The organism is Klebsiella sp. 2-CIP_Kleb., from assembly GCF_050378715.1.
GTDB lineage: Bacteria > Pseudomonadota > Gammaproteobacteria > Enterobacterales > Enterobacteriaceae > Klebsiella > Klebsiella quasipneumoniae.
Genome location: NZ_JBNRLG010000001.1, coordinates 1,292,817 through 1,350,072, shown reverse-complemented (window position 1 = coordinate 1,350,072; position 57,256 = coordinate 1,292,817). Strand labels below are relative to the sequence as shown.

Sequence of the window (57,256 nt, the reverse complement as noted above, 5' to 3'; positions counted from 1 at the left end):
TCCTGAGGTGGCGGGCTGAACCGCCTCCTCCGCCAGCTGCTGCTCAATAAGCTGCAGGATAGCCTCCTGCATCGCCGTGCTAATATTAAAGTTGACCCGCAGTTGGCCCGGGCCGATTTTGCGTATCCCAACCTCATCATCGCTTAAAAGCAAGCCCGAAGCAGTAAGATTAGACGGATTATCCGTTAAATACAGATCGAACGCTTGACTTGTCGCTCGATCGTCCGGCGTGATGCAGGACGCCCCCCAGCTCTCCAGCTGGCGGGTGACAATCCGCCGTACTTCGCTGGAGGTCACATCCAGCAGGACGATAACGTCATCCAGCAGATGTTCTCCCGCCTCTGGCGCCTCTTCGCTGGCCGGCATTTTCAGATGCAGGCTATAGCGAGTCCCCAGCGACTCCCGCGCTTTGATGGTCAACTGCCCGCCCAGCTTGCGCGTCATACGGTCACATAACCAGAAGGTAAGGGCGTTCGCTTTGCCGTACAGATCGCTCTGAGTCTCATTGAGATACGGGAAGTGCATATTGTCGATCTCGTTTGCCGAGACCCCGTTGCCAGTATCCAGTATGCGGAAGGTCAGGCGATCGCTGGCCGACTCTTCCTGGCAGACGTCGAGGGTGATCTTGCCGATAGGCGTGGTGGTGATGGAATACTGGATCAGCAGTACCAGCGTGCGCCGCAGGGCTTCACGGTCGCCATAGCGTTGCTCGCCGGCAGGCAGCGCGTTATTGATAAGCAACTGCAGACCCTTGCGCTTCATCGCCGGCAGCACCTCCGGTACGACGTCGTCGATCAGCTCCTGCACCGAGAACAGCGACTGGCTGGTTTTCCAGGCATCGCTTTCCAGCAGGTTGGCGAGCTGAATATCATCGATCAGTTTGACCAGCTCATCGGCATGCTGCGCCAGCGTCCGGCTCTCCGCGCCGTCGAGCGCCGCTGCCTCAGCCGCCAGGTTAAGGGCTGGCTGCTTCAGGGCGCTGCCGATATGCCGCATAAAGGTCGTCCGGCCCTGCTGGTTTTTCTCATACAAGCGCTGGGCCTGTTTGAGCTTTTTATTGACCAGCACTTCGCGGTCCTGGTCTCGGATAATCAGGATCTGCGTGCGAGGCGCGACCTGGCTGCGATACTGGCGGATCTCATACTGTTCGTTGTTGACGGTGGCCTGGATCACCCCCTGATGCTGGTCCGCCATGTTAGTGATGTTCTGCAGATTCAGGTGCGGAAGCAGATGGTCGGCAATCGGGTTGCTGATCACCGTTCGGTTGGCTTCCTGATCGTGGACCAGCAGCCCCAGCGGCAGCAAAGAAACAATTTCTTCATTAAGGGCGCGCAGTAAACGCAGTTCGCTATTGGCGGCGGAGGGGAGCCCGGCGCCCGAGGTGCTGCTGCGACCTTTATAATTCCGGAAGGTCGTGAAACCGAACAGCGCCAGCGCCAGCAGGCCAATGTTAAGCAGCAGCGGCAGAAGAATGTTTTGCAGGGATTCCAGCAGCATGGTGCTCATCGGTACCGTCCACACTAACTGCATACCGGTGGTGCTGATGTCGGTGGCGATGTCAATCTGCATGCCGTTGAAGGTGATCCCGATATGATCGCTAGCCTCTTTCTCGGGGCTGGCGGCCACATTTTGCGTGGGATCAGGCTCGATACGAAAGCTATCCAGCGCCATGCCCGGCGGGATCAGATCGTTAATCGGCAGGTCGAAGGCGACCACCGTTGCCAGGTGTCCTGGCTGATTGAAGGTAGTACGTAACGTGAAGTAGTGCGCGTTCTGCCAGGCAAGATGGCGCAGCGGCGAGAAGGTCTCGCGCTCATCAAGGGTATTGGCCTGCAGCAGCATTTCCGCGCGCCGGGATTCCACCACGCTGCTGATCGTTGACTCTTTAAAGCTTGAGGAGAGGTCCTTCAACGGCAGGGTGGAGATAAGGATCAGGCTATTGTCCAGCCCATTGAGATAGTACATCGACCACGGAATGGTCTCCGCGCCCCACAAAATATCGAGATAATCGGACATTTTCTGCGTCATCTCGAGGGTCGAACTGTCGTGGGAGCCAAAGATCAGGGCTTCGGTTTTACGCCGGGGCTTCTCCAGATAGTACACGTCCTGCTTTAAACGCGTCTCCTGCAGACCGCCGCTGGCGGTGTTGGCGGAGGTGGCGGCGATATTGTCGTAGATCTGCCAGGTGGCATAGCGCCAGGTATCAATGCGTTGGTGCAGGGCATGGGAGACATCAACTACCTGATAGCTCTTCTCTTTCAGCCAGGCATTGACGGCGCTTTGAATCATCACCCCCATCGTCGCCAGCAGGACAATAACCATCAAAATGAAGAAGCGGCTGATGTTGCCGGGGATCAGAGAGAATTTTTTCGGGGTCATCTTGTGGCTGAACGACTCATCATTGTTTGTAAACAGGATGTAGCGCCAGAGTAACTGGCAACAAAGCAGATGCTGCAGGCAGTATAAAGGCTAATGGCGTAAATCCATACTACAGATTGGTGCCAGCGGCGCGATACCGCCCAGGAATTATCTTAGAAACGAAGCGTAAATGAAACCGCGTCCGCAAGACTGACCAGTGACGATATTGACAGAAACAAAAGCCAGGAATCGCACGAAATAACAAGACATTGGCAGAATAAGCGCAAAAGACGGCCTAATTGATTGATTAATATTCGTTAGGGAATCATTGGCTGTAGCACAGATAAATTAAAGTTGTGTAAAGAAGGGTAAAAAAAACCGGATGCGAGGCATCCGGTTGAAATAGGGGTAAACAGACATTCAGAACTGAATGACGGTAATAAATAAAGTTAATGATGATAGCGACTATTATTTTAGTCACCGATGATCATTTTGTTTTACCATTCAGTGCTATAGGCTTAGTTTTGTATATCGTGTTGATTTTAAATGGCTAAATAATTTTTTTGATTATTAGTGCGTATTTCCCTGGCCATTTTGGGGTAAAAAAAAGTTCCGCCATATTTACAAATTGAAACATCTTGTGGGAACTTTGAAACATCTTAGAAGTTTTAGTATCATATTCTTGTTGGATTATTCTGCATTTTGCAGCACAATGAAATAGCCGACTGATTAGAAGGGTAATCAGTAAGCAGTGGCATAATAAAAGGCATATAACAAACAGAGGGTTAATAACATGAAAGTTAAAGTACTGTCCCTCCTGGTACCGGCTCTGCTGGTAGCAGGCGCAGCAAATGCGGCTGAAATTTATAACAAAGACGGCAACAAATTAGACCTGTACGGTAAAATTGACGGTCTGCACTACTTCTCTGACGACAAGAGCGTCGACGGCGACCAGACCTACATGCGTGTAGGCGTGAAAGGCGAAACTCAGATCAACGACCAGCTGACCGGTTACGGCCAGTGGGAATACAACGTTCAGGCGAACAACACTGAAAGCTCCAGCGATCAGGCATGGACTCGTCTGGCATTCGCCGGTCTGAAATTTGGCGACGCGGGCTCTTTCGACTACGGTCGTAACTACGGCGTAGTATACGACGTAACGTCCTGGACCGACGTTCTGCCGGAATTCGGCGGCGACACCTACGGTTCTGACAACTTCCTGCAGTCCCGTGCTAACGGCGTTGCAACCTATCGTAACTCTGACTTCTTCGGTCTGGTTGACGGCCTGAACTTTGCTCTGCAGTACCAGGGTAAAAACGGCAGCGTCAGCGGCGAAGGCGCGACCAACAACGGTCGTGGCGCTCAGAAACAGAACGGCGACGGCTTCGGTACCTCTGTAACTTATGACATCTTTGATGGCATCAGCGCTGGTTTCGCGTACTCTCACTCTAAACGTACCGACGATCAGAACAACCTGGTTCTGGGTAACGGCGACAACGCTGAAACCTACACCGGCGGTCTGAAATACGACGCGAACAACATCTACCTGGCCACTCAGTACACCCAGACCTACAACGCGACCCGCGCTGGTTCTCTGGGCTTTGCTAACAAAGCGCAGAACTTCGAAGTGGTTGCTCAGTACCAGTTCGACTTCGGTCTGCGTCCGTCCGTGGCTTACCTGCAGTCTAAAGGTAAGGATCTGGAAGGCTACGGCGACCAGGACATCCTGAAATATGTTGACGTGGGCGCGACCTACTACTTCAACAAAAACATGTCCACCTATGTTGATTACAAAATCAACCTGCTGGACGACAACAGCTTCACCCGCAACGCCGGTGTTTCTACCGACGACGTGGTTGCACTGGGCCTGGTTTACCAGTTCTAAGTCGCAAGATGCATAACAAAAAGGCGCCTCCGGCGCCTTTTTTTATGTCTGGTTTAACCTCGCTGGTATACTCTTGTCGCCCTGGTAAGAGGAGCCTCGATTAATGGATATGACTTTCTTTCGCGCCGCGCTGTTGGGCGCCTGCGTACTGTTCTCTGGCTGCGATTCAGCCACCACTCCCGCGACACCCGCATCAACGGCCACCGTGCTGGATGGCAAAACAATGGGCACCTTCTGGCGGGTCAGCGTTATCGGCGTGGATGAGGCAAAGGCGCAGGCGCTGCGCGCCAAGGTTCAGGCCCAGCTGGACGCCGACGATCGCCTGCTGTCGACCTGGAAAAACGACTCGGCGCTGATGCGTTTCAACCACGCGACGGATACCCGGCCCTGGCCGGTGAGCGAAGCGATGGCGGATATCGTCACCCTGTCGCTGCGGATTGGCGCCAAAACGCACGGCGCGATGGATATTACCGTCGGGCCGCTGGTCAACCTGTGGGGCTTTGGCCCGGATAAACAGCCGGTCGCCACCCCGGATGCGCAGGCGATCGCCGCGGCGAAAGCGCGCACCGGCCTGCAGCATCTGCAGGTTATCAATCAGAGCGGCAGGCAGTTCCTGCAAAAAGATATTCCCGATCTGTTTGTCGACCTCTCCACCGTGGGGGAAGGCTATGCCGCCGACCACCTCGCGCGCTTGATGGAGCAGGAAGGGATCTCCCGCTATCTGGTGTCGGTGGGCGGGGCGCTGGTGAGCCGCGGGATGAACGGCGAAGGTAAGCCCTGGCGGGTGGCGATCCAGAAACCGACCGACCAGGAAAACGCCGTTCAGGCGATTGTCGACATCAATGGTCACGGCATCAGCACCTCCGGCAGCTATCGCAACTACTATGAACTCGATGGCAAACGTATCTCGCACGTCATCGATCCGCAGACCGGGCAGCCGATAACCCATAAGCTGGTCTCCGTGACCGTCATTGCGCCAACGGCGCTGGAGGCGGACGGCTGGGATACCGGGCTGATGGTGCTGGGGCCGGAAAAAGCGCAGCAGGTGGTGCGCGAGCAGGGCCTGGCGGTCTACATGATCGTCAAAGAGGGGGAGGGCTTTAAAACCTGGATGTCGCCGCAGTTCCGTACCTTCCTCGTCGGCGAAAAAAATTAAAAAGCAAGATTGCGGGTTTTTTGCTGCGGGCTTTACCGCAGACTGAGGATACACTTACAGCAGGAGACCCGTGATGAAACCGATAGTTGCCGATACCGATGACCGCCGCTGGCAGGCGGTCTGCGAGCGTGATACCCGGGCCGATGGTCAGTTCGTCTTTGCGGTACTGACCACCGGCGTCTGCTGTCGTCCCTCCTGCCGCTCGCGGCGCGCGCGGCGGGAAAACGTGCGCTTTTTTGCCGACGTCGCTGCTGCCGTGGCGGCGGGATTCCGCCCCTGCAAACGCTGCCAGCCGGATAAAGACTCTCCGCAGCAGCAAAGGATCGACAAGGTGGCGCAGGCCTGTCGGCTGCTGGAGCAGGAGGCGCCCCTGACCCTCGAGGCGCTGGCGCGCGAGCTGGCGGTCAGCCCGTTTCATTTCCACCGTTTATTCAAATCCGTCACCGGCATGACCCCGAAAGCCTGGCAGCAGGCGTGGCGCGCGCGACGCCTGCGGGAGGCGCTGGAGCAGGGGAAACCGGTGACCCGCGCCGCGCTGGCGGCCGGCTTTCCCGACAGCAGCAGCTATTATCGCCAGGCCGATGCCGCATTAGGGATGACCGCCAGCCAGTTTCGTCGCGGCGGCGCCGCCACCGTGGTGACCTGGACGACGGGCGACTGCGCGCTGGGCCGCTGCCTGGTGGCGCAAAGTGAACGCGGCGTCTGCGCTGTGCTGCCGGGTGATAACGATGCTGCATTGCTCGACGACCTGCGCCAGCGCTTTCCCCACGCCGAGCTGCGTCAGGGCGACCCTGAGTTTCGTCGTCAGATGGCGGAGATTTTCGCCCACCTCGACGACAGCCGGCGGCCGGTGTCGCTGCCGCTGGATCTGCGGGGCACCGCGTTCCAGCTGCAGGTCTGGCAGGCGCTGCGGCAGATCCCGGCGGGGGAGACCCGCAGCTACCGCCAGGTGGCCGAGCATATTGGCCAGCCGCGGGCGGTAAGAGCCGTGGCCGGCGCCTGCGCGGCGAATTCACTGGCGGTGATCGTTCCCTGCCATCGGGTGGTGCGTGAAGATGGCGCACTATCCGGTTATCGCTGGGGAACGGCGCGAAAAGCGCAGCTGCTGGCGCGCGAGGCGCAACGAGAGGAGGAGTAATGCTCGATCTGTTTAGCGATACCCCACCGTGGCAGGAGCCGCTGGCCCCCGGCGCGGTGGTGCTTCGCCGCTTTGCACGCGAGCGTGCCCCAGGGCTGCTGCAGGCGATTGCCGACGTCGCCCGCCAGTCGCCGTTTCGCCAGATGGTCACGCCGGGCGGGTACACCATGTCGGTGGCGATGACCAACTGCGGCCGGCTGGGCTGGACCACCGATCGCCACGGCTACCTCTACGCCCCGGTCGATCCGGTCACCCGTCACACCTGGCCGCTGATGCCGGCCGTATTCCGTGAACTGGCGCTGGCGGCAGCCGCGGCCGGCGGCTATCCGGGCTTTTCCCCCGACGCCTGTCTGATTAACCGCTACCAGCCCGGCGCAAAGCTGTCGTTGCATCAGGATAAAGATGAACAGGATCTGCGGGCGCCGATCGTCTCGGTCTCCCTGGGCCTGCCGGCCATCTTTCAGTTTGGCGGGTTGCAGCGCAGCGACCCGCTGCGGCGGCTGTTGCTGGAGCATGGCGATGTGGTGGTCTGGGGCGGGGAGTCGCGCCTGTTTTATCATGGCGTTCAGCCGCTGAAAGCGGGCCATCATCCCGAGACCGGCGACTGTCGATATAACCTCACCTTTCGGCAGGCGGGCCGTCCCGGCGATTAAAATAAGAATTATTCTTGATGTCACCGGCGAGCCGTTTAAACTGCTGGCTGTTTTGCTTTTCCGGATAGCCTGTTATGGAACTTCTTTCTCTCGTCTGGCGCCAGTATCGCTGGCCGTTTCTGGGCGTTATTGCCCTTAGCCTGCTCAGCGCCGCGCTGGGTATCGGCTTAATCGCTTTTATTAACATGCGCCTGATCGCCACTGTCGATACCTCGCTGCGGGTGCTGCCGGAATTTCTTGGCCTGCTGGGGCTGTTAATGGCGGTGACCCTGGGTTCGCAGCTGGCGCTGACCACCCTCGGCCACCATTTTGTTTATCGCCTGCGCGGCGAGTTTGTGAAACGCATCCTCGATACCCAGATTGAACAGGTGGAGAAGATCGGCAGCGCGTCGCTGCTTGCCGGGCTGACCAGCGATATCCGCAATATTACCATCGCCTTTGTACGCCTCCCTGAGCTGGTGCAGGGGATCATTCTCACCTTCGGCTCCGCCGCTTATCTGGCCTGGCTGTCAGGAAAAATGATGCTGGTGACGGCCCTGTGGATGGCGCTCACCATCTGGGGCGGCTTTGTGCTGGTGTCGCGGGTGTACAAACATATGGCCAGCCTGCGCGAAACGGAAGATAAGCTCTATCACGACTACCAGACGGTGCTGGAAGGGCGCAAAGAGCTGACCCTCAACCGGGAGCGCGCGGAGTACGTGTTTAATCAGCTCTATCTCCCGGACGCCCGCGACTACCGGCACCACATCGTTCGCGCCGATACCTTCCATCTCAGCGCGGTCAACTGGTCGAATATTATGATGCTTGGCGCCATCGGGCTGGTGTTCTGGATGGCCAACAGCCTCGGCTGGGCCGATACCGCCGTGGCGGCGACCTACTCCCTGACGCTGCTGTTTTTGCGCACGCCGCTGCTCTCCGCCGTCGGCGCGCTGCCCACGCTGCTTAGCGCCCAGGTGGCGTTTAATAAGCTGCGCCAGTTCTCGCTCGCCCCTTACCGGGCGGATTTCCCCCGGCCGCAGCCGCAGGCTGACTGGCAGACGCTGGAGCTGCGCGATGTCACTTTCCATTATCCGGACCATCGCTTTGCGGTAGGGCCGCTTAACCTGACGCTAAAACGCGGCGAACTGGTGTTTCTGATCGGCGGCAACGGCAGCGGCAAGTCAACCCTGGCGATGCTCCTGACCGGCCTGTATCAGCCGGTTTCCGGTCAGATTCTGGTGGACGGCCAGCCGCTGGCGGCGGATAAACCGGAGGCGTACCGCAAACTGTTCTCCGCGGTGTTTACTGACGTCTGGTTGTTCGACCGTCTGCTCGGGCCGCAGGGCGAAGAGGCCGATCCGGCGCTGGTGGCAACGTGGCTGGAGCGTCTGCAAATGGCCCACAAGCTGCAGCTGGAAAACGGTAAGATCGGCGACCTGCGGCTGTCGAAAGGGCAGAAGAAGCGCGTGGCGCTCCTGCTGGCGCTGGCCGAGTCCCGGGATATCATTCTGCTGGATGAATGGGCGGCGGATCAGGATCCGCATTTCCGCCGCGAGTTCTACCAGGTCCTGCTGCCGCTGATGAAGCAGATGGGGAAAACCGTGTTTGCCATCAGCCATGACGATCACTACTTCCAGCACGCCGATCGCCTGCTGGAGATGCGTGCCGGGCAGCTGTCCGAGCTCACTGGCGAAGAGCGGGCGCAGGCCTCCCGCGATGCGGTGGCCCGCACGGCCTGATTCACGCTGCGCGCCCGGGGAAAGCCGGGCGCCGCTGAAATTTTCAGCGTCTACAGTGCTGACGGTTATTATTTCCCCCTCCTCGCGCTATGCTTAAGGCTTCCGGCCCGCAGGCCGGCTCACTATTCTCAAAAGGATTGCCTGACCGATGTCCGTTTTGCATAAAAAAAGCGCCCGCTTGCGTGACGAAGAGCGCGCCCGTCTGATTTGGCTCTTGAGCACCGATAAAGCGGTGACCTCCGCGCTGCTGGGCAAACTGACGCTGGCCGAACGTTACGATGAAGGGACGCTGGCCGATGACCTGGCTGAAGTGGAAATGCTGGTCTCGCATCTGCCGCCGCCGGATCTCGCCGATGCGCTGGAAGCGCTCCCCTATGACGCCCGCACCGCGCTGTGGTGCCTGGTGCCCGACGATAAACGCGGCGAAGTGCTGCTGGAAGCTTCAGAAAACGTCTGGGGCGACCTCATCGATAAGATGAGCGACCACGAGCTGCTGCAGGCGATGCAGCCGCTGGATATCGATGAACAGGTTTACCTGCTGCAGCATCTGCCGCGCAATCTGACCGGACGGTTGCTGGCGACCCTGCCGGCTGAGAAGCGCGCCCGTATTCGCCAGATTATGCGCTATGCCGACAACAGCGTCGGGTCGATCATGGAGTTTGAGGTCATTACGGTGCGGCCGGAGGCCACCCTGGCGGCGGTCCAGCGCTATCTGCGGCGTCTCGGGAAAATGCCGGAGAACACCGATAAACTGTTCGTCACCACCCGCAATAAGCTGCTGCTCGGCGAGCTGGAGCTGCAGACCATTCTGCTCAACGATGCGCAGAAGCGGGTGGGGGAGGTGATGGAGGGCGATCCGGTCACCTTTCAGCCGCATGAAGAAGCGGAGAAGGTGGCGCGCACCTTCGAGCGTGATGACTTGCTCAGCGCCGCCGTTATCGATGCCGATGGCAAACTGATCGGCCGTCTGACCATCGATGAGATCGTCGATGTGGTCTATGAAGAGACCGACAACGATCTGCGGCGGATGGGCGGCCTGAGCGATGAAGAAGATGTCTTCGCCCCGGTCAGCAAAGCGGTGAAAACGCGCTGGGCGTGGCTGGCGGTGAACCTGTGTACGGCGTTTATCGCTTCCAGGGTCATCGACGGCTTCGAACATACCATTTCACAGCTGGTGGCGCTGGCCTCGCTGATGCCGATCGTCGCCGGGATCGGCGGCAATACCGGCAACCAGACGATCACCATGATCGTTCGGGCGATGGCGCTGCAGCAGATCCAGCCCGGCAGCTTTACCTTTCTGATCCTGCGTGAAATGGGCGTTGCACTGATTAATGGCCTGGTGTGGGGCGGGATCATGGGGGCCATCACCTGGTGGCTGTATGACGATCCGCAGCTTGGCGGGGTGATGACGCTGGCCATGATGCTCAACCTGCTGATGGCGGCGATGATGGGCGTGATAATCCCGATGGTCATGGTGAAGCTGGGGCGTGACCCGGCGGTCGGCTCCAGCGTAATGATTACCGCTATCACCGACACCGGCGGCTTCTTTATTTTTCTGGGTCTGGCGACGCTGTTTCTGATGTAGCCTGCGCTTTTGCCCGCAGGCGGCGGGGGATGATCGCCATCGCGACAATCCCCGCCAGCACGCCAATCGCCAGATTGCTGGTTCCCACCGTCGCGGCGACGGTCACCAGCATCACCAGCGTTTCCGGCCACGGATTGCGCGCCAGCTCGCCCGGGAGAATGCTGTGCCAGCTAAAGGTCTTCACCGCCACGATCACCATCACCCCGGCCAGGACCGCCATCGGGATTTTCGCCATCACCTGGCTGAGCGCTGTCACCAGCAGGAGCAGCACCAGGCCGGCGATAACCGTTGAGAGACGGCTACGGGCTTTGCCCATTTCCACGTTAACGATAGTCTGGCCGATCATCGCGCAGCCCGCGATACCGCCATAACAGCCGGCGAGGATGTTGGCGATCCCCAGCCCGGCGCTCTCGCGCGATTTATTCGACGGCGTATGGGTCAGGTCATCCACCAGCTTAGCCGTCAGCAGAGACTCCATGAGGCCGACAAAGGCGATGCTGAGGGCGCACGGCCAGATTATCTGCAGGGTGGTCAGGTTCAGGGGAACGGTCAGGGCGGTGAACCCCGGCAGGCCGCCGCTCATTGACCCTTCATCACCCACGGTCGGCAGCAGCTGGCCGGTGGTCGCGGTATAGAGAGTGAGCGCGACGATGGCGATCAGCGGCGCCGGGATAGTCTTAATAAAGCGCGGCGCCCACAGAACGATAAGCAGCGTCAGGACGAACAGGCCGACGATCAGCGGCTGGCGGCTCCAGAAGTGCGGCACCTGGGCGAAGAAAATCAGGATCCCGAGGGCGTTGACGAACCCGGTCATCACCGCCGGGGGAATAAAGCGCATCAGGCGCGCCATGCCGCACAGACCAAACAAAATTTGAATCATACCCGCCAGAATGACGGCTGGCAGAATGTAACCCACGCCGTGCTGATGCACCATCGGGCCAATGACCAGCGCCACTGATCCCGCGGCGGCGGTGACCATCGCCGGGCGTCCGCCGAGTAGCGACATCGCCAGACAGAGCACGACGGAAGCAATCAGGCTCACCTGCGGGTCAACGCCGGCAATAACCGAAAACGAAATCACTTCAGGAATTAACGCCAGGGCGGTGAGCACGCCGGCCAGGACTTCGCGCGTCAGCAGCGACGGAGAACGAAGGATTGGACGCAGGTTGCCGGAAGCGGCGGGGTCTGAAACTGGGGGCATAAAAAAAGTTCGCAGATTATAAAAAAAGGAGGAGCGGTGTCAGGCCCTGCTTCCGTGCGGTCTGTCACAAAACCAGGGATGATAGCGCGGAATCTGCCAGGGCACCAGTACAAAAAGTGATTTGGTGTATACATTTATTAAACATTTTTATAACGGATCTCAAAACAGAACTTAAAATTTAAACAATATTTAAATTTTTGAGCTTCGGTGGTAACGTGAGGGGTGACAATCGTATCACCTGCGCTAAATAAAACAGCGAGTAAAGTAAGGCTCAAATCCGATGAATAAAAAGATGGCCGTACCACGCTCACAGGCGGTTGGTCCCAACAGCACTCGGACCAACACCCGCCATGAGCAAGAGACGGATGTATTGTTGATTGGCGGCGGCATTATGAGCGCCACACTGGGAACCTGGCTGCAGGAGCTTGAGCCAGACTGGTCTATTACCATGGTTGAGCAGATGTCCAGCGTGGCGGAAGAGAGCTCAAACGGGTGGAACAATGCGGGTACCGGCCACGCGGCGCTGATGGAGCTGAACTATACGCCGCAGACCGCCAACGGCATCAATATCGACAAAGCGGTCGACATCAACGAAGCCTTCCACATCTCGCGTCAGTTCTGGGCGCATCAGGTGACGCGCGGCGTCCTGAACAAACCAAAATCATTCATTAACAGCGTGCCGCACATGAGCTTTGTGTGGGGCGAAGATAACGTCAACTTCCTGCGCGCGCGCTATGCGGCGCTGCAGCAGAGCGAACTGTTCCGCGGCATTCGTTATTCTGAAGACCATCAGCAGATCAAAGCCTGGGCGCCGCTGGTGATGGAAGGCCGCGACCCGCTGCAAAAGGTGGCCGCCACCCGTACGGAAATGGGAACCGACGTCAACTATGGCGAAATCACCCGCCAGCTGATCGCCAGCCTGCAAAAGCATGATAATTTCTCCCTGCAGCTGGGCACCGTGGTGCGTCGCTTCAAGCGCAACGCCGATAAGAGCTGGACGGTGACCCTCGCGGATGCCGACAACCGTCGTCAGAAGCGGGTTATTAAAGCCAAATTTATCTTTATCGGCGCCGGCGGCGCGGCGCTGACCCTGCTGCAGGAAACCGGCATTCCGCAGGCCAAAGAGTATGCCGGCTTCCCGGTCGGCGGCCAGTTCCTGGTCTGCGAAAATCCGGAGGTAGTAAACCACCATCTGGCGAAGGTTTACGGCCAGGCCGAAGTGGGCGCGCCGCCGATGTCAGTGCCGCACATCGATACCCGTATTATCGACGGTAAACGCGTGGTGCTGTTCGGGCCGTTCGCGACCTTCTCGACCCGCTTCCTGAAGAACGGTTCGCTGTGGGATCTGCTGGCCTCGACCAATACCTCGAATATCCTGCCGATGCTCAACGTCGGCCTGGACAACTTCGATCTGGTGAAATACCTGATTAGCCAGGTGATGCAGAAAGATAAAGATCGTCTGGCCGCGCTGTGCGAATACTATCCGGAAGCGCGGAAAGAGGACTGGCGGTTGTGGCAGGCCGGTCAGCGCGTGCAGATCATCAAGCGCGATGCGAAGAAGGGCGGGGTACTGCGCCTGGGCACCGAAGTGGTCAGCGATGACGAAGGCACCGTCGCGGCGCTGCTCGGCGCATCGCCAGGCGCCTCCACCGCGGCGCCTATCATGCTGCAGCTGATGGAAAAAGTATTTAAAGACAAAGTGAATTCGCCCGAATGGCAGGCCAGGCTGAAGGCGATCATCCCGACCTACGGTATTCGCCTTGATGGCAACCCGGCGGAGATTGAGAAAGCGCTGGCGTGGACCAGTGAAGTGCTGGAGCTGAAATATGAGCCGGCCGCGGCGGCGGATGAAGCTCCGCAGGCGGAGCTGAAGCCGCTGAGCGGCGGCAAGCCGATGGCGGACATCGCGCTCTGACAAAAACGGCAGCCTGCGGGCTGCCGTTGTTTTATTACTGATTTAATTGCGCGCCTTAGCGGATCTCGGCGTTGCCGATAGTCTCGTCGGCGCGCCAGATGCGATATTTTACATCGACATTAGTCGGCGTGTAGATGACGATCGGCAGCTTGCTGTTGTAGCGCAGCATAGCGTCATCGCCGAGGCCGGCAGTAACAAATTTCTTCGTTTTCTTGCCGTCCGGGCAGGCCATCATGGTGGATACCGGGCCGCTCAGCTTATCAAAGACATAGTAGTCATAACCCCAGCCTTCCAGGGTTTTGCTTTCCAGCTGCCCGCCAAAACGATGGTGGTTGCAGTCGACTTCCAGCGTCTGGCCGATCATCAGCTCAACCTTCAACGCCGACTCATCCTGCTGCTGCGGCAGCTGAATAACCTGACGCTTCATGCCTTTTTCCGCTTTCGGGAACGGCGCGACTTTTTCCAGCGGCTGGTCTGCGGCCAGGGCGCCGGCAGACATGCAGGCGGCGGTGAGCAGAGAAACGGCTAGCGTAGTGATTTTTTTCACGGTTGATCATCCTTTATTTTCGTTCCTGACAGGGATAGCCTATCATCACTTAGCTGAATGTTAAGATTTATTTACCATTTTTTGCAAAGTGAACAGTGTTATCTACTGGCAAAAAGGCAGCGTTCAGAGCGCAACAGAGGCGCTGGCGGGCCGCCAGACGCCTGCCGGAGAAGCTATTCAGTACGGCTATTTTTCGCCTCCTCAATAAACTCTTCATCGATTTCATCGGTGTTGCCAGCATGTTCCCGTCCCGACAGCAAATTCCAGCAGGCGATAAACAAGGCGGCGATCAGTGGCCCGATCACGAATCCATTGATACCGTAGATCTCCATGCCGCCTAAAGTGGCGATCAGGATCAGGTAGTCCGGCATCTTGGTATCCTTGCCCACCAGCAGCGGACGCAGAATATTGTCCACCAGACCAATCACAACGACAAAGAAGCCCACGATAAAGGCGCCCTGCCACAACTGGCCGGTAGCAAAAAGGTAAATAGCCGCCGGCACCCAGATAATAGCCGAGCCCACCGCCGGGATAAGCGACAGGAACGCCATCAGCGCCCCCCAGAGAATGCTGCCGTCCAGACCGGCGATCCAGAAGGCTAAGCCGCCCAGCGCCCCCTGCGCCAGCGCCACGGCGACGGTGCCTTTTACCGTGGCGCGGGCCACTGCGGCGAACTTAGCGAACAGGTGCTGCTTCACATAGCTGGATAACGGCAGAGATTCGAGGATCAACAGCACCAGGTAAGGTCCATCCTTCAGCAGGAAAAACAGTAGGTACAGCATGATGCCGAAGCTGACGGTAAAGCCAAAGGTTCCTTTGCCAATCAGAAACGCGCTGCCGGCCAGATACTGGCCACCTTTCAGGGCGACATCGGAGAGCTGCTGCTGGATCTGCTGCGCGCTATCAAGGTTATGTTCTGCCAGGAAGCTTCTGGCCCAGCCGGGGAGGTGGGCAATCAGGCTGGCGACCACCGTCGGGAACTGGGTATCGTTATGCTGCAGTTTGCTGTACACCACGTTCAGCTCGTAGGCCAGTGACGACAGGATAATCGCCAGCGGCGTAAACACGATAAGGCAGATAATGACGATGGTCATCAGCGCCGCGAGGCCATTACGCTCGCCGAGGCGGGTGCGAATTTTGTTTTTGACCGGATTAAAAATCACCGCGAGGATCGCGGCCCAGAGAATGGCGGAATAGTAGGGTGAGAGAACATCAAAAAAGGCCAGGGTTACAATGAAAACGATAAGGATGAAAAATCCTTTGGTAAGTCCATTAACTCTCATGTCATCCGCTCCTGCTTATGAGTCATACGGTCGAATAATAGATGCTACGACGTAATTTACCATCAGGATAGTCGTACTCTATAAGCTGTGGCGCGGAAAGGGCACAAATTCAACGAGGTGGGGGACGGGCGTAAAAGAGAGACATAAAAAAACCAGCCTTAAAAGGCTGGTTTCTCTGGGATTTTTGGTCGGCACGAGAGGATTTGAACCTCCGACCCCCGACACCCCATGACGGTGCGCTACCAGGCTGCGCTACGTGCCGACGCGTGGGGAACAATATTACCCGTTCCCCAGGCGAATGCAAGCGGGTCGCGCGCGATTGATTCATAATTAATCAATCAGTTAGCGATAAAGCGTTTTTCGTCGGTCAGGACCTGCAGCAACAGGCTGAGCTGCGGTTTCTGATCTTTGATTTTCTCGCCGTCGCGGCTCCAGGTGGTGTAGGTGCCGTTATGGTTGAGGACCACGGTGATGGTCGGGGTGGTAATGGCCAGCGTATCGCCGTTGGCCGCGGTGACCCAGTTCCGACGCCGCGCGGCGCTGAACAGATCTTCACCCTGCGAATACTCATTGGCCGGCGTCGAAACGTGAAGCAGGCGCTGCATCAGCGTGGTCATCACATCTTTGTTATCGGTCAGGGTGGCAATTTCCTGGGCCGGCGTGCCCGGCCAGTGAATAACCAGCGGCACCTGCAGCTGCTCGCGTGACCAGTCGAATGAGTCGTGTTTGACGTTAAGCGGCTTGCCGTGGCCGCCGGTGATAATCACCACCGTATTATCGAGCTTGCCGGCTTCGCGCAGCGCGGTCAGCACCCGATCGATCTGGGCATCAACGTCGCCTGCCGCCTTGCTATAACGGCGGACAAAGTTCTGCTGCTGCGTGTCGTCGAGGGTGGTGCCATTGAGCGAGATCCACGAGAACCAGCGATTCTCATCCTGCGCGTAACGGTCCAGCCAACTGATCCACTGATTGGCGGTCTGCTCGTCGCTCTGGGTCTTCGCGCTCGGCAGCGAGAAGTCGGAGAGCAGCGCCTGGCGATACAGCGGGCTGCTAAACCCATCGGAAGAGAACAGCCCCAGCTGGTAGCCCTGCTGGTTGAGGGCGGTGATCAGCGCTGCGGGAATACGCGCCGAGAGGACACCGTCCATATAGGCTGGCGAAATGCCGTAGAACAGGCCAAACAGGCCGCTGTCGGCGGTATTGCCCGAGCTCATATGCTGGGTAAAGTTGACGTTTTCTTTGGCAAACGCCGCCAGCGCCGGCATCGTCTTTTCAAACCGCGAGTAGTTCAGGTTGTCGACGGTGAACAGCAACACGTTATAGCCCGCGCCGAGGTCGCGGTAGCGCAGGTTACTGAGCGGATACTGGACCGATACCGCCTCCGGCGCCCCTTGTTCCACCAGGCGACGCTGATAATCCTGGGCGTCGAGCAGGCCATGTTTCTCAAGGAAACGACGGGCGGTCATCGGATAGGAAAGCGGTAGATTCGCTCGCTGCATGGTGATCGGGCGATAGAAGTTGGCATCCGCCCAGATATAGACCAGGTGGCTGCTGACGAACGACAAAAAGAAGAACCAGGCCACCGGGCGGGCGTAATGGCGGCGGCGCGTCAGGCTGCGCAGCTTTTGCCAGCTCCAGGTGGCGAAGAGCATTTCAATCAAAAAGATGACCGGGACGCTGATAAACATCAGCTGCCAGTCGCGCGCCATCTCATTCTGGTCAGGGTTGATGACCAGCTCCCAGACCACCGGATTTAAATGAAGATGGAAGCGGGTAAAGACCTCGCTGTCTATCAGCAACAGCGTCATCCCGGCGGTGGCAAGGATCACCGACAGGAAGCGCATCAGGCGCTGCGAGACCACGATAAAGGTCAACGGAAAGAGGATCAGCACATAGCTGGTAAACACCAGGAAGCTGAAGTGCCCGACGAGACTGACGTACGAAAAGAGTCGTCCGGCAAGCGTCGTCGGCCAGTCGGCGACAAAAAGGTAGCGGCTGCCGAGCACCATGGCCAACAACATGTTGAACAGGGCGAACCAGTGCCCCCAGCTAACCATCTGGGAGACTTTTTCTCGGTAGGGCTGACGTAGAGTCACCATATACTGTTGCTGTTATCCTTAATGCGCTGGATCGTCGTTAATCGAAGATTGCAAAGCCTGCGCGAAAGAACGGGCGATGGCCTGACGCTGCGCCGGCGCGACGCTACTGTTGATCAGGTTGGTCACCATATTGCCTAACACCATCAGTGAAAGGTCAACCGGGGCTTTGTGTGATTCCAGGACGTTCGTCAGCTCGCTGAGCAACTGTTCGACCTGTTGATCGCTATAGCGGGAAATTTGCGGCATAAACTCAAAATCTGTTTGTTCGTGAAAGGGCAACATATTACCGTAGCAGCAGCTTTTTTTCCGCATTTTTTCGCCGCGGCGCAAAAGCGCACCGATCGTCAGTCATGACGTCGAAATGTGTGGCGCCAGTTGCGTCGGCTACCCGGCGGTGGTTGAATACCGCCCGGTCTAAAAGGAGAGTTTAACATGAGTCTGGATATCGACCAGATTGCCCTGCATCAGTTAATCAAACGTGATGAACAAAATCTGGAGCTGGTGCTGCGCGAGTCACTGCTGGAGCCGAACGCGACGGTCGTCGAGATGATGGCTGAACTGCACCGGGTTTATAGCGCCAAAAGCAAAGCCTATGGGCTGTTCAATGAAGAGAGCGAACTGGCGCAGGCGCTGCGCCTGCAGCGTCAGGGCGAAGAGGAGTTTCTGGCGTTCAGCCGCGCGGCGACCGGCCGCCTACGCGATGAGCTGGCGAAATACCCGTTCGCCGAAGGGGGCATTGTCCTCTTCTGCCAGTATCGTTACCTGGCGGTCGAGTATCTGCTGGTGGCGGTGCTCAATAACCTGAGCAGTATGCGCGTCAACGAAGAGCTGGATATCCGCTCGACCCATTATCTGGATATTAACCATGCCGATATCGTCGCGCGCATCGATCTGACCGAGTGGGAAACCAACCCGGAGTCGACTCGCTACTTAACCTTCCTGAAAGGGCGGGTGGGGCGCAAAGTGGCCGATTTCTTTATGGATTTCCTCGGCGCCAGCGAAGGCCTCAACGCCAAAGCGCAGAACCGCGGCCTGCTGCAGGCGGTGGATGACTTCGCCGCCGACGCGCAGCTTGATAAATCCGAGCGACAGAATGTGCGTCAGCAGGTCTATGCGTACTGCAACGAACAGCTGCAGGCCGGGGAAGAGATTGAGCTGGAATCGCTGTCCAAAGAGCTGGCCGGCGTCAGCGAAAAGAGCTTCCAGGAATTCACCGCCGAACAGGGTTACGAACTGGAAGAGAGCTTCCCGGCGGATCGCAGCACCTTACGTCAGCTGACCAAGTTTGCCGGCAGCGGCGGCGGTTTAACCATTAACTTCGACGCGATGCTGCTGGGCGAACGCGTATTCTGGGATCCCGCCACCGATACTCTGACCATTAAGGGCACCCCGCCGAACCTGCGCGACCAGCTGCAGCGCCGGACCTCCGGCGGCAACTAAGCGCCGCGCCCCGTTCAGCGCGACCGCTGAACGGGGACGATCTCCACGCCGCGCTGCACCAGCTGCTGGCGCAGCGCGGCGTCGGGATCCCCATCGACGATAAGCGTACTGGCGAGGTTCAGCTCGCCGATGGCAAAGGCCGACGCGGCGTTGAGCTTTTCCCGGGAGGCCATCACCACGGTTTCCGCGGCCCTGGCCGCCAGCGCGCGCTTGATGCCTGCCTCTTCATAATCACCGGTGGTAAAACCCGCTTGCGGGTGGACGCCGGTCACCCCCATAAAGAACACATCGGCGTTGATCCGCGACATTCCTTCCAGCGTTTCGGGGCCGACGGCGACAACTGAATGCTTAAACACTTTGCCGCCAAGCAGGATCACCTCGATTCGCGGGTGATCGACCAGCGCCACGGCGATGCCGGGGCTATGGGTGACCACCGTGCAGCTGAGGTCGGCGGGTAAGAAGTCGATCATCGCCGCGGTGGTGGTGCCGCCATCGACAATCACCACCTGTCCCGGCTGGATCAGGGCGGCGGCGGCGCGCGCCACCGCCTGCTTGGAGGCGATTTGCACGCTTTTGCGTGTTTCAATAGGGGCGATGGCAGCGGAGACCGGCAGCGCCCCGCCGTGGACCCGCTGCAGTTTTCCTTCCGCCGCCAGCTCGCGCAGGTCGCGGCGAATGGAGTCCTCTGAGACGTTAAACCGCTGGCTCAGCTCCCCGGACATCACCTGTTTTTCCTCCGCAAGAATCTGCAGGATTTGCTGTTTTCGTTGACTGGCGAGCATGATTTTTCCTTCACGAGTGATCTTGTTTGTGCACGATTATGCATGTTATGGTGCCTGCTGTCATCTTAAAGGGGATATAACATGCAAACTCATGCACCGCACGTCCGCCACATTCGCGAGACGCTGCTCTCTGATAACTGGTACACGCTGAAAAAATATACCTTTGAACTGCAGCGCCGGGATGGACGCTGGCAGGAGCAGAGCCGCGAGGCCTACGATCGCGGCAACGGCGCGGTCATTTTACTCTACAACCGGGAAAAGCGAACGGTGGTCCTGACTCGTCAGTTCCGTTTTCCGGTGTTTACTCACGGTCACGACGGATATCTCATTGAAGCGGCGGCCGGGCTGTTGGATAACGCCTCGCCGGAGGCGAGGATCGTTGCCGAAGCGGAAGAGGAGACCGGCTTTCGGGTGACGCGCATCGAGCCCGTCTTCACCGTCTTTATGAGCCCCGGATCTGTCACCGAAAAACTCTACTTTTTTATCGCCGAATATCAGGCCGATGACCGGCAGGGAGATGGCGGCGGGCTGGCGGCGGAAGGTGAGGACATTGAAGTGCTGGAGTGGCCGCTGGCGCGGGCGCTGCAGGCCATTCGCGATGGCGAGATCATGGATGCCAAAACCATTATCCTGCTGCAGCACCTGGCGCTGAATGCCGACACGATCCTCGCCGGCTGAGCGGCAAGGAGCTGGGGGGGTTAACGCAGCTCGCGGGCAATGGCGCTGTACATCAGCGCCGCTTCCAGCGGCTGGGCGTTAAAGGAGGGTTCCGCCTGCGGCCAGGTCGACCACTGGACGATCACCAGGTGTTCCGCGCGGTTCACCATGATCACCTGGCCGTAGATACCCAGCGCCCACAGCGAGTCCTTCAGCCCTTCCTGCGGCGTCGGCTGGACGTTTTGCGCATTCGCCGGAATGGCGTTATTCCACCACTGATAACCGTAGATACCTTGCGGATGCGCCGCCGAGACCGAGTTCAGCGCTGTGGTCCAGCTTGCGGCCTGATCGAACCAGCCCGCAGGCACCAGCTGTTTGCCGTTGCTTAACCGACCATCGCGGGCGACGAATTCGCCGAAGCGGCCCCAGTCTTCAAGGGTGGCGTTAAAGCCATGGGCGCCAACATCATGCTTCCCTTGCTGATAAGCATGCCATACGCCGTCGTGGGCCATCCCGGCGGGCTGCCACAGCGACTGCTCAAGCCAGGCGGCCAGCGGCATACCGGTGGCGCGCTCCAGGATATCGCCCAGTAGCCAGGCGCCGCCGGAAGAGTAGGACCACTGCTCGCCCGCAGGATGCTGGCGCGCCAGGCCGGTGACGATCTTGCGCACGCAGGCATAGGCGCCGGGCTGCGCCTCGCACTGGGTCAGGCGGGCGAAGTGCGACTGCGGGTCGGTGTAGTCTTCATTCCATTCCACACCGCTGGTGTGCTGCATCAACTGCTTCAGCGTCACGCCGTCCCAGGCGGTGCCTTTCAGTTCGGGTTCATAAACGGTAATCAGATCATCGAGGGAGTGGATCTTACCCTGCTGAATGGCGATGCCCACCAGCGTCGAGACCACCGATTTTCCCACCGAGCGTGAGGTCCACAGGGTGGTATCGGTGTTGCCGTCGCCAAGATATTTCCAGGCGACTTTGCCGTCTTTCAGCACCAGCATACCGCTGACGTTCTCGCGCTTCAGGTAATCCTGCAGGGTCCAGGTGTGGCCGTTAAGGGTATAGCGGGCATCGGTCAATTGTTTTTCAGCGCGTTCCAGCGGCACTGAGGCGCCGTGGTGGAAGACATCCCCGGCATAGTTGCGATAGTCATTGCGAAAGCCAATCACGCGTGAAGTCTGATCCCAGCTGAGCATGTCTTTGGCCGCGGGTAGCGTTTGATCGTAAGGCGTTGGGCAGACATCCAGCGTCAGGCCGCCGCAGTTTTGCGCCATTGCCGCCGCCGGCAGCGCCGCCAGGATTAACGCCAGGGCCAGTGGTTTTCTTATCATCTTCCTTTCCTCGTTTGCCATAGATTCGCTGCGCAGTATATAAATCGGCGCGCGCCGGCTAAAATCAGCCCAGGGGGGATTTTCCCCCGTAAGGGAGAGAAGGATGAAAACCCTGCAATATTCTTTCGCGCAGATTGAAGCATTCGCCACCATCGCCGAGACCGGAAGCCTGTCGCGGGCGGCCATTCGTTTAGGTAAAGACCGAACCACGCTGCGCGATCTGCTGGACTATCTGGAAGACGCGCTGGGGTACCATCTGTTCAACCGGGAAGGGCGTACCCTGACCTTAACCGCCGAAGGCGAGCAGCTTTTTCGTCAGGCGCATCTGCTGTTGCGCCAGGCGCAGGCTTTCGAGTCTTTTGCGCAAACGCTGCCGCAAACCACCGGACAGGCGCTGCGTCTGGTGTACGATCCCTTTATCCCACGTGATTTTCTCTGCGCGCTGGCCGATACGCTGGCCCGGCGGCAGATCCGCCTGAGCTGCTGGAGCGCCTCGCGGCGCGAAGCCGAGCAGGCGCTGAGCGATGGCGTGGCGGATATGGCGCTGTGCCAGGCTAACAACCGCACGCTGGGGAGCGAAATGGAGTGGCGGGCGCTCGGCACCGTGGATCTGCGTTTCTACGCGGCGGACAGCCTGTTCCACGACGCTCCGCGGCCGCTGACGCTATTGAATCTTTCGTTGACGCCGCAGTTAGTGATGCACCGGCGCAGTGACGATCAGATTGCCCGCCGGCTGCAGATCTCCGGCCATACGCTGTATATGAACGAAATTACTCTGCTGCGCCATGCGCTGGAGCAGGGGAGGGGCTGGGGGTTTTTACCGGACCATTTGCGGCCAGGCGAGTGGCAGGGAGTCAGTGAAATCGCGACGGAGGTCGGCAGTCAGGGGCTGAACGTCACCATGGTGATGCTCTGGCTGCCCGGAATGAATAAGCACCGGATGCTTAGCGACATCGTGGACAAGGCGCCGGAGCTTTGGCGGCGCGGATAACAAAACGCCCCGGAGCCGAAGACCCCGGGGCGCTTGCCATACAACTTGCTATCGGCGATTACGCGCGAACGAAGTCGATGTGAGTCAGTTTCGGCTTGAACGCGTGGCGCTGAACAGCCTGAACTTTGACTTTTTCTTCTTTGCCATCAACCACGACGGTCAGAACTTCGCCGTAAAACTCAGCTTTGTCCTGCATGTTCCAAACTTTGTCGTGGTCCAGTTCGATAGCAACCGGAGCAGCTTCGCCACCGTAGATGATTGCCGGGAACTTGTTAGCTGCGCGCAGGCGGCGGCTCGCACCCTTACCCTGCTCTTTACGTACTTCTGCGTTGATAGTAAACATTGATGTCTCTCTATATATAAAGCCTGCTACAGGCGACCCAGCAACAGGCGGATTATCTGCTTTGCGAATGCAAAAGCGGGCGGCATTATAGCCGCCAAACGACACCCGGGCAATCAAAACCTCAGCTTTCGGGTGATTAACGCAGCTCGTTGGCGCGGCGAAAACGCCCCTGATAATCGAACACTTTTTCCCGCACCTGCCAGTACTGGCCTTTCATGCGGGCGACGACAAAGTCCGGATGGCGCAGCAGCGCCTGCTGGGCCACGATATCCGCCGGCGTTATCCAGCGCAGCGGCACCCCCGGCGTGCGGGTATGCGGACGGATAAACAACTGCTCAAAGGCGGTACGCTGGGCGGGCGTTTGCAGACGGAAGCGCTCACTGACGTCGGCGCCGTCCTCATCGTAGTAGGTGATTTTCAGCCACGGGCCTTTCTCGTCGCCGCCGTGCTGCAGGGCCATGCCGCTGCAGCGTAGCACCAGCGCGTCCTTCAGCTTCAGCGCCGCCTTCAGCATATCGTCCGGGTCAACCAGAATGGTGTCGCACTCCCGGCAGCGGCGGGCGGCGATATCGTTTTCCGCGTTGCACTGCGGACAGTTTTTGAAGCGAAAGCGGAAGTCGCACTGTTCGCGGTGGCCGTCGTCATCTTCGAACCACCCCTGGCAGCGGCGGCCAAAATGCTCAATCAAGGTGCCGTCGGCGGTGGTTTTGCCCCAGAAGGTATTGGCGAAGCCGCAGGCCGGGCAGAAGACCTGCACCGGCACGTTGTCGCTTTTACCCTTCGGCGTTCCCACTTCCGGGGCGTACAGGTCGTGCGGGTTGCCGGCGTAGTCGAGGATCAGGCAGTCGGTTTTTCCCGGCGCCAGGCGCAGGCCGCGGCCAACGATCTGTTGGTAAAGACTCACCGACTCGGTGGGGCGGAGGATGGCGATCAGGTCGACGTGCGGGGCGTCGAAGCCGGTTGTCAGCACCGCGACGTTCACCAGATAGCGATACTCCTGCGCTTTAAACGCCTCGATGATGCGATCCCGTTCCGGACCCGGGGTTTCCCCGGTGATCAGCGCCGCCTGGCCTGCCGGTAGCAGGCCGGTCACTTCCCGGGCGTGCTCCACGGTGGCGGCGAAGATCATCACCCCTTTGCGGCTTTCGGCGAACTCCACGATCTGGCTGACGATATGTGGGGTGATACGCTGCTGTTTTTTCAGCTCATGGTTAAGATCGGCTTCGCTGAACAGGCCGTTGCTTTGCGCCTGCAGGCGACTGAAATCGTACTGCACCACCGGCATATCGAGGCGCTCCGGCGGCGTCAGGTAGCCGTGCTTAATCATATAGCGCAGCGGTAGCTCATAGATGCAGTCGCGGAACAGGGCCTTTTCATCGCCGCGCACCATCCCGTGGTAGTGGAACTGATAGATCCAGCCCTTGCCAAGGCGGAACGGAGTGGCCGTCAGGCCGAGCAGCCGGATCTGCGGATTAACCTGCCGCAGGTGGCCGATGATCTGCTGATACTGGCTGTCGTCATCATCGCTAATGCGGTGGCATTCATCGACGATGAGTAGCGAAAATTCGCTGCGAAACTGGTCGAGATTGCGCGCCACCGACTGCACGCTGCCGAACACCACTTTGCCGTGGCTCTCTTTTCGCTGCAGACCGGCGGCAAAGATATCCGCCTCGAGGCCAAGGGCGCAGTATTTGGCATGATTCTGCGCCACCAGCTCTTTGACGTGGGCCAGCACCAGCACGCGGCCGCGGGCCAGGCGGGCAAGTTCGGCGATCACCAGGCTTTTGCCCGCGCCGGTGGGCAGGACAATCGCCGCCGGCTCGGTATGGCGACGGAACCAGGCGAGGGTGGCATCGACGGCTTCTTGTTGGTAAGGACGTAATGTAAAAGTCATGAATTCACGGGGCTAATTAACTCGCGAATAGTATGCCATGAATCTTTTCCCTTGAGTGGTGTTAAGAGCCCGTTATACTAGCCAGTGAAATTCTTCTTTTTCGGGCGATTTGCCCGCTCCAGCACTTTGACAGGCTAAAAAAATCTCATGCGACTTGATAAGTTTATCGCTCAGCAGCTTGGCGTCAGCCGGGCTATTGCCGGGCGTGAAATCCGCGGCAGCCGCGTTACCGTGGACGGCGACATTGTAAAAGATGCTTCCTTTAAGCTTCAGCCGGAGCACGAGGTGGAGTATGACGGAAACACGCTGACCCAGCAGAACGGCCCGCGCTATTTTATGCTCAACAAGCCGCAAGGGTACGTCTGTTCCACCGACGATCCCGATCATCCGACTATCCTTTATTTCCTCGACGAGCCGGTGGCGTATAAGCTGCACGCCGCCGGACGGCTGGATATCGACACCACCGGACTGGTGCTGATGACCGATGACGGCCAGTGGTCGCACCGCATTACCTCGCCACGCCACCATTGTGAAAAAACCTATCTGGTGGCGCTGGAAAGCCCGCTGGCGGAAGGGACCGCGGAGCTGTTCGCCAAAGGGGTCCAGCTGCATAACGAAAAAGATCTCACCAAACCGGCGGTGCTGGAAATTATCACTCCGACCGAAGTGCGCCTCACCATCAGCGAAGGCCGCTACCATCAGGTGAAACGCATGTTCGCCGCCGTAGGTAACCACGTGGTTGGCCTGCATCGGGAACGCATCGGCGACATCCAGCTGGATGAATCGCTGGCGCCGGGTGAATATCGTCCGCTGACGGAAGCGGAAATCGCCAGCGTGGGCGCCCCGCAGCCACGGAGTAAAACGTGACGCTGAAGCAGAATTCTTCACTGGGGATTGTGTTTATCCTTGGCCTGCTGGCCATGCTGATGCCGCTGTCGATCGATATGTACCTCCCGGCCCTGCCGGTGATCGCTGCCCAGTACCACGTGCCGTACGGTAGCGCGCAGATGACCCTCAGCACCTATATCCTCGGCTTTGCGTTGGGTCAGCTGCTGTACGGTCCGATGGCTGACAGCCTCGGCCGCAAGCCGGTGATCCTCGGCGGAACGCTGGTCTTCGCAGCGGCGGCGGTGGCCTGCGCCCTGTCGCAGACCATCGAGATGCTGATCGCCATGCGCTTCTTCCACGGTCTGGCGGCCGCGGCGGCCAGCGTGGTGATTAACGCCCTGATGCGCGACATCTATCCGAAAGATGAGTTTTCGCGGATGATGTCGTTTGTCATGCTGGTGACGACCATTGCGCCGCTGGTGGCGCCGATGGTCGGCGGGGCGGTGCTGGTCTGGTTCAGCTGGCATGCCATTTTCTGGATCCTTGCCCTGGTGGCCCTGCTGGCCTCGCTGATGATCGGCCTGTTTATCCGCGAAACGCTACCGGCTGAAAGGCGTCAGCCGTTCCACCTGCGCACCACGCTGGGTAACTTTGCCACCCTGTTCCGCCATAAGCGGGTCCTGAGCTATATGCTGGCGAGCGGCTTTAGCTTCGCGGGCATGTTCTCTTTCCTAAGCGCCGGGCCTTTCGTCTATATCAATATTAACCACGTTGCGCCTCAGCACTTTGGCTACTATTTTGCGCTGAACATTGTCTTTTTATTCCTGATGACCATGTTCAACAGCCGGTTTGTGCGGCGGGTAGGGGCGTTGCGCATGTTCCGCGCCGGGCTGTGGATCCAGTTTGCCATGGCGGTGTGGATGGTGGTTTGCGCGCTGCTCGACGTCGGTTTCTGGTCGCTGGTGATCGGCGTGGCGGCCTTCGTTGGCTGCGTATCGATGGTGTCGTCTAACGCTATGGCGGTGATCCTCGATGAGTTTCCGCATATGGCGGGCACCGCTTCGTCGCTGGCGGGGACTTTCCGCTTTGGTATCGGGGCGATTATCGGCGCGCTGCTGTCGATGGCGACCTTTACCACCGCCTGGCCGATGCTGATCTCTATCGCCTTCTGTGCCACCAGCTCTATTTTCTTCTCGCTTTACGCTTCCCGCCGGCGAAAAATCGCACGCTAGGTCACATTTTCAGGGGCGAAATCGCCCCTTTCTTGATGCATGTCAACCGCAATGGGCTTCAGGGTTCTGTGATTTGTTTCCTTTATGTAAAATCAATTAGTGTAAAAAGTCGCATTGTTGCGATAAAAAAGTTGTTTTGGATCACAGAAACGGGTACATATAGCGCCAATCGGCTTACCGGGTTAAAAAATAACACGCTGGAATATAAGCGCTTAACCCTGGTCCGACGCGGCTGTAAACGTTTTCTGCGTCTGAGCAGGACTATTTGTCAACAGTGTGTTAATATTGATGTAAATTTATTGTGAAGCCTTTTGCTTCCGGGGAAACCACGTGAATACACAACAACTCTCTATCGTACACCGTCTGCCGCAGAGCTATCGCTGGCTGGCCGGTTTTGCGGGTTCCAGAGTTGAACCGATTCCGCAAAACGGCGCGCAGAACGAAAACAGTCTCGTCGCCCTGAAACTGCTGAGTCCGGACGGTGAAAAAGCCTGGCCGGTGATGCATAAGCTCAGCCAGGCGTTAAGCGACATCGAAGTCGACTGTTCCGTTCTTGAGTGCGAAGGCGAACCCTGCCTGTTCGTTAATCTGCAGGATGAGTTTGCCGCCACCTGTCGTCTGAAAAATTTTGGCGTGGCGATCGCCGAGCCCTTCTCCGGCAATAACCCTTTCTGACCGTCAGCTTAGCGCCAGCAGCTGGCGGGTATACTCATGCCGGGGCGCGCTGAAGACGGACTGGCACTCGCCTTGTTCAACCACCACTCCCTGCCGCAGCACCATCACCTGGTGACACAGCGCGCGCACCACGCCTAAATCATGGCTGATAAAAATATAGGCCAGCTGATGCTTCAGCTGTAATGCTTTCAACAGATTCAGGATCTGCGCCTGAACGGTTTTATCCAGCGAAGAAGTCGGCTCGTCGAGGACGATCAGTTGCGGCTTGACGATTAACGCTCTGGCGATGGCGATACGCTGGCGCTGGCCGCCGGAGAATGCCGCCGGGTAGCGCTGGCGGCTGGCCGGATCGAGCCCGACCTCCTGCATGGCAAGGATTACCGCCTGTTCGCGTTCGACTGCCGTCAGCGTCGGCTGGTGGACGCGCAATCCTTCTTCAATAATCTGCTGCGCCGTCAGGCGCGGATTGAGGGACGAGTTCGGATCCTGAAAAACCACCTGCATTTGTCGGCGCAGCGGCAGCAGCTGTCGACGGTTACGCCCCTGAATCGGCTGACCGGTAAAGGTTATCCTGCCCTCGGATGAGATCAGGCGCAGCAGCGCCAGACCGGTGGTGCTTTTCCCCGATCCCGATTCGCCCACCAGCCCCAGCGTCTCGCCGGCGCGTAGCTGAAAACTGAGGCTGTTGACCACCCGATGGTGATCGACAACCCGGCGCAGGATCCCTTTGCGAACAGGAAATGCCACGTTTAAATCGTCCACCTGCAGCAGCACCGGGGCATCGATGGCCAACGGCACCGGCTCACCGTCCGGTTCGCTATCCAGCAGGCGTTGGGTGTAGGGATGAGCCGGCGCGCTGAACAGCGCCCGACAGTGATTGTGCTCCACGCAGCGGCCGTTCTGCATTACCGCCACCCGGTCAGCCAGCTGGCGGACGATGCTCAGGTTATGGGTAATAAACAGCATCCCCATGTTCAGCTCCCGCTTCAGCTCGCGCAGCAGCTGCAAAATTTGCGCCTGCACTGACACATCGAGGGCGGTGGTCGGCTCGTCGGCGATCAGCAGCTCAGGGCGCGTCAGCAGCGCCATGGCGATCATCACCCGCTGGCGCTCGCCGCCGGAGAGCTGGTGCGGATAGTCCGCCAGCCGCCGCGGCGCCTGACGGATCCCGACGCGCTCCAGGCAGTCGAGGATCTCCCCGCGCGCCGCCTCTTTGCGCATTCCCCGGTGTAACGACAGCACCTCGTAGAGCTGTTTTTCCAGGGTGTGCAGGGGATTGAGCGACACCATCGGCTCCTGAAAGATCATCGCGATCCGGTTGCCGCGCACGCCGCGCAGGGTCGTCTCATCCGCATGCAGCAGCGACTGGCCATGAAAACGGATATCGCCGCTGGGGTAGCTGGCCGGCGGGGTAGGGAGCAGCCGCAGCACCGACAGGGCGGAGATGCTCTTACCGGAGCCGGATTCACCCACCAGGGCCAGCGTTTCGCCGACCGCCACCTCGAGCGACAGATTATGCACGACGGTCTGCGTCTCGCCCTGCTGGCGAAAGGCGATAGAGAGATTGTCGATAGCTAACAGCGGGTGGGTCATATTACACCGCCTTACTGGGGTCAAAGGCGTCGCGAACCGCTTCACCGATGAAAATCAGCAGCGTCAGCAGCACGGCGACGGAAAGAAACGCGGCAATACCCAGCCAGGGCGCCTGCAGGTTGTTTTTGCCCTGCAGGAGCAGCTCGCCGAGTGAGGGCGAGCCAAGCGGCAGGCCGAAGCCGAGAAAATCCAGCGACGTCAGGGTGGTAATAGAGCTGCAGAGAATAAAAGGCAGGAAGGTGAGGGTCGCCACCATCGCGTTGGGCAGCATATGCCGCAGGATGATCTGCCGGTCGCTGACCCCTAACGCCTGCGCCGCCCGGATGTAGTCGTAGTTGCGGGTGCGGAGAAATTCAGCGCGCACCACGCCCACCAGTGTCATCCAGCCAAACAGGACGGTGATCGCCAACAGCCACCAGAAGCCCGGCTGCACCACGCTGGAGAGCAGAATGATCAGAAACAGCGTCGGCATGCCGGACCAGACTTCGATAAAACGCTGCCCCCAGAGGTCGATTTTACCGCCGTAATAACCCTGGATCGCCCCGGCCAGCACCCCCAGCACGCTGGAGAACAGCGTCAGCAGCAGGCCAAAGAGTACCGATATGCGCGTCCCATAGAGGATCCGCGCCAGCACATCGCCGCCGTTGGCGTCGGTGCCGAGCCAGTTGCTGGCTGAGGGCGGCGAGGGAAAAGGAACCGTGCTGGCAAAATTGATCGTCGTCGCGCCGAAGCGCACCGGCGGCCAAAGCGCCCAGCCGTGGCTGGCCAGCTGGTGCTGCAGCCACGGATCCTGATAGTCAGCGGCGGTGGCGAATGCGCCGCCGAAGGTCTGCTCGGTGTAGTTTTTTAATACCGGGACGTACAGCTGGCCTCGGTACTGCACCAGCAGCGGCCGATCGTTAGCCAGCAGCTCAGCCCCCAGGCTGCAGAGGAAGAGAATTAAAAACAGCCACAGCGACCAGTAACCGCGACGGTTGTGGCGAAAGCGCGCCCAGCGGGCCTGATTAACGGGACTGAAGAACGACATTAGCGGCCCTCAAAATCAATACGCGGGTCGACCAGCGTATAGCTGATATCGCTGACGATATTAAGCAGCAGGCCGATCAGGGTGAAAATATAGAGCGTCCCGAACATCACCGGATAGTCGCGGGAGACCGTCGCTTCATAGCCCAGCAGCCCCAGACCATTCAACGAGAACATCACTTCGATCAGCAGCGAGCCGGTAAAGAACATACTGATAAAGGTGGCTGGGAAACCAGCGATCACCAGCAGCATGGCGTTGCGGAACACGTGTCCCCAGAGGATCTGTTTCTCCCCGACCCCTTTGGCGCGGGCGGTAACCACATACTGTTTGCGGATCTCGTCGAGGAAGCTGTTTTTGGTCAGCATGGTCAGGGCGGCGAAGCCGCCGATCACCGTCGCCAGCACCGGCAGGGTGATGTGCCACAGATAGTCGAGGATCTTTTCATACCACGGCAGGGTGTCGAAGTTTGGCGAGACCAGACCGCGCAGCGGGAAGAGGTCGAAATAGCTGCCGCCGGCAAAAATCACGATCAGCAGGATGGCGAACAGAAAGGCGGGGATCGCATAGCCAATGATAATCAGCGTACTGCTCCAGATGTCAAAGCGGCTGCCGTTGCTGACGGCTTTGCGGATGCCCAGCGGAATGGAGACCAGATAGATGATCAGCGTGCTCCACAGCCCGAGGCTCACCGAGACCGGCAGGCTGTCTTTAATCAGCTGCAGCACGGAGGCGCTGCGAAACAGGCTGTCGCCAAAATCAAAGCGCAGATAATCGCCCAGCATCTTCAGGTAGCGCTCGTGCAGCGGTTTGTCGAAGCCGTAGCGGTGGGTGATCTCGGCGATGACTTCCGGATCGAGGCCGCGCCCGCCGCGATAGTGCCCCTCGCTGATATTGCCGGCGCCGGTGCGGGCATGGCTGGCGCCCATCCCGCCGTCGCCGGCGCCTGGCATTCCGCCGTGCTGACCAAATTCGATGGCGGCGATGGCCTGGTCGACCGGGCCGCCGGGGGCGATCTGCACAATAAAAAAGTTAATGGTGATGATGGCCCACAGGGTGGGGATCACTAACAGCAAACGGCGGATCAGGTAACTGCCCATGGTATGTCCTTAGCGTCTGTCCGCGGGGAGGGTGGCCGCTTTGTTCACGTCATACCACCAGGTATCAAGGCCGGACGAATAAATGGGGCGGGTTTTCGGGAACGAGAATTTATTCCACCACGCGGTGCGGTCCTGCGCCATATACCACATCGGCAACATATAGTGGTTCCAGGTGAGGACGCGGTCCAGCGCCCGGCCGAGCGGGATCAGCTTCTGCTTATTACCCTGCCACTGCAGGATCTGCGCAATCAGTTTATCTACCACCGGACTCTGCACCCCCGGCGCGTTGTAGCTGGAGTGAATATAGTCTGACGCCCAGGAGATTTGCAGGTCGGTCCCCGGCCAGGGCATGGCACGCCACAGGCTTGGCATCATGTCGTAATCGCGGCTGCGGCGGCGGTTGCTGTACTGCGAGTTATCCACCTGACGAATATCCATGACGATCCCCAGGCGCTGCAGGTTGTGCTGGAACGGCAGCACCCAGCGGTCATTGCTTCCGGCCGGCATCAGCAGCTCAAAGCGCAGCGGCTTACCGGTGGCGGCGTTAACCCGGCGCTGGTTCTTCACCGTCCAGCCTGCCGCGTTGAGCAGGGCGTCGGCTTTGAGTAAGTTGGCGCGGTCAAAGCCATCGCCGCGGGAGACCGGCGGCTGGTAAACCTGGCTGAAGAGCTCGGGGGGCAGTTCGTTTTTCATCGGCGTCAGCAGGGCCAGTTCGGCCGCGTCGGGCAGGCTGCGGGCGGCATATTCGGTGTTCTGGAAATAGCTATTGGCGCGCTGATAGGCGCTGTAGAACAGCGCTTTGTTCATCCATTCAAAATCAAACGCCAGGGTAATGGCCTCCCGCACCCGGCGATCGGCGAATACCGGGCGCTGGATATTGAACGCCAGCCACTGGGTATCCTGCGCCGAGGTGTTGGCATACTCCTCTTTGATGATGTAGCCGCGGCTGAAGTTGCGGCCAACGTAGCGGGTAGCCCAGTTTTTGGCGACCGTCTCTTCCCGGCGGTCAACGGCCCCGGCTTTAAAGGCTTCAAAAGCGACGTTGTCGTCAAGATAATAGTCATAGCGCAGCGTATCGAAGTTCCAGCGACCGCGGTTGACCGGCAGGTCGGCCGCCCAGTAGTCGGCGACCCGGGAATAGGTAATATACTGTCCCATCCGCCAGGCGCTGATGCGATAGGGTCCGCTGGCCAGCGGTGGCTTTGACAGCGGGTCGCTAAGTTTGTGATGGCGCCAGAACGCCTCGGGCATCACTGGTAGGCTCAGCAGGCTCAGCATATTCTCTTTACCGGGCTGGCCGAGGTCGATACGCACAGTCAACGGCGCGATGGCCTTCACGGTGGTGCCTTTATAAAAGAGGCGGAACTGCGGCACCCCTTCGGTCATAAACTTCTTGAAGGTAAAAGCGACATCCTGGGCGGTGATTGGCGTGCCGTCGTGAAAACGGGCGCGGGGGTTGAGAGCGATCTCCATCCATGAATAGTCCCCGGCGTAGCGCGCCCGCTCGGCAATCAGCGGATAATAGCTCCCGGGCTCATCATCCGAAGTGGTGAACAGGGGATCGTAGAGCGCCTCAGTTCGTACCGCGGGATTGCCGCGCAGCGCGTAGCGGTTGAAGTTGTCGAAGGTGCCGATTGCCGCCAGGGTGAGGGTACCGCCTTTCGGCGCCTGTGGATTGACATAATCAAAATGGCTGAAACCGGCGGCGTACTTGGGCTCGCCGATAATCGCGAAGGCGACGCTTTCCTGAATGGATTGCGCGTTAGCGCTCAGGCTAAACAGAGCAAGCAGAAGCAGAAAAAGTCGCGCATACATAGGCGGCAGAATACCCCGTCATAGCCGGCCCCCATGGCCGACTTCTGTTCCCGCATCATAAGTGAGACTTAACGCGTTGTGAAATAGTTCGCGGGTTCATCGTGCGCGGCCACCAGCGCCGCCAGCGACAGCGGCCGGCTGATCCAGTACCCCTGCAGGAAATGAACCCCCTGAGCGCGGAGCCACTCCGCCTGCTCCTGGGTCTCCACCCCTTCGGCGATGGTCATTAATTTCAGCCGGCGGCTGAGGGTCAGCACCGCATCCAGCACCGGCGAGGTAACAATTTCTGTGCCAATCGCCTGCACAAAGCCGCGATCGATCTTCAGATAGTCGAAGTTATAGCGCTCAAGATAGATCAGCGCGCTATGCCCGGTGCCAAAATCATCAATCGCGATTTCGAATCCCTGGCGGTGGAGCCAGGCGAAGTTAGCCATCGATTTTTCTTTATCAATCATCGCCCGCTCGGTCACCTCCAGCACCACGTGAAAATGGCCGGCGGGCAGGGCGGCGGTGAAGCGCAGCATATCGTCGCGGAAGCTGTCGGCCTGCAGATGCGCAGGGGAAATATTCAGCCCCAGCTTGACGCCGCGCGGCAGAATACGCTGCAGCGCCGGCGCGTCGCGGGCGATCAGCGCCAGCAGGTGATCGGTCAGCGGCACGATCATCTGCTGGGTTTCCGCGAGGTTAATAAAGATGTCAGGCGGGATTTCGCCCACCACCGGATGGCGCCAGCGCATCAGAACCTCCACGCCCATGATCCGCAAGGTCTGAGCATTCACCACCGGCTGATAGACGATGTAGAACTGGTTGTTTTTGATCCCCAGGAGAATGGATTTTCGCGGATCGGATTTGATCGTCAGCACGTAATAGCAGAGCAGCCCCGCCAGCAGGCCGCACACCACCCCGAGCAGCAGAGCAAACTGCGTATTTTCCGCCAGCCAGCTGTTGGCATACAGGTAGACCTTCAGCGGTAAACCCTCGATCTGTGTCTGGCGGATCGGCGCGTCATGCAGCGTTTGCGGATCCACCAGCCGGTTACTGAAGGTGGAGATGGCGGTGTGATCGATGGCCAGCGCAATGCCGCTGAAATCATTCTGCCGTGCAGAATAGAGGATATACGGTGTGAGATTGGCGTTAATCGACACGAAAATGCCGCTGTTTTTATCACCAGGTTTTCCTACCCACAACGCCAGCGCCGCGCTCTTCGGCATCATCGGCGTGCCCGGCAAAATGGCCATATCAAGGGGTTTGCGGATATCAATGGCCGGGATCAGCTGGGTGAGGGGGGTATCCATGGCGCCGGTTGCCGAGGAGCAAAAGGCCACGCCGTTTTTGACCAGCAGAAAGGCGCGGACGTTAGGGCTGAAAGCGGCATGGGAGGTGAGCCCGGAGTCAATATTCTCGCAGGGCTGGTCCACCAGCGGCTGCAGGCCGTCGATGGTCTGCCGCAGGTCGTGAAAGTAGCTCTTCAGATAGGTATTAACGTTGTTGATAATGGCGTCGAAACGCTCCGCCCGGTTATGGTAAATCACCATAAACTGAATGCTGCCGGCCAGTAGCGCGACGATAACTCCCACGCACAGGCTGGTTATCCAGGTTTTACGCTGGGGCGAAAAGTAGCGAGTCAGCATAGCTATAGTCTTTCCGTGTTATTGATGCGCAGCAACGGGTTGTCAGTCGTCGTTTTTCTCATTCCCACTTAAAAGACATAGCTTATTTTGCGTCGTTCAGAATCAGGTGGCAAAAAAAAACACTGCCGGGGCAGTGTTTTTTATCCCGCTTCCAGCCAAGGGATAACCGGCGGCGGTAGAGGACAGTTTACGAGCGGCTCAGGACTCGACGCGCTTCGTTGTAGCGCTTTTTCCAGTATGGCTCATCCATGCTGGAGATAGTCACCCCGCTGCTGGTAGAGGCGTGAACAAACTGGTTGTTGCCGAGGTAGATCCCTACATGGCGGCCGGTAGAACCGGCACGGAACAGAACCAGATCGCCGGTACGCAGCTGGGTACGGGAAATCGATTTTCCGGTTTCCTGCTGTTCAGAAGTTGAACGCGGCAGTTCCAGACCAAATTGTTCGCGGAAGGTGCGCTGCACGAACGCCGAGCAGTCGATACCTTTGCGGGTGCTGCCGCCGAGGCGGTAACGCACGCCTTTCCAGCTGGCATACTGATCCATTAAACGGGACTTCACGTCCAGGTTACGGACCATCGTTTCAAATTCATCCTGAGAGGCTTGCAGTGATGATAAATCGCCACTACCCACAGCATGCGTCTCAGAATGCATATTCCTGGCGGTACTTGTTGAACTACACGCGGAAAGCAGAACCGCTACTGCAATCGCGGGGGCTACCCGCAAGATGTATCTCAAAATCGGCTGAGATTTGACCATGCTGTTTATTTTCCCTTGTTGTCCTTAACGACAATGTCGTTATAAAAAATGCCAAACGTGTTAGAGCCTAAATACCCATCCGCAATGAGACAATTCCTTAAGCTTAAATTTGTGCAGTCACGCACAATTTTATTCACGCCTTGAATTAATGTTGCGGAAAAGGCAAAACGAGAACGAGATTACCCTATCAAACGCCGCATGGCGAGCGGTTTTGCGCGATTTCTTATAAGTATTTTGGTGACAAAAAGTGAATCATCGGGAAAGGCCAAAATAGCGACAATATCGGGCAAAAAACAGACAATTCCTTCATTTGTCACGGGATTAATGTGACAAGAAGATGAACGTGATGTAGAAAAAAAGGACAATTGAAAAAAAGGGACCCAAAAGGTCCCCTTATAGATAATGAGTCTGGCGACTGCCGGAGACATTATTTGGCTGATATTCCACCGGGTAAGTAGCGATCGAAAAAGGCGATCAGTTTATCGCTCAGGGGAGTCATCAATACCCAGGGCGCGCCAATCAGCACGGCGGTCAGCGAGCCGACGGCAATATCGCTGAACCAGTGGGCGCCAATCATCACCCGCGGGAAAGCAAAGACCACAAATATCACCAGCGTCACGGCCAGCGCGCGGCGACCAAAATAGCGCCACATAAAGCTCGCGAAGATCAGCAGCATCATCCCATGATCGCCGGGGAAGCTGTCCTTGGAAGCATCCTTAGTGGGGAAGTTAACGACGTCGCTGACGCGGGTCACATCGCTGAAAAACAGCGACGGGCTGGCGCGCTGAACCGGCATCAGGTGCTGCGCCAGCTGGTTGATGATCACCGCCGCCAGCAGCATCACCAGGCCCATAATGGCGATCTGACGACGGCCTGCCGCCGGCGCCTTGAGCCAGTAGCTAAGCATCAGGCACCCCATCGCCAGCAGCGAGCAGGCGTCGAAGGCGCGATTGTTGATGATCGCCAGCAGCCAGGCGTAAGCGCGACTGACGCTGACGCCATGATTAAAGAAATGGAAGATCGCGGAGTCAACAGGCGCCCACGCGCCGTGGTTGGCTGGCAGATACCAGGAGCAAAATAGCGCCACACCCGCGATGTTTAGCAGCAAGATTAAAGGAATTCGGTTTTTCATCATAGCCATTGCGATTTTGTGACAGTCGGCGGCAACCTTAGCCGCCTTAACTTAAACGAAGCCTCAACAATGAGGTCTGGAGTGCATTCCAGTCGGCTTCATTAGCGGAGATAAGCTCGATGCGGCTATCGGGCGGGGCGACGCTGAGGGTCTCGATATGCAGATCCTCACCCTGGCGGTTGATCCGCACCGCCCCTTCGGCAATGCGCAGCACACCTTTGACGCGCGCCACCGGCGCCAGCCGGGCCCACTCCAGCAGGGCGATGGTGTCAAAGACCGTTTCCGCGTCGAAGATCCAACCGCAGGCCTGATAGCCCTGGCCGCTGTTAAGGTGGCGGCGCCAGCGCTGGTGTTCCGCCAGGCTAAGGGCGGCGAGACCGGCTGTTGGAGGATGGCGATGGGCGTGCTCCGCGCTCGCCGGCAGTGGGGCGGTGTTGCGCCGGGGTTCATCAAGCAGGGCGAGGTCGATATTCCCCTGGATCGCCGACACCTGGCGGCGCTCGCCACCCCAGCGTTGCCACCAGTCGGCAAACGCCTGAGCGCTTTCGGGCGTTTCCCGATCGCTTTTATTGGCCACGATGATATCCGCCGCCGCCAGCTGGTCGCGAAAGTTGTCGTTGTTGACCGCTTTCTCTTCCAGTAGCTGACGCGGATCGAGGATGCACAGGGTCGCGCGCAGATCGATCCAGGGTTCATACACCGCCGCGGTGAGAATATCGAGGATCTGCTTTGGATGGCCAAGTCCGGTAGGTTCGATCAACAGACGATCGGGTTTCCCCTGGCGCAGCAGGGTGTTCAGCCCGACCTGCATTGGCAGGCCATTGACACAGCACATGCAGCCGCCGGGGATCTCTTTGAGCAGGGCGCCGCTGTCGGCCAGCAGCGCGCCGTCTATCCCGACTTCGCCAAACTCGTTAACCAGTACGGCCCATTTTTCATCCGCAGGCTTCTGCGCCAGCAGATGAAGAATCGAGGTCGTCTTACCGCTGCCGAGAAAGCCGGTGATCAAATTGGTTCTGGTCACTCTTTTCTCCAGGATAAATGTAATGTTGTAACAGTTATGCCTATCCTGACGAAAAAAGAGGGAAAAGAGAAGTCCTGAGGCGGACAGAAGGGAATTCTGTCCGCATAAGCGCAAATATTGTTAAGAATCGAGCGCGCGGGCAACTGCCTCGCGGGCGCCGTGCATCGCCAGCTGCTGCCAGGCGGCGCGGATCCCGGCGACAAACAGGGCGTTGCGCGGCAGGTCGCGGCCAAATATTTCCTCCAGACCCAGCAGGGCGTCAACACGCTGCTGCTCATCGCTCTGCGCCACCCGCTGCTGGATCTTGTCTACCAGCGGATCGCGCACGTCGATGGTCTGACCGGCATCGTCCGTGCCGCTGACGTAGCGCATCCAGCCGGCCACGCCGAGGGCCAGCAGCGGCCAGCGGCTGCCGCGCTCAAGATGCACGCGAATACCGTCGAGCATGCGCTGGGGTAGCTTCTGGCTGCCGTCCATGGCGATTTGCCAGGTACGGTGTTTGAGCGCCGGGTTGCTGAAGCGCGCGATTAAGCTGTCGGCATAGGCCGCCAGGTCGACGCCGGTAATGGTCAGCGTCGGGGCCTGTTCATCAAGCATCAGCTGGCGAGCGGCACGGCGGAAGACCTCATCCTGCATGCAGTCGCTGACGTGCGCATGACCTGCCAGATAGCCAAGCCAGGCGAGGAAAGAGTGGCTGCCGTTGAGCATCCGCAGCTTCATCTGCTCCCAGGGCAGCACGTCGTCGGTCATCTGCACGCCTGCCGTCTCCCAGGCGGGGCGCCCGGCGACAAAGTGGTCTTCGACTACCCACTGAATGAAGGGTTCGCAGCTGATGGCGCAGGGATCTTCCACCCCCAGCACGGCGGCGATTTCCGCCAGCGATTCGGCGGTGGCGGCGGGAACAATGCGATCCACCATGGTGCCCGGGAAGCTAACGTTGTCGGCGATCCAGCTCGCCAGCGCCGGACTGCGTTTTTCCGCCATGCCGAGGACGGCATTTTTCACCACGTGGCCGTTATCGGGAATGTTATCGCAGGAGAGCACGGTAAAGGGCGGCAGGCCGCGTTCCCGGCGGCGGGCCAGCGCTTCAACTAAAATACCGGGAGCCGACTGCGGGAGCGTCGGATTTTCCAGATCGTGAACGATGCGCGGATGCGTCGGATCCAGCTTGCCGGTCGCCGGATCGATGCAATAGCCTTTTTCCGTGATGGTCAGCGAGACAATCGCCACCTGCGGCTCGCAAAATTTCTCGATAATTGCCGCCAGCGAATCGAGCCTGGCGTTCAGGCATTCGTGCACTGCGCCGATAATAATGGGCTGATTACCGTCGGCGCCTTTTTCCAGTACGGTAAACAGGTGGTCCTGTTCGCGAAGCTGGCTCATCAGCGTATCGCCGCTGAACAGACTGATTTCGCAGATCCCCCAGTCGCCGCCGATGTTATTCAGCACGCGATCGGTCAGCAGCGCCTGGTGCGCGCGATGAAACGCGCCAAAGCCGAAATGGACAATACGCGAGCGGAGCTGGCTGCGATCGTACTGAGGACGTTGCACGTTTTCCGGTAGCGTAGCGGTTGCAATTGTTGTCATTCTTTACACACCTGTTTAACTGCTTATTAACATTGCCAGTCTAAAGTTATATGACAGGAAATTAAATTGGTAAGCCGAAATTATCCGCTGACTGTGAGCTGGATCAATCAATGCGCCGGCACTGTTTGCAGCCTGCTGAGAAACATGTATGGTAGTCGTCATGAGTGTCGCCATTATTGGTATAACAACTTTTGTGAGGGCATAGCGATGGAGCAAACCTGGCGGTGGTATGGGCCGAACGATCCGGTATCGCTTGATGATGTACGGCAGGCAGGAGCGACCGGGGTCGTCACTGCGCTGCACCATATTGCAAACGGTCAGGTCTGGCCGGTCGACGAGATTAAAGAGCGTCAGGCGCTGTTAGCGGCGAAAGGGCTGACCTGGTCGGTGGTCGAAAGCATTCCGGTGCACGAGGATATTAAAACCCACAGCGGGCAGTATGCGACCTGGATTGCCAACTATCAGCAGAGCATCCGCAACCTCGCGGCCTGCGGCATCGATACCGTATGCTACAACTTTATGCCGATCCTCGACTGGACGCGCACCGATCTGGAATATGAGCTGCCGGATGGCTCCCGGGCGCTGCGTTTCGATCAGATCGCCTTCGCCGCCTTTGAACTGCATATCCTCAAACGCCCGGGGGCGGAAGCGGATTACAGCGAAGAAGAGCAGCGCCAGGCCGAGGCGTATTACAAGGCGATGAGCGAAGCGGACATTGAGAAACTAACCCGCAATATCATCGCCGGCCTGCCGGGAGCGGAAGAGGGTTACACCCTCGACCAGTTCCGCGCGCGTCTGGCGGAATATGACCACATCGATAAAGCGCAGCTGCGCGAAAATATGGCCTATTTCCTGCGGGCCATCGTGCCGGTGTGCGAAGAGGTGGGGATCCGTCTGGCTGTGCATCCGGACGATCCGCCGCGGCCGATCCTTGGCCTGCCGCGTATCGTCTCGACCATTGAAGATATGCAGTGGCTGAAAGAGACAGTGGACAGCATTAATAATGGCTTTACCATGTGCACCGGATCCTATGGCGTCCGCGCCGATAACGATCTGGTGAAGATGGTGGAGACCTTTGGCGATCGTATCCACTTTACCCATCTGCGCTCCACCTGCCGTGAAGCGAACCCGAAAACCTTCCACGAGGCGGCGCACCTTAGCGGCGACGTTAATATGGTGGCGGTGGTGGATGCGATTCTGCGTGAAGAGCAGCGGCGTAAGCAGGCCGGCGATCTGCGCCCGATCCCCTTCCGTCCGGATCATGGTCATCAGATGCTCGACGATCTGCGCAAGAAAACCAACCCAGGCTATTCGGCTATTGGCCGTCTCAAGGGGATGGCGGAAGTACGCGGCGTGGAGCTGGCGCTGAAGATGACCAAATACCCTGAACTGTTGTAATCGCGGCAATGGGGATAATAAAAAGGACAGCCAGCGGCTGTCCTTTTTTATGTCAACTCGTCACGGAAGATTAATCCGCGCGGCCCATAAAGCGGCACTCTTCGATATGAATGCGGATTTTCTCACCGGTGGTCAGGTATTCCGGCACCTGAATCACCAGGCCAGTGCTCATGGTGGCGGGCTTGGTGCGGGAGCTGGCGGATGCCCCTTTAATCCCCGGCGCGGTTTCGATAATTTCCAGGTCCACGGTCTGCGGCAGCTCAAGCGCGAGCAGCTGCCCATCCCAGGTCAGCACCTGCATATCCGGCATGCCGCCTTCCGGAATAAACTGCAGCTCTTCTTCGATCTGCTCTTTCGTGAAGGTGTAAGGGGTGTAGTCTTCTTTATCCATGAACACGTATTCGTTGCCATCGACATAAGAGAAGTCAACGAAACGGCGGGTCAGGGTCACGGTATCGACGATATCGTCGCCTTTGAAGCGCTCTTCTACTTTCAGGCCGGTACGCACATCGGAGAAGCGCATTTTATACAGTGTCGCAGCACCGCGGGCGCTGGGTGACTGAATATCGATATTTTTCACAATCAGCAGCTTGCCGTTGTAATTCAGCACCATACCTTTTTTAATTTCATTCGCTCTTGGCATTGCAGTAATCCTGTCACTTAACGAGTCAAAAATATCGCGTAAAACTACTCGCGCCCGGGCGTTCAGGCAAGTGGAATTCGCGAGTTTTGCTATCTTCTGGCAAAACGTTTAGGCTGTGGCGCAAAATGAGCGTTCGGGAGCTGGGTTGTGGAATGTCGTACTGATTGTGGCGCATGTTGCATCGCCCCCTCTATATCATCGCCGATCCCCGGCATGCCGCAGGGCAAGCCGGCCAACACTCGCTGTATTCAGCTCTCCGAGCACAATCTGTGCCTCATTTTCGGTTCCCCACTGCGCCCGAAGGTGTGCGCCAGCCTGCAGCCCTCGCCGGAGATGTGCTTGACTCATCGTGATGAAGCCATTACCTGGCTGCTGGCGCTTGAGCTGGCCACCGCGCCCTGAGCTTAAAGCAGCAAATGAGACAGGTTTTTGATATGGACGCTGAGGCCGTCCAGCAGCGCCTGGACGCGCAGCGGAAGAATGTCCCGTCGCTGGTAGATAAGCCAGGCCTGCAGATCGATACAGCGCTCCTTTTTCAGACAGGGAACCAACTGTCCTGCCGCCAGCTCGGTGGCGAGTGAATAGTAGGGCGCATAAACGATCCCCATCCCCAGCTTCGCCAGCTCCACCGCCGGCAGCGTGTTATCGCACACGAATCCCCCCTTTACCGTGAGATTAAGCGGTTTGCCGTTTTTGCTTTTGAAGGTCCAGATATTGTCGCTGCCGCCCAGCATACGCAGGGTGATGCACTCATGATCCGCCAGCGCCTCCGGTTCGGCGATAGGGTGTTGCGCGAGGTAATCTGGGGAGGCGAAGACGCCGGTACGAAAGCGGGTAAACGGGCGGGCGATGAGGTTTTCATTCTGTGGCTTAAAGGGGCTTATCAGCAGATCGCAGTCGCTATTGAAAATGGCGCCGTATTTCTGTTCCCGCTCGCTGGCGTTGCGGGTGACCAGATTGATCTGCAGTTCCGGCAGCGTTTTTCTTAGCGCTGGCAGAATATAGCGCCCGAGAAACTGGTGGATGCCGATGGGCGCTCCAAGGGTGACAACGCCCTGCAGTGTGTTCTTATAACGGTCGGCGAGGTTGATAAGCTGCTCATGCTGCGCAAGAACGGCGCTGCTGGCGTGAATAAACTGCTCGCCGAACTCGGTACGCACCAGTTCCCTGGCGGTGCGCAGAAAAATAGCCAGACCGACTTTCCGCTCCACGCTGGTCAGCGTCCGTGAGACGTTAGACTGGGGCATATTCAGGCGCTGGGCTGCCCGGCTTACGCTGGCGGTTTCGGCGATGGCGCAGAGGATCCTCAGCTCGTCCATTTTAAAGTCTTTCAACATCTTATCGCTGCCTGATATTAATGGTATATCAAAAATGATATACCAGTTTGGCTGAATTGCCATGTGATTTATTGATCCGCTGAACGTATGATGGCCTTTGCGTTGAACAGTCGTTTATTTAAGGAAATCTGTGCGTTTTATTGCTTCTTTTGTGGTTCTCGACGTGATTAAAAATAACGATCTTCCCGCTGGCTTACTGAGTGTATATGCACCATGCTGCTTAATTATTTTGCTTTGTTTGTATTAATACTGGTATTTCTCATATTGTTTTATGGAGTTATTATTATCCACGATATTCCCTATCACATCGCGCAAAAACGCCAGCATCCCCATCAGGACGCGATTCATGTAGCAGGCTGGATAAGCCTGTTTACCCTGCATGCTATCTGGCCTTTTCTGTGGATCTGGGCCACGTTGTACCGGCCTGATCGTGGCTGGGGGATGGCCTCACAGACCGGAGGACATCAGCAGCGAGCGGAGCTGGAGAAACGCATTGCGTTACTTGAAGCGGCATTAAAAAACAGCCAGCAGGCGTCGGTGGAGAATAGCGAGAAATAATATGGATCTGTTAATTATCCTTTGCTATGTCGCCATTGCCTGGGGCGTGTTTAAAATATTTCGCATTCCAGTAAATAAATGGACGATCCCCACCGCTATATTAGGCGGAATAGTGATCGTCGGTGCGCTAATATTAACGATGAACTATAACCACCCCTATACGATGCGAGCGCAAAAAATTGTCGTCTCCATTCCGATGGTGCCGCAGGTATCAGGCGAGGTGGTGGAGGTGACCAGTAAAACCAATGTGTTAATGAAGAAGGGCGAACTGCTGTTTCGCATCGACGATACCCGCTACCGCGCACGCCTGAACAAGCTGAAAGCCGATCTGGCGGCCGAGGAGGCCACGCTGCGGGCGAAGCAGGCAACCATTGACGATGCCAGCGCCAGAGTACAGCAGGCGCAGGCGGAGTACGACCGGGTCACCCGCGACTACCAGCGCTATGCCCAGGGAGCGGCCATGCCGGTGAATCCTTTTTCGGAACAGGATGTGACTCATGCCAGGCAGCAGGTGCAGATCCAGTCGGCGGTACTGCAGGCGGCGAAAGCGCAATTACAAAACGCCCGAGAGCAGGTATCCGGACGCTACCACGGGCTGGATGCCAATATTGCCAGCCTGAAATCGCAGATCCTTGAAGCGGAGTATAATCTGGCGCAAACCGTGATTCGCGCGCCGAGCGACGGCTACGTCACCCAGCTTCTGGCGCGGCCGGGGATGACCGCGGTGCGTCTGCCCTTCAAGCCGGTGCTGGTGTTTATTCCCCAGCAAAAGCGCCAGGTGGTGGCGGTATTCCGCCAGAATTCGGTCCTGCGTCTGACGGCCGGGGATAGCGCGGAGGTGGTGTTTAACGGTCTGCCGGGCAGCGTCTACAGCGGTAAGGTATCGCGGGTGTTGCCGACCGTCCCGGACGGCAGCTACCAGGCCAGCGGCGCCCTGCAAGGACTGAACGCCGGGGCAGGGAAAGAGGGCATTTACGTGCTGATCGACCTCGATCCCCATCCGGAAGTGGAACATTTACCGGACGGGGTCAGCGCCCAGGCGGCGGTGTATACCGATTATTTTGCCCATGTGTCGATTATGCGCAAAGTGCTGCTGCGCATGACCAGCTGGCTGCATTATCTCTATCTGGATCATTAATCCCCATTGCCCGGCTCCGGCCGGGCAACCTTATCTAGACGTCCCTGATCCGCCACAGGCAGGCCTGCGTGGCGATCCCCATGACCAGCGCAATCCAGAACACCGCATGATAGCTCCAGATCTCTGCCACCACGCCCGCCAGTGAGCCGGCGATGATCCAACCGACGCGGGTGGTATTGGTGTAGAGGGTGGTGGCAGCGCCTGCCTGCCCGGGCATCAAATCCTGGAAATAAAGCATGCCAATCCCGGCGAGGATCCCAATATAGATGGCGTTCAGCACCTGCATCGCCAGCAGCAGCCCCGGCGTATGCACCGTCAGCATGCCCACATAAAACAGCACCCCAGCCACCGCGGAGAGGCGCATCAGAAAGCGTTTACCGAAGCGCCGGGCATAGTAACCGGCAATCAGCATGGTGGGGATTTCCAGCCCGGCGGCGGTTCCCATCATCAGGCCGGCCAGCTTCTCCGGCAGATGCAGCTCGTTAATGATAAACAGCGGCATATTAATGATGTACAGGCTGTTCGTGCCCCACATCAGCGTGCAGATGCTGAACAGCAACAGCGCATCGCGGCGGTGCTTGCGCGGGGCCTCCAGCCGGCCGGTCGCCACCGCCTTCGCTTTGCGCATGCTGGGCAAGAACAGCCAGACCATAATCCCGCAGACGATAAACGCCGCCGCGGCGCTGAGGTACATCGCGGTAAAGCCAAACCCCATGGCCAGCGCATAGGCCAGCGGGGGACCAATCACCCATGCCAGGGAAACCTGGGCGCGCAAAATGGAGCTGAACATTACCGCTTCGCGGCCGGTTTTGTCGGCATGCTCGCGCGCGAGGGCGAACATCTGTGGGTTGGCGGTCGAACCAAAGCTGCTGAGGAAGACGCCGACGAACAGCAAAATGAAGTAGTTCCGGTTCCAGGCAAACAGCACGCAGGCCAGCACTCCCAGCAGGCAGCAGACGACAATCAGCTGCTTGCGGTCGCCCTGACGGTCAGAACGTCCGGCGAGGAACTGACTGACCAGAATGCCTATGACGGCGCTGCCGGTAAAAAAGAAACCCACCATCGCCGGGCGGACGTGTACTTCATTGGTCAGAAACAGGCTCAGGGTCGGCGTCTGCAACGCCCCGGCAATGCCCGTCAGAAAGGCGACGATCAGGAAGGCGGAAGAGGTGACATCGAATCCGCGTCGGGGAAGGGCGGCGCTTCGGTTTTCCATGTGTTTGGTTTTCTGTAGTTTCAGGAGACGGCGCGGAGTTTACGCCTGCTGGCTGAAAATAAACAGTAGTATGGCACGAATAATTAAAAAGGCGTTTCAAAATACAAGGTTCAGCAAAAAGCTGACGCTTACCCCAGCCAGGCGCCAGGGCTTCAGCAAAAGTGTGCAGTACCTCTAAGTTCTGCAATCAAGTCGCTGACGTACCTTGCGCATTGAGCAAGAAAGGTACAAAATTCTTGAAACGTTTCAGCGTCATTCGACATATCGTTCACCGTCAGATGGCGCCTTTTTTCTCAAGTTAGCTGAAACGATTCAATTCAGCAGGAGAGGAGAACCATGTTCCAGTTATCTGTGCAGGATATTCATCCCGGCCAGCAGGCCGGTAATAAAGAAGAGGCCATCCGGCAGGTCGCCGCCGCGCTGGTCAGCGCCGGCAACGTGGCCGATGGCTACGTGAACGGCATGCTGGCCCGCGAGCAGCAGACCTCGACCTTCCTCGGCAACGGGATCGCGATCCCGCACGGCACGACGGATACGCGTGATCAGGTGCTGAAGACCGGCGTTCAGGTGTTTCAGTTCCCGCAGGGCGTCACCTGGGGCGAAGGGCAGACCGCCTATGTGGCGATCGGGATTGCCGCCAGCTCAGATGAACACCTCGGCCTGCTGCGTCAGCTGACCCACGTGTTGAGCGATGACGCCGTCGCCGCCCAGCTGCAGTCCGCCACCACCGCGGAAGAGCTGCGTGCGCTGCTGATGGGAGAGAAACAGAGCGAAGCGCTGAAGCTGGACAACGAGACCCTCAGTCTCGACGTCGCGGCCAGCGATCTGCTGACCCTGCAGGCGCTGAACGCCGCGCGTCTGAAAGAAGCAGGCGCGGTGGATTCCGCCTTCGTTAGCCACGTCATTAACGATACGCCGCTGAACCTCGGTCAGGGCATCTGGCTGAACGACAGCGCTGAAGGCAATCTGCGCAGCGCCGTGGCGGTCAGCCGCGCCGCCACCGCCTTCACCCGCGACGATCAGCCGGTTTCCCTGCTGGTCACGGTGGCGATGACCGACGAGCAGCCAACCGCGGTGCTGAACCGCCTGAGCAAGCTGCTGCTGGACAAGAAAGCTGACCATCTGCTGAAAGCCGACGCCGCCACCGTGCTGGCGCTGCTGACCAGCGACGACGCGATTGCCGAAGATGTGCTGAGCGCCGAATTCGTGGTGCGCAATGAGCATGGCCTGCATGCCCGTCCGGGCACCATGCTGGTCAACACCATTAAACAATTTTCCAGCGACGTCACCGTCACTAACCTCGACGGTTCCGGCAAGCCGGCCAACGGTCGTAGCCTGATGAAGGTCGTGGCGCTGGGTGTGAAAAAAGGTCACCGTCTGCGCTTTACCGCGCAGGGTGAAGATGCGCAACAAGCGCTGGATGCGATTGGCGAAGCGATCGCCGCAGGCCTTGGGGAGGGCGCATAAATGAGCAGACGTGTAGCAACCATTACTTTAAACCCGGCGTACGATCTGGTGGGCTTCACCCCGGAGATCGAGCGCGGTGAAGTGAACCTGGTGCGTACCACCGGCCTGCACGCCGCCGGGAAAGGCATCAACGTGGCGAAAGTGCTGAAAGATCTTGGCATTGACGTCACCGTCGGCGGCTTCCTGGGGAAAGACAACCAGGATGGCTTTCAGCAGCTGTTCAGCGAGCTGGGGATCGCCAACCGTTTCCAGGTGGTGCAGGGCCGGACCCGTATCAACGTTAAGCTGACGGAAAAAGATGGCGAAGTGACCGATTTCAACTTCTCCGGCTTCGAAGTGACCCCGGGCGACTGGGAACGCTTCGTCAACGACTCCCTGAGCTGGCTCGGGCAGTTCGATATGGTCTGCGTCAGCGGCAGTCTGCCGTCCGGCGTCAGCCCGGAGGCCTTTACCGACTGGATGACCCGTTTGCGCAGCCAGTGCCCGTGCATCATTTTCGACAGCAGCCGCGAAGCGCTGGTTGCCGGACTGAAAGCGGCGCCGTGGCTGGTGAAACCGAACCGTCGCGAGCTGGAAATCTGGGCTGGCCGTAAGCTGCCGGAGATGAAAGACGTTATCGACGCCGCCCATGCGCTGCGCGAGCAGGGGATCGCTCACGTAGTGATTTCCCTGGGCGAAGAGGGCGCGCTGTGGGTGAACGCCTCCGGCGAGTGGATTGCCAAGCCGCCTTCAGTCGAAGTGGTCAGCACCGTTGGCGCCGGCGATTCGATGGTCGGCGGCCTGATTTACGGCCTGCTGATGCGTGAATCCAGCGAACATACCCTGCGCCTGGCGACTGCTGTCGCTGCCCTGGCCGTCAGCCAGAGCAATGTAGGGATCACCGACCGTACCCAGTTGGCCGCGATGATGGCGCGCGTCGACTTACAACCCTTTAATTGACAGCAGGAGAGGCATAATGAAAACGCTGCTGATTATTGATGCCGGACTCGGACAGGCGCGCGCCTATATGGCGAAAACCCTGCTGGGCGCCGCCGCGCCAAAAGCGCACCTTGAACTGATTGATAACCCCAACGACGCCGAACTGGTGATTGTTCTCGGGTCGGCGCTGCCCACTGACAGCGCGCTGAACGGCAAACAGGTTTTCCTCGGCGATATTAATCGCGCCGTGGCGCACCCGGAGCTGTTCCTGAGCGAAGCCAAGGGCCATGCGACGCCGTACGCGGCGCCTGCCGCCGCGGCAGTCCCGGCGGCCACCAGCGGACCGAAACGTATTGTCGCGGTCACCGCCTGTCCGACCGGCGTTGCCCATACCTTTATGGCCGCTGAAGCCATTGAAACCGAAGCGAAAAAACGCGGATGGTGGGTGAAAGTGGAAACTCGCGGCTCCGTCGGCGCGGGCAATGCTATCACCCCGGAAGAGGTGGCCGAGGCGGATCTAGTGATCGTCGCCGCTGATATCGAAGTCGACCTGGCGAAATTCGCCGGCAAGCCGATGTATCGCACTACCACCGGTCTGGCGCTGAAGAAAACCGCCCAGGAGCTGGACAAAGCGGTGGTGGAAGCCAAACCGTACCAGCCTTCCGGGAAACCTCAGGCTGCTGGCGAAGGTAAAAAAGAGTCGGCGGGCGCCTACCGCCACCTGCTGACTGGCGTCTCCTACATGCTGCCGATGGTGGTGGCGGGCGGCCTGTGCATCGCGCTCTCCTTTGCCTTCGGGATCAAAGCGTTTGAAGTAAAAGACACCCTGGCGGCGGCGCTGATGCAAATCGGCGGCGGCTCGGCCTTCGCGCTGATGGTGCCGGTGCTGGCGGGCTTTATCGCCTTCTCTATTGCCGACCGTCCGGGTCTGACCCCGGGTCTTATCGGCGGTATGCTGGCGGTCAGCGGCGGCTCCGGCTTTATCGGCGGGATTATCGCCGGTTTCCTTGCCGGTTACGTGGCGAAAGCCATCAGCACTAAGCTGAAACTGCCGCAGAGTATGGAAGCGCTGAAGCCAATCCTGATCATTCCGCTGGTTTCCAGCCTGATCGTGGGCCTGGCGATGATCTACCTGATCGGTAAACCGGTCGCCGGTATCCTCGCCTGGCTGACCCACTGGCTGCAAACCATGGGCACCGCCAACGCGGTTCTGCTGGGCGCGATCCTCGGCGCGATGATGTGTACCGACATGGGCGGCCCGGTGAACAAAGCGGCCTATGCCTTCGGCGTTGGCCTGCTGAGTACCCAGACTTACGCGCCGATGGCGGCGATCATGGCGGCCGGTATGGTGCCTCCGCTGGCGATGGGTGTCGCGACGCTGGTTGCCCGCAATAAGTTCGACAAAGGGCAGCGGGAAGGGGGCAAAGCCGCGCTGGTTCTCGGCCTGTGCTTTATCTCTGAAGGGGCGATTCCTTTTGCCGCACGTGACCCGATGCGCGTGCTGCCTTGCTGTATCGTCGGCGGCGCGGTAACCGGCGCTATCTCGATGGCAATTGGCGCAAAACTGATGGCGCCGCACGGCGGGCTGTTTGTTCTGCTGATCCCGGGGGCGATTACGCCAGTGCTGGGCTACCTGCTGGCGATTGTCGCCGGGACGCTGGTGGCGGGCCTCTCCTACGCGGTGCTGAAACGCCCGGAAGCGCAGGTAGCGGAAGTCGAAAAAGCGGCATAATCTCTCCGCAATAAAAAAGGGCCGACTGTTCGGCCCTTTTTTTATGTCTCTGTTTACGCCACTTCGGCGATCTGCTGCGCCCGCAGCCAGGCTATCTCTTCCGCCCAGATATCCGGGTTGATGGTTTCCAGAATCAGCGGAATGCCGTCGAAGCGGCTGTCCTGCATGATCCAGCTGAAGCAGTCGTGGCCGATGTTGCCTTCCCCCAGACTATGGTGACGGTCAACCCGGCTGCCAAAGGCGCTCTTGGCATCGTTGAGGTGCATGCCGCGCAGATACTGAAAGCCGACGATACGGTCGAAGTCGGCAAAGGTCTTCTCGCAGGCTTCGGCGCTCCGCAGGTCGTAGCCGGCGGCGAAGGCGTGGCAGGTATCGATGCAGACGCCGACGCGGGTTTTATCTTCCACGCCATCGATGATGGCCGCGAGATGCTCGAACTTAAAGCCGAGGTTGCTGCCCTGGCCGGCGGTGTTTTCGATCACGGCGGTGACGCCTTCGGTCTTGGCCAGCGCGATATTGATCGATTCGGCGATGCGCGCCAGGCACTCCTCCTCCGGGATCTGCTGCAGATGGCTGCCGGGGTGGAAGTTGAGCAGCGTCAGCCCCAGCTGCTGGCAGCGGGTCATCTCATCGATGAAGGCATCACGGGATTTTTCCAGCGCTTCTTCCACCGGATGGCCGAGGTTAATCAGGTAGCTGTCGTGCGGCAGGATCTGCCCGGGGCCAAAGTGATACTTTTCACAGGCGGCTTTGAATTCGGCGATGGTCTCGTCGCTGAGCGGCGCGGCGCGCCACTGGCGCTGGTTTTTGGTGAAGAGGGCGAAGGCGGTTGCTTCGATTTCGGCGGCGCGAATGGCGGCATTGGCCAGTCCACCTGAGGCGCTCACGTGCGCTCCTACGTATTTCATAAAAAAACTCCAGTTAAAGCCGCTGGGGGGTGGGTAATGATAGCGGCTTAACTGGAGAAAGATGTAGTGCTTTATGCCATCAGGCTGTGGATCGCGACGTTAATGGCCCCGCCGCCGACAATCAACCAGACGAACAGCATCAGCGCCATCAGCAGCGGTTTCGCCCCGGCTTTTTTCAGCGCGCTGACGTGAGTGGTCACCCCAAGAGCGGCCATGGCCATCGCCAGCAGGACGGTATCCAGCGTCACCAGCATATCCACGACCGCTTTCGGCAGCAGATGGAAGGAGTTAAACACTGCCACCAGGATGAACATAATGGCAAACCACGGAATGGTGATTTTGCTTTTCTCGCCGTTACCCGCCGGGGTCAGCTGTTTAACACGCGCCGCCAGGAACAGCAGGAACGGGGCCAGCATCATCACGCGCAGCATTTTAGCGATAACCGCGGCATTCTCCGCATCCGGGCTGACCGCATGGCCGGCGGCGACGACCTGCGCCACTTCATGCATGGTGGAACCCATATAGATGCCGTAGGTCTCCGGGGTAAACCAGTGCGCCAGCAGCGGGTACATCGCCGGGTAGAGGAAGATGGCGATGGTACCGAAGATCACCACCGTGGCGACGGCGACGGTCACTTTACTGGCTTCGGCTTTGACCACCGGCTCGCTGGCGAGCACAGCCGCAGCGCCGCAGATGCTGCTGCCGGCGCCGATCAGCCAGCTGGTGTGCTTATCGAGTCCAAACACTTTCTGGCCCAGGAAGCAGGCGATGAAAAAGGTGCTGGAGAGCGTCAGAACGTCAATCAAAATACCGCTCACGCCGACGTCGGCAATCTGGGCGAACGTCAGGCGGAAGCCGTAGAGGATGATCCCCAGGCGCAGCAAATGCTGTTTGGCGAAGATCACCCCGCCGTCGCAGGGTTGCCAGATTTTCGGATAGACCGTATTACCGACGACCATCCCGAACAGGATAGCGAGAGTCAGGGCGCTGAAGCCCGCCCCGGCGATGGCCGGAAAGCTACCGGCCCACAGGGCGGCGCCGGTCAGGGCGGCGGTCAGCGCCAGGCCTGGGACAAAATGCCACAGGGAACGATGTTTGGTGGGTAAAGTGAGTGCTGTCATAACCTTCTCCTTTGTCTGCCTAAAGGTTACGCCGCGCGGGATTAAATATAAAATTGATTATATGTTTATAATCAATCGTAATAAGTGGTTAATGACCGCTTCGCCGGTGACAATGGGGCAGGGGAGTGAGGCGAGGAGGCGAGCTGTTCTTGTCAGCAAGACGATGATTTTGTGACGTAAGGGGATTTTCCTTCCATCAGCCGCCTCGATTTGTGTCACCATAGTAAGAAAGGTTATTCAGACTGGATTACTCAACGGGTGGGTTATGCATATTACGCTGCGGCAGCTGGAAGTGTTCGCCGAAGTCCACAAGAGTGGGTCGACCACTCAGGCGTCACAGATGCTGGCGCTTTCGCAATCTGCGGTCAGCGCCGCGCTGACCGATCTGGAAGGGCAGCTCGGCGTACAGCTGTTCGACCGCGTCGGCAAGCGGCTGGTGGTCAATGAGCATGGACGGCTGCTCTATCCGCGCGCCCTGGCGCTGCTGGAGCGGGCCCTGGAGATCGAGCAGCTGTTTCGCGGCGACAACGGGGCGATTCGGGTCTACGCCAGCAGCACCATCGGCAACTATATTATGCCGGAGATCATCGCCCGCTATCGCCATGACTTCCCGGATCTACCGGTTGAGCTGAGCGTGGGCAACAGCCTGGACGTGATCAACGCCGTTGCCGACCTGCGGGTGGATTTCGGTCTGATCGAGGGGCCGTGTCATGCCGCCGATATTATTGCCGAGCCGTGGCTGGAAGATGAGCTGGTGGTGTTTGCCGCGCCTGACTCGCCGCTGCTGGCGGGGGAGGTGACCCTGCAGCAACTGGCCGAGGCGCCGTGGATCCTGCGCGAGCATGGATCCGGCACCCGGGAGATTGTCGATTACGTTCTGCTGTCGCATCTGCCGGCGTTTCATCTGGGGATGGAGCTCGGCAACTCGGAGGCGATCAAACACGCGGTACGCCATGGGCTGGGGATCAGCTGCTTATCGCGGCGGGTGATTGCCGAACAGCTGGCCTCCGGCACGCTGGCGGAGCTGAAAGTGCCGCTGCCCCGGCTGACGCGCACGCTATGGCGGATCCACCACCGGCAGAAGCATATTTCTAAAGCATTACAACGTTTTCTGCAGTATTGCCAGGTGTAGCGATCCGGCTTTATCGCCTGATAATGGTGGGGGGAATTTGCTGGCAATTCCGCAGGTTAGTGCTTTACTAATAATTTGCGGTCGATCATGAAGCTCTCTTATAACTTTGCATTTGTACCGGATGGAACCCCGATCGTCTGCTACAATCGCGCCTCATTTTTTGGATGGATAGCATTATCACATGGTTTCGGAAACTAAAACCACAGAAGCGCCCACGCTACGTCGTGAACTGAAGGCGCGCCACTTGACCATGATCGCCATCGGCGGTTCCATCGGTACGGGTCTTTTTGTTGCCTCTGGCGCAACGATTTCGCAAGCAGGTCCCGGCGGGGCGCTGCTGTCTTATATTCTGATCGGTCTGATGGTCTATTTCCTGATGACCAGCCTGGGCGAACTGGCGGCGTTTATGCCGGTGTCCGGTTCCTTCGCCACCTACGGGCAGAATTATGTTGAAGAGGGCTTTGGCTTCGCGCTGGGCTGGAACTACTGGTACAACTGGGCGGTAACGATCGCCGTTGATCTGGTGGCCTCGCAGCTGGTGATGAGCTACTGGTTCCCTGACACCCCGGGCTGGATTTGGAGCGCCTTGTTCCTCGGCATTATGTTCCTGCTGAACTGGATCTCGGTGCGCGGCTTTGGCGAGGCGGAATACTGGTTCTCGCTGATCAAAGTGGCCACCGTCATTATCTTTATCATCGTCGGCGTGATGATGATTGTCGGCATCTTCAAAGGGGCGCAGCCTGCCGGCTGGAGCAACTGGGGGATCGCGGATGCGCCGTTTGCCGGCGGCTTCTCGGCGATGATCGGCGTGGCGATGATTGTCGGCTTCTCCTTCCAGGGCACCGAGCTTATCGGTATTGCCGCCGGTGAGTCTGAGAACCCGGAGAAGAACATTCCGCGCGCGGTGCGCCAGGTCTTCTGGCGTATCCTGCTGTTTTACGTCTTCGCGATCCTGATTATCAGCCTGATCATTCCATATACCGATCCGAGCCTGCTGCGCAACGACGTTAAAGATATCTCCGTCAGCCCGTTCACGCTGGTCTTCCAGCACGCCGGTCTGCTGTCGGCGGCGGCGATCATGAACGCCGTTATCCTGACGGCCGTTCTGTCGGCGGGTAACTCGGGGATGTACGCCTCTACGCGTATGCTGTATACCCTGGCCTGCGACGGCAAAGCGCCGCGCATCTTCTCGAAGCTGTCGCGTGGCGGCGTGCCGCGCAACGCCCTGTACGCGACCACCGTTATCGCGGCGCTGTGCTTCCTGACTTCGATGTTCGGTAACCAGACGGTGTACCTGTGGCTGCTGAACACCTCCGGGATGACGGGCTTTATCGCCTGGCTGGGGATTGCCATCAGCCACTACCGTTTCCGTCGCGGCTACGTCCTGCAGGGTAACGATCTCAATAACCTGCCGTATCGTTCCGGGTTCTTCCCGCTGGGGCCGATCTTCGCCTTCGTGCTGTGCCTCATCATCACCCTGGGACAGAACTATGAAGCGTTCCTCAAGGACACCATTGACTGGGGCGGTGTGGCGGCGACCTACATCGGTATTCCGCTGTTCCTCGTCATCTGGTTTGGCTACAAACTGGCGAAAGGCACCCGCTTCGTTCGTTACAGCGATATGACCTTCCCGGACCGCTTTAAGCGTTAATCCCGGCGGTGATACAGCATAAGCCCTCTGATACAGAGGGCTTTTTTTATGTCCGCGCAGTTACAGCCTGACACAATTCTTCATAATTATATTGATAATAGAAATCATTATCTTTATCATTTCCGACCATTACGGATGAAGCCACTCCCCCGTCTCTGCCATGTGTACAGACTGACATCGGGCGACCAGCCACATCGACAAGAAAACAGCGAGTCTACCGCCGACAGAGCGGCAGGCCGCCAGCGCGTGTGAGCAGCACCTTTTTTGTTTGTTTGGTTGTACACCTCATGGAGATTTGGAATGTTCAGGTTAAACCCTTTTATCCGGGCGGGATTGTCTGCGTCCGTCGTATCGTTGGCGTTTCCGGCCCTGGCCGACGTGAATGAAGAAACGCTGGTGGTGACCGCCTCGGCGACTGAACAGAGCGTCAAAGACGCGCCGGCGAGCATCAGCGTCATCACTCAGCAGGATTTGCAGCGCAAGCCGGTCCAGAACCTGAAAGACGTACTGCGCGATGTGCCCGGGGTCCAGCTCACCAACGAAGGGGATAACCGCAAAGGCGTCAGCATCCGCGGTCTGAGCAGCAGCTATACCCTGATCCTGGTTGACGGCAAGCGCGTCAACTCGCGGAACGCCGTCTTCCGCCACAACGACTTCGACCTTAACTGGATCCCGGTGGATGCCATCGAACGTATCGAAGTGGTGCGCGGCCCGATGTCTTCCCTGTACGGCTCCGATGCGCTCGGCGGCGTGGTCAACATTATTACCAAAAAAATCGGCCAGAAATGGACCGGGACGCTGAGTGCTGATACCACCATCCAGGAGCACCGCGACCGCGGGGATACCTGGAACGGCCAGTTCTTCACCAGCGGCCCGCTGATCGACGGCGTGCTTGGGATGAAGGCCTACGGCAGCCTGGCGAAACGCGCCAAGGACGATCCGCAGTCCTCCAGCAATGCCACCGGCGAAACGCCGCGCATCGAGGGCTTCACCAGCCGCGATGGCAATGTTGAATTCGCCTGGACGCCGAACGACAGCCACGATTTCACCGCGGGCTATGGCTTTGACCGCCAGGATCGCGACTCCGATTCCCTTGACCGCAACCGCCTTGAGCGTGAGAACTACTCCCTGAGCCATAACGGCCGCTGGGATATGGGCAACAGCGAGCTCAAGTTCTACGGCGAAAAGGTGGATAACAAAAATCCGGGGCAGAACGGGACCATCACTTCGGAAAGCAATGCCATCGACGGCAAGTACGTTCTGCCGCTGGACATGATTAACCAGCTGGTGACCTTCGGCGGCGAATGGCGCCACGACAAGCTGAAAGATCCGGTCAACCTGAGCAGCGGCGGTCAGTCAACGTCGGCCAGCCAGTACGCCCTGTTTATTGAAGACGAATGGCGCATCATCGAGCCGCTGGCGCTGACCACCGGCATTCGTATGGACGACCATCAGACCTATGGCGATCACTGGAGCCCGCGCGCCTATCTGGTGTATAACGCCACCGATACCGTCACCGTCAAAGGCGGCTGGGCGACGGCGTTTAAAGCCCCGTCCCTGCTGCAGCTTAATCCCGACTGGACCACCAACTCCTGCCGCGGCTCGTGCAGCATCGTTGGTAACCCGGATCTAAAACCGGAAACCAGCGAAAGCTTCGAGCTCGGTCTCTACTACCGCGGGGAAGAGGGCTGGCTTGAAAATGTCGAAGGCAGCATCACCACCTTCCAGAATAATGTCGACGACATGATCGATGTTCTGCGCACCTCCAGCGCCAGCGAAGCGCCGGGCTACCCGAACTTTGTCGGCTGGAAAACCGTCAACGGCAAGCGCGTGCCGATCTTCCGCTATTTCAACGTCAACAAAGCGCGCATCAAAGGGGTGGAGACCGAGGTGAAGATCCCGTTTGGCGATGAGTGGAAGCTGACGGTGAACTACACCTACAACGATGGTCGCGATCTGAGCAACGGCGGCGACAAACCGCTGCAGACGCTGCCGTTCCATACCGCCAACGGCACGCTCGACTGGAAACCGCTGGATGACTGGTCCTTCTACGTGACAGCCAACTATACTGGCCAGCAGCGCGCGGTGAGCGCCACCGGCAAAACGCCGGGCGGCTATACCCTGTTTGACGTCGGCGCGGCGTGGCAGGTCACCAAGAATGTGAAACTGCGCTCCGGGGTGCAGAACGTGGGCGATAAAGATCTCAGCCGGGACGACTACAGCTATACCGAAGAGGGCCGTCGCTACTTTATGGCGGTGGATTATCGCTTCTGATTGCCGGCGCTAAAACGCGTCCTGTAGGCCTGAACATGCGCCGCGAAGCAGCTTCGCGGCGCATTTGCGTTTAGCCAAAGAGATGCTGCGCATGGAAGCGCAGATGGTCTTCAATAAACGAGGCAATGAAGTAGTAGCTGTGGTCGTAACCGGGCTGGATGCGCAGCGTTAACGGCCAGGCCTTCTGCCGCGCGACCTCCGCCAGTACCGCCGGCTGCAACTGTCCGGCAAGGAATGGATCGCTGTCGCCCTGATCGATAAGCGTTGGCACAGCGTCCGCCGGCTGGCTGGCCTGCATCAGGGCGCAGCTGTCCCAGGCGTGCCATGTCGATTCATCGGCGCCGAGATAGGCGGTAAACGCTTTCTTACCCCACGGCACCTGGGAGGGATTGACG

48 protein-coding genes and 1 tRNA gene (2 of these 49 only partly in view) are annotated in these 57,256 nt (G+C 58.7%); 23 read left to right on the top strand and 26 right to left on the bottom strand.

Annotated elements, in window-relative coordinates:
- Positions 1-2,379, bottom strand: partial view of a phosphotransferase RcsD gene (gene rcsD, locus ACQUTP_RS06565; RefSeq protein WP_004201683.1) — the 5' portion only. 279 nt of this gene lie to the left of the window's left edge; 2,379 of the gene's 2,658 nt are visible here — the first part of the coding sequence; it begins with the start codon at positions 2,377-2,379; its stop codon lies off the left edge, out of view.
- Positions 2,380-3,151: 772 nt separating this feature from the next.
- Between rcsD and ompK36 the strand changes: the two genes are divergently transcribed.
- The 6 genes from ompK36 (at position 3,152) to mgtE (ending at position 10,493) form a co-directional block, all read left to right on the top strand.
- Positions 3,152-4,243 (top strand): porin OmpK36, encoded by a 1,092-nt coding sequence (gene ompK36 / locus ACQUTP_RS06560; protein WP_044524243.1) that lies wholly within the window; start codon positions 3,152-3,154, stop codon positions 4,241-4,243.
- A 103-nt stretch (positions 4,244-4,346) separates the two neighbouring features.
- On the top strand, positions 4,347-5,399 hold the full coding sequence (gene apbE, locus ACQUTP_RS06555; RefSeq protein ID WP_017899300.1) for an FAD:protein FMN transferase ApbE: 1,053 nt from the start codon (positions 4,347-4,349) through the stop codon (positions 5,397-5,399).
- A 73-nt stretch (positions 5,400-5,472) separates the two neighbouring features.
- On the top strand, positions 5,473-6,537 hold the full coding sequence (ada, locus tag ACQUTP_RS06550; protein ID WP_202678238.1) for a bifunctional DNA-binding transcriptional regulator/O6-methylguanine-DNA methyltransferase Ada: 1,065 nt from the start codon (positions 5,473-5,475) through the stop codon (positions 6,535-6,537).
- Positions 6,537-7,190, top strand: a complete 654-nt coding sequence (gene alkB / locus ACQUTP_RS06545) for a DNA oxidative demethylase AlkB (RefSeq protein WP_049116725.1) — start codon at positions 6,537-6,539, stop codon at positions 7,188-7,190. The genes ada and alkB overlap by 1 nt, the downstream gene beginning before the upstream one ends.
- 74 nt (positions 7,191-7,264) lie before the next feature.
- Positions 7,265-8,908, top strand: coding sequence for a multidrug ABC transporter permease/ATP-binding protein (locus tag ACQUTP_RS06540; RefSeq protein ID WP_049116727.1), 1,644 nt, complete (start codon positions 7,265-7,267; stop codon positions 8,906-8,908).
- A gap of 148 nt (positions 8,909-9,056) precedes the next feature.
- Positions 9,057-10,493, top strand: coding sequence for a magnesium transporter (mgtE, locus tag ACQUTP_RS06535; protein WP_004201674.1), 1,437 nt, complete (start codon positions 9,057-9,059; stop codon positions 10,491-10,493).
- Here the strand turns inward: mgtE and ACQUTP_RS06530 are convergent.
- On the bottom strand, positions 10,456-11,694 hold the full coding sequence (locus ACQUTP_RS06530) for a SulP family inorganic anion transporter (RefSeq protein ID WP_004201673.1): 1,239 nt from the start codon (positions 11,692-11,694) through the stop codon (positions 10,456-10,458). The two genes, mgtE and ACQUTP_RS06530, sit on opposite strands and share 38 nt — an antisense overlap.
- 280 nt (positions 11,695-11,974) lie before the next feature.
- Here ACQUTP_RS06530 and mqo point away from each other — a divergent pair, with 280 nt between their 5' ends.
- A complete protein-coding gene (mqo, locus tag ACQUTP_RS06525; RefSeq protein ID WP_017899305.1) occupies positions 11,975-13,609 on the top strand; it encodes a malate dehydrogenase (quinone) in 1,635 nt (544 codons plus the stop codon).
- Positions 13,610-13,664: 55 nt separating this feature from the next.
- Here mqo and eco read toward each other — a convergent pair whose 3' ends face one another.
- From eco to ACQUTP_RS06500, 5 genes are all read right to left on the bottom strand, one after another.
- Positions 13,665-14,156: a serine protease inhibitor ecotin gene (eco, locus tag ACQUTP_RS06520; RefSeq protein ID WP_004201671.1), complete on the bottom strand. Its 492-nt coding sequence runs from the start codon at positions 14,154-14,156 to the stop codon at positions 13,665-13,667.
- Between the two features lie 173 nt (positions 14,157-14,329).
- Entirely contained in the window at positions 14,330-15,439 is a 1,110-nt protein-coding gene (locus ACQUTP_RS06515; protein ID WP_004201670.1) for an AI-2E family transporter, read from the bottom strand.
- 185 nt (positions 15,440-15,624) lie between these two features.
- Positions 15,625-15,701 (bottom strand) — tRNA-Pro (locus ACQUTP_RS06510).
- Between the two features lie 76 nt (positions 15,702-15,777).
- On the bottom strand, positions 15,778-17,538 hold the full coding sequence (yejM, locus tag ACQUTP_RS06505; protein WP_080847690.1) for an LPS biosynthesis-modulating metalloenzyme YejM: 1,761 nt from the start codon (positions 17,536-17,538) through the stop codon (positions 15,778-15,780).
- An 18-nt stretch (positions 17,539-17,556) separates the two neighbouring features.
- Positions 17,557-17,784, bottom strand: coding sequence for a YejL family protein (locus tag ACQUTP_RS06500; protein ID WP_004195346.1), 228 nt, complete (start codon positions 17,782-17,784; stop codon positions 17,557-17,559).
- A 186-nt stretch (positions 17,785-17,970) separates the two neighbouring features.
- On the opposite strand from ACQUTP_RS06500, the gene yejK reads away from it, so the two are divergent.
- The gene (gene yejK / locus ACQUTP_RS06495; RefSeq protein WP_004144267.1) at positions 17,971-18,978 is read left to right on the top strand and encodes a nucleoid-associated protein YejK; all 1,008 of its coding nucleotides are present in this window, start codon (positions 17,971-17,973) and stop codon (positions 18,976-18,978) included.
- Positions 18,979-18,992: 14 nt separating this feature from the next.
- On the opposite strand, the gene ACQUTP_RS06490 is transcribed toward yejK, so the two are convergent.
- On the bottom strand, positions 18,993-19,760 hold the full coding sequence (locus ACQUTP_RS06490; RefSeq protein WP_285755097.1) for a DeoR/GlpR family DNA-binding transcription regulator: 768 nt from the start codon (positions 19,758-19,760) through the stop codon (positions 18,993-18,995).
- Between the two features lie 81 nt (positions 19,761-19,841).
- Between ACQUTP_RS06490 and ACQUTP_RS06485 the strand changes: the two genes are divergently transcribed.
- Complete coding sequence (locus ACQUTP_RS06485; RefSeq protein WP_154981905.1) at positions 19,842-20,438, top strand: NUDIX domain-containing protein; 597 nt, start codon at positions 19,842-19,844, stop codon at positions 20,436-20,438.
- A 20-nt stretch (positions 20,439-20,458) separates the two neighbouring features.
- Here ACQUTP_RS06485 and ACQUTP_RS06480 read toward each other — a convergent pair whose 3' ends face one another.
- On the bottom strand, positions 20,459-21,745 hold the full coding sequence (locus ACQUTP_RS06480) for a serine hydrolase domain-containing protein (protein WP_064178374.1): 1,287 nt from the start codon (positions 21,743-21,745) through the stop codon (positions 20,459-20,461).
- 103 nt (positions 21,746-21,848) lie between these two features.
- Here ACQUTP_RS06480 and ACQUTP_RS06475 point away from each other — a divergent pair, with 103 nt between their 5' ends.
- Complete coding sequence (locus ACQUTP_RS06475) at positions 21,849-22,736, top strand: LysR family transcriptional regulator (protein ID WP_065697564.1); 888 nt, start codon at positions 21,849-21,851, stop codon at positions 22,734-22,736.
- Positions 22,737-22,794: 58 nt separating this feature from the next.
- On the opposite strand, the gene rplY is transcribed toward ACQUTP_RS06475, so the two are convergent.
- Together rplY and ACQUTP_RS06465 are read right to left on the bottom strand one after the other, a co-directional pair.
- Positions 22,795-23,079, bottom strand: a complete 285-nt coding sequence (gene rplY / locus ACQUTP_RS06470) for a 50S ribosomal protein L25 (RefSeq protein WP_004201664.1) — start codon at positions 23,077-23,079, stop codon at positions 22,795-22,797.
- A gap of 136 nt (positions 23,080-23,215) precedes the next feature.
- Complete coding sequence (locus ACQUTP_RS06465) at positions 23,216-24,973, bottom strand: DEAD/DEAH box helicase (protein ID WP_080847695.1); 1,758 nt, start codon at positions 24,971-24,973, stop codon at positions 23,216-23,218.
- Positions 24,974-25,120: 147 nt separating this feature from the next.
- Between ACQUTP_RS06465 and rsuA the strand changes: the two genes are divergently transcribed.
- The 3 genes from rsuA (at position 25,121) to ACQUTP_RS06450 (ending at position 27,708) form a co-directional block, all read left to right on the top strand.
- Positions 25,121-25,840 carry a 16S rRNA pseudouridine(516) synthase RsuA gene (gene rsuA / locus ACQUTP_RS06460; RefSeq protein WP_049004211.1) on the top strand — a complete coding sequence of 240 codons (720 nt, stop codon included), beginning with the start codon at positions 25,121-25,123 and terminating at the stop codon, positions 25,838-25,840.
- Complete coding sequence (locus tag ACQUTP_RS06455) at positions 25,837-27,033, top strand: Bcr/CflA family multidrug efflux MFS transporter (RefSeq protein WP_428902361.1); 1,197 nt, start codon at positions 25,837-25,839, stop codon at positions 27,031-27,033. Before rsuA ends, ACQUTP_RS06455 begins: the two co-directional genes overlap by 4 nt.
- Positions 27,034-27,363: 330 nt before the next feature.
- The gene (locus tag ACQUTP_RS06450) at positions 27,364-27,708 is read left to right on the top strand and encodes a YejG family protein (RefSeq protein WP_002912974.1); all 345 of its coding nucleotides are present in this window, start codon (positions 27,364-27,366) and stop codon (positions 27,706-27,708) included.
- Between the two features lie 3 nt (positions 27,709-27,711).
- Here ACQUTP_RS06450 and yejF read toward each other — a convergent pair whose 3' ends face one another.
- The 9 genes from yejF to ACQUTP_RS06405 form a co-directional block, all read right to left on the bottom strand.
- Entirely contained in the window at positions 27,712-29,301 is a 1,590-nt protein-coding gene (gene yejF, locus ACQUTP_RS06445; RefSeq protein ID WP_285755094.1) for a microcin C ABC transporter ATP-binding protein YejF, read from the bottom strand.
- A gap of 1 nt (position 29,302) precedes the next feature.
- Positions 29,303-30,328, bottom strand: coding sequence for a microcin C ABC transporter permease (locus ACQUTP_RS06440; protein WP_017899313.1), 1,026 nt, complete (start codon positions 30,326-30,328; stop codon positions 29,303-29,305).
- Complete coding sequence (locus tag ACQUTP_RS06435; RefSeq protein ID WP_004201658.1) at positions 30,328-31,422, bottom strand: microcin C ABC transporter permease YejB; 1,095 nt, start codon at positions 31,420-31,422, stop codon at positions 30,328-30,330. The genes ACQUTP_RS06440 and ACQUTP_RS06435 overlap by 1 nt, the downstream gene beginning before the upstream one ends.
- A gap of 9 nt (positions 31,423-31,431) precedes the next feature.
- Positions 31,432-33,237 (bottom strand): extracellular solute-binding protein, encoded by a 1,806-nt coding sequence (locus tag ACQUTP_RS06430; RefSeq protein WP_048295217.1) that lies wholly within the window; start codon positions 33,235-33,237, stop codon positions 31,432-31,434.
- A gap of 68 nt (positions 33,238-33,305) precedes the next feature.
- Positions 33,306-34,868: a cyclic di-GMP phosphodiesterase gene (locus tag ACQUTP_RS06425; protein ID WP_428902360.1), complete on the bottom strand. Its 1,563-nt coding sequence runs from the start codon at positions 34,866-34,868 to the stop codon at positions 33,306-33,308.
- A gap of 187 nt (positions 34,869-35,055) precedes the next feature.
- Positions 35,056-35,625 carry a bifunctional murein DD-endopeptidase/murein LD-carboxypeptidase gene (gene mepS / locus ACQUTP_RS06420; RefSeq protein ID WP_004201653.1) on the bottom strand — a complete coding sequence of 190 codons (570 nt, stop codon included), beginning with the start codon at positions 35,623-35,625 and terminating at the stop codon, positions 35,056-35,058.
- A gap of 427 nt (positions 35,626-36,052) precedes the next feature.
- Positions 36,053-36,766: a phosphatase PAP2 family protein gene (locus tag ACQUTP_RS06415; RefSeq protein ID WP_285755092.1), complete on the bottom strand. Its 714-nt coding sequence runs from the start codon at positions 36,764-36,766 to the stop codon at positions 36,053-36,055.
- Between the two features lie 37 nt (positions 36,767-36,803).
- Positions 36,804-37,781, bottom strand: a complete 978-nt coding sequence (locus ACQUTP_RS06410; RefSeq protein ID WP_285755091.1) for a CobW family GTP-binding protein — start codon at positions 37,779-37,781, stop codon at positions 36,804-36,806.
- Positions 37,782-37,901: 120 nt separating this feature from the next.
- Positions 37,902-39,368, bottom strand: a complete 1,467-nt coding sequence (locus ACQUTP_RS06405; protein ID WP_004201649.1) for a mannitol dehydrogenase family protein — start codon at positions 39,366-39,368, stop codon at positions 37,902-37,904.
- A gap of 207 nt (positions 39,369-39,575) precedes the next feature.
- Here ACQUTP_RS06405 and uxuA point away from each other — a divergent pair, with 207 nt between their 5' ends.
- Positions 39,576-40,766 carry a mannonate dehydratase gene (gene uxuA, locus ACQUTP_RS06400; protein ID WP_043520315.1) on the top strand — a complete coding sequence of 397 codons (1,191 nt, stop codon included), beginning with the start codon at positions 39,576-39,578 and terminating at the stop codon, positions 40,764-40,766.
- 70 nt (positions 40,767-40,836) lie between these two features.
- Here the strand turns inward: uxuA and yeiP are convergent, their stop codons facing one another.
- A complete protein-coding gene (gene yeiP, locus ACQUTP_RS06395; protein WP_428902359.1) occupies positions 40,837-41,409 on the bottom strand; it encodes an elongation factor P-like protein YeiP in 573 nt (190 codons plus the stop codon).
- A 147-nt stretch (positions 41,410-41,556) separates the two neighbouring features.
- Between yeiP and ACQUTP_RS06390 the strand changes: the two genes are divergently transcribed.
- Complete coding sequence (locus ACQUTP_RS06390; protein WP_004201647.1) at positions 41,557-41,811, top strand: YkgJ family cysteine cluster protein; 255 nt, start codon at positions 41,557-41,559, stop codon at positions 41,809-41,811.
- A 2-nt stretch (positions 41,812-41,813) separates the two neighbouring features.
- Here ACQUTP_RS06390 and ACQUTP_RS06385 read toward each other — a convergent pair whose 3' ends face one another.
- Positions 41,814-42,746 (bottom strand): LysR family transcriptional regulator, encoded by a 933-nt coding sequence (locus ACQUTP_RS06385; protein WP_049004214.1) that lies wholly within the window; start codon positions 42,744-42,746, stop codon positions 41,814-41,816.
- A gap of 213 nt (positions 42,747-42,959) precedes the next feature.
- Here ACQUTP_RS06385 and ACQUTP_RS06380 point away from each other — a divergent pair, with 213 nt between their 5' ends.
- Together ACQUTP_RS06380 and ACQUTP_RS06375 are read left to right on the top strand one after the other, a co-directional pair.
- Entirely contained in the window at positions 42,960-43,304 is a 345-nt protein-coding gene (locus ACQUTP_RS06380) for a DUF3302 domain-containing protein (RefSeq protein WP_049093647.1), read from the top strand.
- A gap of 1 nt (position 43,305) precedes the next feature.
- Positions 43,306-44,442, top strand: a complete 1,137-nt coding sequence (locus tag ACQUTP_RS06375; RefSeq protein ID WP_004201644.1) for an HlyD family secretion protein — start codon at positions 43,306-43,308, stop codon at positions 44,440-44,442.
- A gap of 34 nt (positions 44,443-44,476) precedes the next feature.
- Here the strand turns inward: ACQUTP_RS06375 and setB are convergent, their stop codons facing one another.
- Positions 44,477-45,658, bottom strand: a complete 1,182-nt coding sequence (gene setB / locus ACQUTP_RS06370) for a sugar efflux transporter SetB (protein ID WP_017899322.1) — start codon at positions 45,656-45,658, stop codon at positions 44,477-44,479.
- Positions 45,659-45,994: 336 nt separating this feature from the next.
- Between setB and fruB the strand changes: the two genes are divergently transcribed.
- Genes fruB through fruA form a run of 3 tightly spaced genes read left to right on the top strand, consistent with a single transcriptional unit; the run spans position 45,995 to position 49,775 of the window.
- A complete protein-coding gene (gene fruB / locus ACQUTP_RS06365) occupies positions 45,995-47,125 on the top strand; it encodes a fused PTS fructose transporter subunit IIA/HPr protein (RefSeq protein ID WP_004201642.1) in 1,131 nt (376 codons plus the stop codon).
- A complete protein-coding gene (gene fruK, locus ACQUTP_RS06360; protein ID WP_002912941.1) occupies positions 47,126-48,064 on the top strand; it encodes a 1-phosphofructokinase in 939 nt (312 codons plus the stop codon).
- Positions 48,065-48,080: 16 nt separating this feature from the next.
- A complete protein-coding gene (gene fruA / locus ACQUTP_RS06355) occupies positions 48,081-49,775 on the top strand; it encodes a PTS fructose transporter subunit IIBC (protein WP_004201641.1) in 1,695 nt (564 codons plus the stop codon).
- 53 nt (positions 49,776-49,828) lie between these two features.
- Here the strand turns inward: fruA and nfo are convergent, their stop codons facing one another.
- Positions 49,829-50,683 carry a deoxyribonuclease IV gene (gene nfo, locus ACQUTP_RS06350; RefSeq protein WP_017899323.1) on the bottom strand — a complete coding sequence of 285 codons (855 nt, stop codon included), beginning with the start codon at positions 50,681-50,683 and terminating at the stop codon, positions 49,829-49,831.
- A 71-nt stretch (positions 50,684-50,754) separates the two neighbouring features.
- Complete coding sequence (locus ACQUTP_RS06345) at positions 50,755-51,804, bottom strand: YeiH family protein (protein ID WP_004201639.1); 1,050 nt, start codon at positions 51,802-51,804, stop codon at positions 50,755-50,757.
- 265 nt (positions 51,805-52,069) lie between these two features.
- Here ACQUTP_RS06345 and yieE point away from each other — a divergent pair, with 265 nt between their 5' ends.
- The 3 genes from yieE (at position 52,070) to cirA (ending at position 56,861) form a co-directional block, all read left to right on the top strand.
- Positions 52,070-52,936, top strand: coding sequence for a DNA-binding transcriptional regulator YeiE (gene yieE, locus ACQUTP_RS06340; protein WP_004201638.1), 867 nt, complete (start codon positions 52,070-52,072; stop codon positions 52,934-52,936).
- A gap of 181 nt (positions 52,937-53,117) precedes the next feature.
- On the top strand, positions 53,118-54,587 hold the full coding sequence (locus ACQUTP_RS06335) for an amino acid permease (protein ID WP_004201637.1): 1,470 nt from the start codon (positions 53,118-53,120) through the stop codon (positions 54,585-54,587).
- Between the two features lie 300 nt (positions 54,588-54,887).
- Positions 54,888-56,861, top strand: coding sequence for a catecholate siderophore receptor CirA (gene cirA, locus ACQUTP_RS06330; RefSeq protein WP_023318747.1), 1,974 nt, complete (start codon positions 54,888-54,890; stop codon positions 56,859-56,861).
- Between the two features lie 70 nt (positions 56,862-56,931).
- Here cirA and fghA read toward each other — a convergent pair whose 3' ends face one another.
- Positions 56,932-57,256: the 3' portion of an S-formylglutathione hydrolase gene (gene fghA, locus ACQUTP_RS06325; RefSeq protein WP_004201634.1), read on the bottom strand. The gene runs 509 nt beyond the window's last position; the window shows 325 of its 834 coding nt (coding positions 510-834); its start codon lies beyond the right edge, outside the window; the stop codon is at positions 56,932-56,934.

Excerpts from the sequence above, each read along its gene's own strand:
- ompK36 (WP_044524243.1), top strand. The coding sequence starts at position 3,152 with ATGAAAGTTAAAGTACTGTCCCTCCTGGTACCGGCTCTGCTGGTAGCA.
- apbE (WP_017899300.1), top strand. The coding sequence starts at position 4,347 with ATGGATATGACTTTCTTTCGCGCCGCGCTGTTGGGCGCCTGCGTACTG.
- ada (WP_202678238.1), top strand. The coding sequence starts at position 5,473 with ATGAAACCGATAGTTGCCGATACCGATGACCGCCGCTGGCAGGCGGTC.
- alkB (WP_049116725.1), top strand. The coding sequence starts at position 6,537 with ATGCTCGATCTGTTTAGCGATACCCCACCGTGGCAGGAGCCGCTGGCC.
- ACQUTP_RS06540 (WP_049116727.1), top strand. The coding sequence starts at position 7,265 with ATGGAACTTCTTTCTCTCGTCTGGCGCCAGTATCGCTGGCCGTTTCTG.
- mgtE (WP_004201674.1), top strand. The coding sequence starts at position 9,057 with ATGTCCGTTTTGCATAAAAAAAGCGCCCGCTTGCGTGACGAAGAGCGC.
- ACQUTP_RS06530 (WP_004201673.1), bottom strand. The coding sequence starts at position 11,694 with ATGCCCCCAGTTTCAGACCCCGCCGCTTCCGGCAACCTGCGTCCAATC.
- mqo (WP_017899305.1), top strand. The coding sequence starts at position 11,975 with ATGAATAAAAAGATGGCCGTACCACGCTCACAGGCGGTTGGTCCCAAC.
- ACQUTP_RS06515 (WP_004201670.1), bottom strand. The coding sequence starts at position 15,439 with ATGAGAGTTAATGGACTTACCAAAGGATTTTTCATCCTTATCGTTTTC.
- yejM (WP_080847690.1), bottom strand. The coding sequence starts at position 17,538 with ATGGTGACTCTACGTCAGCCCTACCGAGAAAAAGTCTCCCAGATGGTT.
- ACQUTP_RS06500 (WP_004195346.1), bottom strand. The coding sequence starts at position 17,784 with ATGCCGCAAATTTCCCGCTATAGCGATCAACAGGTCGAACAGTTGCTC.
- yejK (WP_004144267.1), top strand. The coding sequence starts at position 17,971 with ATGAGTCTGGATATCGACCAGATTGCCCTGCATCAGTTAATCAAACGT.
- ACQUTP_RS06490 (WP_285755097.1), bottom strand. The coding sequence starts at position 19,760 with ATGCTCGCCAGTCAACGAAAACAGCAAATCCTGCAGATTCTTGCGGAG.
- ACQUTP_RS06485 (WP_154981905.1), top strand. The coding sequence starts at position 19,842 with ATGCAAACTCATGCACCGCACGTCCGCCACATTCGCGAGACGCTGCTC.
- ACQUTP_RS06480 (WP_064178374.1), bottom strand. The coding sequence starts at position 21,745 with ATGATAAGAAAACCACTGGCCCTGGCGTTAATCCTGGCGGCGCTGCCG.
- ACQUTP_RS06475 (WP_065697564.1), top strand. The coding sequence starts at position 21,849 with ATGAAAACCCTGCAATATTCTTTCGCGCAGATTGAAGCATTCGCCACC.
- rplY (WP_004201664.1), bottom strand. The coding sequence starts at position 23,079 with ATGTTTACTATCAACGCAGAAGTACGTAAAGAGCAGGGTAAGGGTGCG.
- ACQUTP_RS06465 (WP_080847695.1), bottom strand. The coding sequence starts at position 24,973 with ATGACTTTTACATTACGTCCTTACCAACAAGAAGCCGTCGATGCCACC.
- rsuA (WP_049004211.1), top strand. The coding sequence starts at position 25,121 with ATGCGACTTGATAAGTTTATCGCTCAGCAGCTTGGCGTCAGCCGGGCT.
- yejF (WP_285755094.1), bottom strand. The coding sequence starts at position 29,301 with ATGACCCACCCGCTGTTAGCTATCGACAATCTCTCTATCGCCTTTCGC.
- ACQUTP_RS06440 (WP_017899313.1), bottom strand. The coding sequence starts at position 30,328 with ATGTCGTTCTTCAGTCCCGTTAATCAGGCCCGCTGGGCGCGCTTTCGC.
- ACQUTP_RS06435 (WP_004201658.1), bottom strand. The coding sequence starts at position 31,422 with ATGGGCAGTTACCTGATCCGCCGTTTGCTGTTAGTGATCCCCACCCTG.
- ACQUTP_RS06430 (WP_048295217.1), bottom strand. The coding sequence starts at position 33,237 with ATGTATGCGCGACTTTTTCTGCTTCTGCTTGCTCTGTTTAGCCTGAGC.
- ACQUTP_RS06425 (WP_428902360.1), bottom strand. The coding sequence starts at position 34,868 with ATGCTGACTCGCTACTTTTCGCCCCAGCGTAAAACCTGGATAACCAGC.
- mepS (WP_004201653.1), bottom strand. The coding sequence starts at position 35,625 with ATGGTCAAATCTCAGCCGATTTTGAGATACATCTTGCGGGTAGCCCCC.
- ACQUTP_RS06415 (WP_285755092.1), bottom strand. The coding sequence starts at position 36,766 with ATGGCTATGATGAAAAACCGAATTCCTTTAATCTTGCTGCTAAACATC.
- ACQUTP_RS06405 (WP_004201649.1), bottom strand. The coding sequence starts at position 39,368 with ATGACAACAATTGCAACCGCTACGCTACCGGAAAACGTGCAACGTCCT.
- uxuA (WP_043520315.1), top strand. The coding sequence starts at position 39,576 with ATGGAGCAAACCTGGCGGTGGTATGGGCCGAACGATCCGGTATCGCTT.
- yeiP (WP_428902359.1), bottom strand. The coding sequence starts at position 41,409 with ATGCCAAGAGCGAATGAAATTAAAAAAGGTATGGTGCTGAATTACAAC.
- ACQUTP_RS06385 (WP_049004214.1), bottom strand. The coding sequence starts at position 42,746 with ATGTTGAAAGACTTTAAAATGGACGAGCTGAGGATCCTCTGCGCCATC.
- ACQUTP_RS06380 (WP_049093647.1), top strand. The coding sequence starts at position 42,960 with ATGCTGCTTAATTATTTTGCTTTGTTTGTATTAATACTGGTATTTCTC.
- ACQUTP_RS06375 (WP_004201644.1), top strand. The coding sequence starts at position 43,306 with ATGGATCTGTTAATTATCCTTTGCTATGTCGCCATTGCCTGGGGCGTG.
- setB (WP_017899322.1), bottom strand. The coding sequence starts at position 45,658 with ATGGAAAACCGAAGCGCCGCCCTTCCCCGACGCGGATTCGATGTCACC.
- fruB (WP_004201642.1), top strand. The coding sequence starts at position 45,995 with ATGTTCCAGTTATCTGTGCAGGATATTCATCCCGGCCAGCAGGCCGGT.
- fruK (WP_002912941.1), top strand. The coding sequence starts at position 47,126 with ATGAGCAGACGTGTAGCAACCATTACTTTAAACCCGGCGTACGATCTG.
- fruA (WP_004201641.1), top strand. The coding sequence starts at position 48,081 with ATGAAAACGCTGCTGATTATTGATGCCGGACTCGGACAGGCGCGCGCC.
- nfo (WP_017899323.1), bottom strand. The coding sequence starts at position 50,683 with ATGAAATACGTAGGAGCGCACGTGAGCGCCTCAGGTGGACTGGCCAAT.
- ACQUTP_RS06345 (WP_004201639.1), bottom strand. The coding sequence starts at position 51,804 with ATGACAGCACTCACTTTACCCACCAAACATCGTTCCCTGTGGCATTTT.
- yieE (WP_004201638.1), top strand. The coding sequence starts at position 52,070 with ATGCATATTACGCTGCGGCAGCTGGAAGTGTTCGCCGAAGTCCACAAG.
- ACQUTP_RS06335 (WP_004201637.1), top strand. The coding sequence starts at position 53,118 with ATGGTTTCGGAAACTAAAACCACAGAAGCGCCCACGCTACGTCGTGAA.
- cirA (WP_023318747.1), top strand. The coding sequence starts at position 54,888 with ATGTTCAGGTTAAACCCTTTTATCCGGGCGGGATTGTCTGCGTCCGTC.